Origin of the sequence: Thermus sp. NEB1569 (assembly GCF_022385295.1) — a bacterium.
GTDB lineage: Bacteria > Deinococcota > Deinococci > Deinococcales > Thermaceae > Thermus > Thermus scotoductus.
Map to the genome: position 1 here is coordinate 165598 of NZ_CP092445.1, position 54148 is coordinate 219745.

The 54148-nt window shown below is 65.1% G+C and carries 58 protein-coding genes (2 of these 58 running past the window's edge); 22 read left to right on the plus strand and 36 right to left on the minus strand.

The annotated features are described in order from the left end of the window. The 10 genes from MI302_RS01370 to murI form a co-directional block, all read right to left on the minus strand. Positions 1 to 389, minus strand: the start of a protein-coding gene (locus MI302_RS01370; RefSeq protein WP_239725999.1) for an endonuclease MutS2. The gene continues 1852 nt to the left of window position 1, outside the view; the window shows 389 of its 2241 coding nt (coding positions 1-389); its start codon is at positions 387 to 389; its stop codon lies off the left edge, out of view. A 24-nt stretch (positions 390 to 413) separates the two neighbouring features. Next, positions 414 to 794 carry a hypothetical protein gene (locus tag MI302_RS01375; protein WP_239726000.1) on the minus strand — a complete coding sequence of 127 codons (381 nt, stop codon included), beginning with the start codon at positions 792 to 794 and terminating at the stop codon, positions 414 to 416. Positions 795 to 803: 9 nt separating this feature from the next. Next, positions 804 to 2513, minus strand: a complete 1710-nt coding sequence (locus MI302_RS01380) for a glycoside hydrolase family 13 protein (RefSeq protein ID WP_239726001.1) — start codon at positions 2511 to 2513, stop codon at positions 804 to 806. Continuing rightward, positions 2510 to 3829 (minus strand): sugar ABC transporter permease, encoded by a 1320-nt coding sequence (locus MI302_RS01385; protein ID WP_239726002.1) that lies wholly within the window; start codon positions 3827 to 3829, stop codon positions 2510 to 2512. The genes MI302_RS01380 and MI302_RS01385 overlap by 4 nt, the downstream gene beginning before the upstream one ends. Then, complete coding sequence (locus MI302_RS01390) at positions 3830 to 5158, minus strand: ABC transporter permease subunit (protein ID WP_239726003.1); 1329 nt, start codon at positions 5156 to 5158, stop codon at positions 3830 to 3832. It lies immediately after the preceding gene. A gap of 131 nt (positions 5159 to 5289) precedes the next feature. Next, positions 5290 to 6486, minus strand: coding sequence for a maltose ABC transporter substrate-binding protein (locus MI302_RS01395; RefSeq protein WP_239726004.1), 1197 nt, complete (start codon positions 6484 to 6486; stop codon positions 5290 to 5292). A 96-nt stretch (positions 6487 to 6582) separates the two neighbouring features. Continuing rightward, on the minus strand, positions 6583 to 7614 hold the full coding sequence (locus tag MI302_RS01400; protein WP_239726005.1) for a hypothetical protein: 1032 nt from the start codon (positions 7612 to 7614) through the stop codon (positions 6583 to 6585). 12 nt (positions 7615 to 7626) lie between these two features. After that, on the minus strand, positions 7627 to 8238 hold the full coding sequence (locus tag MI302_RS01405; RefSeq protein WP_239726006.1) for an XTP/dITP diphosphatase: 612 nt from the start codon (positions 8236 to 8238) through the stop codon (positions 7627 to 7629). A gap of 5 nt (positions 8239 to 8243) precedes the next feature. Then, positions 8244 to 8888: a TIGR00730 family Rossman fold protein gene (locus MI302_RS01410; protein ID WP_126247807.1), complete on the minus strand. Its 645-nt coding sequence runs from the start codon at positions 8886 to 8888 to the stop codon at positions 8244 to 8246. Next, a complete protein-coding gene (gene murI, locus MI302_RS01415) occupies positions 8888 to 9661 on the minus strand; it encodes a glutamate racemase (RefSeq protein ID WP_239726007.1) in 774 nt (257 codons plus the stop codon). Before murI ends, MI302_RS01410 begins: the two co-directional genes overlap by 1 nt. A gap of 59 nt (positions 9662 to 9720) precedes the next feature. Here murI and metK point away from each other — a divergent pair, with 59 nt between their 5' ends. Beyond that, positions 9721 to 10923, plus strand: a complete 1203-nt coding sequence (metK, locus tag MI302_RS01420; protein ID WP_126165318.1) for a methionine adenosyltransferase — start codon at positions 9721 to 9723, stop codon at positions 10921 to 10923. Positions 10924 to 11278: 355 nt separating this feature from the next. Here the strand turns inward: metK and MI302_RS01425 are convergent, their stop codons facing one another. From MI302_RS01425 to MI302_RS01450, 6 genes are all read right to left on the minus strand, one after another. Further along, on the minus strand, positions 11279 to 11707 hold the full coding sequence (locus MI302_RS01425; RefSeq protein ID WP_370687353.1) for a GGDEF domain-containing protein: 429 nt from the start codon (positions 11705 to 11707) through the stop codon (positions 11279 to 11281). 175 nt (positions 11708 to 11882) lie between these two features. Continuing rightward, positions 11883 to 13775: a biosynthetic arginine decarboxylase gene (speA, locus tag MI302_RS01430; RefSeq protein WP_239726008.1), complete on the minus strand. Its 1893-nt coding sequence runs from the start codon at positions 13773 to 13775 to the stop codon at positions 11883 to 11885. Beyond that, a complete protein-coding gene (locus tag MI302_RS01435; RefSeq protein ID WP_126178303.1) occupies positions 13772 to 14341 on the minus strand; it encodes a DUF72 domain-containing protein in 570 nt (189 codons plus the stop codon). Before MI302_RS01435 ends, speA begins: the two co-directional genes overlap by 4 nt. Next, complete coding sequence (locus MI302_RS01440; protein WP_239726009.1) at positions 14322 to 15038, minus strand: alpha/beta hydrolase; 717 nt, start codon at positions 15036 to 15038, stop codon at positions 14322 to 14324. Before MI302_RS01440 ends, MI302_RS01435 begins: the two co-directional genes overlap by 20 nt. Before the next feature lie 10 nt (positions 15039 to 15048). Beyond that, the gene (locus MI302_RS01445) at positions 15049 to 15981 is read right to left on the minus strand and encodes a ribose-phosphate pyrophosphokinase (RefSeq protein ID WP_239726010.1); all 933 of its coding nucleotides are present in this window, start codon (positions 15979 to 15981) and stop codon (positions 15049 to 15051) included. A 47-nt stretch (positions 15982 to 16028) separates the two neighbouring features. After that, positions 16029 to 17159 carry a Xaa-Pro peptidase family protein gene (locus MI302_RS01450; protein ID WP_239726011.1) on the minus strand — a complete coding sequence of 377 codons (1131 nt, stop codon included), beginning with the start codon at positions 17157 to 17159 and terminating at the stop codon, positions 16029 to 16031. Between the two features lie 81 nt (positions 17160 to 17240). Between MI302_RS01450 and erpA the strand changes: the two genes are divergently transcribed. The 4 genes from erpA (at position 17241) to MI302_RS01470 (ending at position 21956) form a co-directional block, all read left to right on the plus strand. Continuing rightward, positions 17241 to 17621 carry an iron-sulfur cluster insertion protein ErpA gene (erpA, locus tag MI302_RS01455; RefSeq protein WP_015718186.1) on the plus strand — a complete coding sequence of 127 codons (381 nt, stop codon included), beginning with the start codon at positions 17241 to 17243 and terminating at the stop codon, positions 17619 to 17621. 148 nt (positions 17622 to 17769) lie between these two features. Continuing rightward, positions 17770 to 19650, plus strand: coding sequence for a peptide ABC transporter substrate-binding protein (locus MI302_RS01460; RefSeq protein ID WP_239726012.1), 1881 nt, complete (start codon positions 17770 to 17772; stop codon positions 19648 to 19650). A gap of 98 nt (positions 19651 to 19748) precedes the next feature. Beyond that, the gene (locus MI302_RS01465) at positions 19749 to 20759 is read left to right on the plus strand and encodes an ABC transporter permease (protein ID WP_038031601.1); all 1011 of its coding nucleotides are present in this window, start codon (positions 19749 to 19751) and stop codon (positions 20757 to 20759) included. Positions 20760 to 20768: 9 nt separating this feature from the next. Further along, a complete protein-coding gene (locus MI302_RS01470) occupies positions 20769 to 21956 on the plus strand; it encodes an ABC transporter permease (protein ID WP_126200215.1) in 1188 nt (395 codons plus the stop codon). A 40-nt stretch (positions 21957 to 21996) separates the two neighbouring features. Here the strand turns inward: MI302_RS01470 and truA are convergent, their stop codons facing one another. From truA to MI302_RS01495, 5 genes are all read right to left on the minus strand, one after another. Beyond that, complete coding sequence (gene truA, locus MI302_RS01475; protein WP_239726013.1) at positions 21997 to 22761, minus strand: tRNA pseudouridine(38-40) synthase TruA; 765 nt, start codon at positions 22759 to 22761, stop codon at positions 21997 to 21999. Between the two features lie 9 nt (positions 22762 to 22770). Continuing rightward, on the minus strand, positions 22771 to 23823 hold the full coding sequence (locus MI302_RS01480) for an ABC transporter ATP-binding protein (protein ID WP_239726014.1): 1053 nt from the start codon (positions 23821 to 23823) through the stop codon (positions 22771 to 22773). Continuing rightward, the gene (locus MI302_RS01485; RefSeq protein WP_239726015.1) at positions 23802 to 25355 is read right to left on the minus strand and encodes an iron ABC transporter permease; all 1554 of its coding nucleotides are present in this window, start codon (positions 25353 to 25355) and stop codon (positions 23802 to 23804) included. The genes MI302_RS01480 and MI302_RS01485 overlap by 22 nt, the downstream gene beginning before the upstream one ends. Positions 25356 to 25401: 46 nt before the next feature. Further along, positions 25402 to 26397 carry an iron ABC transporter substrate-binding protein gene (locus MI302_RS01490; protein WP_239726016.1) on the minus strand — a complete coding sequence of 332 codons (996 nt, stop codon included), beginning with the start codon at positions 26395 to 26397 and terminating at the stop codon, positions 25402 to 25404. 86 nt (positions 26398 to 26483) lie between these two features. Continuing rightward, positions 26484 to 27260, minus strand: coding sequence for a metalloenzyme (locus MI302_RS01495; RefSeq protein WP_239726017.1), 777 nt, complete (start codon positions 27258 to 27260; stop codon positions 26484 to 26486). Between the two features lie 70 nt (positions 27261 to 27330). On the opposite strand from MI302_RS01495, the gene MI302_RS01500 reads away from it, so the two are divergent. Both MI302_RS01500 and MI302_RS01505 read left to right on the plus strand, forming a co-directional pair. Beyond that, complete coding sequence (locus MI302_RS01500) at positions 27331 to 27921, plus strand: DUF981 domain-containing protein (protein ID WP_126164415.1); 591 nt, start codon at positions 27331 to 27333, stop codon at positions 27919 to 27921. A gap of 75 nt (positions 27922 to 27996) precedes the next feature. Beyond that, entirely contained in the window at positions 27997 to 28425 is a 429-nt protein-coding gene (locus MI302_RS01505; protein WP_239726018.1) for an OsmC family protein, read from the plus strand. Here MI302_RS01505 and MI302_RS01510 read toward each other — a convergent pair. Genes MI302_RS01510 through MI302_RS01520 form a run of 3 tightly spaced genes read right to left on the minus strand, consistent with a single transcriptional unit; the run spans position 28422 to position 30489 of the window. Beyond that, the gene (locus MI302_RS01510; RefSeq protein WP_239726019.1) at positions 28422 to 29177 is read right to left on the minus strand and encodes a zinc ribbon domain-containing protein; all 756 of its coding nucleotides are present in this window, start codon (positions 29175 to 29177) and stop codon (positions 28422 to 28424) included. The genes MI302_RS01505 and MI302_RS01510 overlap by 4 nt on opposite strands. Then, positions 29165 to 29800: an MBL fold metallo-hydrolase gene (locus MI302_RS01515; protein ID WP_239726020.1), complete on the minus strand. Its 636-nt coding sequence runs from the start codon at positions 29798 to 29800 to the stop codon at positions 29165 to 29167. Before MI302_RS01515 ends, MI302_RS01510 begins: the two co-directional genes overlap by 13 nt. Further along, positions 29797 to 30489, minus strand: a complete 693-nt coding sequence (locus tag MI302_RS01520; protein ID WP_038070498.1) for a sulfurtransferase — start codon at positions 30487 to 30489, stop codon at positions 29797 to 29799. The genes MI302_RS01515 and MI302_RS01520 overlap by 4 nt, the downstream gene beginning before the upstream one ends. A 98-nt stretch (positions 30490 to 30587) precedes the next feature. On the opposite strand from MI302_RS01520, the gene MI302_RS01525 reads away from it, so the two are divergent. Next, on the plus strand, positions 30588 to 31052 hold the full coding sequence (locus MI302_RS01525) for an Hsp20/alpha crystallin family protein (protein ID WP_038071898.1): 465 nt from the start codon (positions 30588 to 30590) through the stop codon (positions 31050 to 31052). A gap of 41 nt (positions 31053 to 31093) precedes the next feature. On the opposite strand, the gene MI302_RS01530 is transcribed toward MI302_RS01525, so the two are convergent. The 4 genes from MI302_RS01530 to MI302_RS01545 all read right to left on the minus strand — a co-directional run bounded on the left by MI302_RS01530 (position 31094) and on the right by MI302_RS01545 (position 33812). Beyond that, on the minus strand, positions 31094 to 32164 hold the full coding sequence (locus MI302_RS01530; protein ID WP_239726021.1) for a MalY/PatB family protein: 1071 nt from the start codon (positions 32162 to 32164) through the stop codon (positions 31094 to 31096). Positions 32165 to 32173: 9 nt separating this feature from the next. Beyond that, a complete protein-coding gene (gene lgt, locus MI302_RS01535; RefSeq protein ID WP_239726483.1) occupies positions 32174 to 33004 on the minus strand; it encodes a prolipoprotein diacylglyceryl transferase in 831 nt (276 codons plus the stop codon). 8 nt (positions 33005 to 33012) lie between these two features. Continuing rightward, complete coding sequence (locus MI302_RS01540; protein ID WP_126169685.1) at positions 33013 to 33273, minus strand: glutaredoxin family protein; 261 nt, start codon at positions 33271 to 33273, stop codon at positions 33013 to 33015. 62 nt (positions 33274 to 33335) lie between these two features. Beyond that, entirely contained in the window at positions 33336 to 33812 is a 477-nt protein-coding gene (locus MI302_RS01545) for a DUF456 domain-containing protein (RefSeq protein WP_239726022.1), read from the minus strand. A gap of 86 nt (positions 33813 to 33898) precedes the next feature. Here MI302_RS01545 and MI302_RS01550 point away from each other — a divergent pair, with 86 nt between their 5' ends. The 4 genes from MI302_RS01550 (at position 33899) to MI302_RS01565 (ending at position 39323) form a co-directional block, all read left to right on the plus strand. Then, a complete protein-coding gene (locus tag MI302_RS01550) occupies positions 33899 to 34957 on the plus strand; it encodes an alanine dehydrogenase (RefSeq protein ID WP_015718167.1) in 1059 nt (352 codons plus the stop codon). After that, complete coding sequence (locus MI302_RS01555; protein ID WP_239726023.1) at positions 34954 to 36276, plus strand: acetyl-CoA hydrolase/transferase family protein; 1323 nt, start codon at positions 34954 to 34956, stop codon at positions 36274 to 36276. The genes MI302_RS01550 and MI302_RS01555 overlap by 4 nt, the downstream gene beginning before the upstream one ends. Positions 36277 to 36555: 279 nt before the next feature. After that, positions 36556 to 39063, plus strand: a complete 2508-nt coding sequence (gene topA, locus MI302_RS01560) for a type I DNA topoisomerase (protein ID WP_239726484.1) — start codon at positions 36556 to 36558, stop codon at positions 39061 to 39063. Further along, a complete protein-coding gene (locus MI302_RS01565; protein WP_019550693.1) occupies positions 39063 to 39323 on the plus strand; it encodes a hypothetical protein in 261 nt (86 codons plus the stop codon). The genes topA and MI302_RS01565 overlap by 1 nt, the downstream gene beginning before the upstream one ends. On the opposite strand, the gene MI302_RS01570 is transcribed toward MI302_RS01565, so the two are convergent. Further along, entirely contained in the window at positions 39265 to 40404 is a 1140-nt protein-coding gene (locus MI302_RS01570; protein WP_054392396.1) for a VanW family protein, read from the minus strand. The two genes, MI302_RS01565 and MI302_RS01570, sit on opposite strands and share 59 nt — an antisense overlap. A gap of 144 nt (positions 40405 to 40548) precedes the next feature. On the opposite strand from MI302_RS01570, the gene MI302_RS01575 reads away from it, so the two are divergent. The 3 genes from MI302_RS01575 to MI302_RS01585 are packed head-to-tail and all read left to right on the plus strand — an operon-like array spanning position 40549 to position 42960. Further along, entirely contained in the window at positions 40549 to 41199 is a 651-nt protein-coding gene (locus MI302_RS01575) for a hypothetical protein (RefSeq protein WP_239726024.1), read from the plus strand. After that, positions 41166 to 42257 (plus strand): IS4 family transposase, encoded by a 1092-nt coding sequence (locus MI302_RS01580; RefSeq protein WP_014514485.1) that lies wholly within the window; start codon positions 41166 to 41168, stop codon positions 42255 to 42257. The genes MI302_RS01575 and MI302_RS01580 overlap by 34 nt, the downstream gene beginning before the upstream one ends. Before the next feature lie 28 nt (positions 42258 to 42285). Beyond that, entirely contained in the window at positions 42286 to 42960 is a 675-nt protein-coding gene (locus tag MI302_RS01585; protein ID WP_239726485.1) for a transposase, read from the plus strand. Positions 42961 to 43002: 42 nt separating this feature from the next. Here MI302_RS01585 and MI302_RS01590 read toward each other — a convergent pair whose 3' ends face one another. The 3 genes from MI302_RS01590 to MI302_RS01600 are packed head-to-tail and all read right to left on the minus strand — an operon-like array spanning position 43003 to position 44445. Then, a complete protein-coding gene (locus MI302_RS01590) occupies positions 43003 to 43719 on the minus strand; it encodes a pseudouridine synthase (protein ID WP_239726025.1) in 717 nt (238 codons plus the stop codon). Next, complete coding sequence (locus tag MI302_RS01595; protein WP_239726026.1) at positions 43716 to 44045, minus strand: nucleotidyltransferase domain-containing protein; 330 nt, start codon at positions 44043 to 44045, stop codon at positions 43716 to 43718. The genes MI302_RS01590 and MI302_RS01595 overlap by 4 nt, the downstream gene beginning before the upstream one ends. Further along, positions 44026 to 44445, minus strand: coding sequence for a HEPN domain-containing protein (locus MI302_RS01600; protein ID WP_019550697.1), 420 nt, complete (start codon positions 44443 to 44445; stop codon positions 44026 to 44028). Before MI302_RS01600 ends, MI302_RS01595 begins: the two co-directional genes overlap by 20 nt. 19 nt (positions 44446 to 44464) lie before the next feature. Here MI302_RS01600 and MI302_RS01605 point away from each other — a divergent pair, with 19 nt between their 5' ends. Further along, a complete protein-coding gene (locus tag MI302_RS01605) occupies positions 44465 to 45592 on the plus strand; it encodes an alanyl-tRNA editing protein (protein ID WP_239726027.1) in 1128 nt (375 codons plus the stop codon). Between the two features lie 4 nt (positions 45593 to 45596). Then, positions 45597 to 46355 carry an SDR family NAD(P)-dependent oxidoreductase gene (locus tag MI302_RS01610; RefSeq protein WP_239726028.1) on the plus strand — a complete coding sequence of 253 codons (759 nt, stop codon included), beginning with the start codon at positions 45597 to 45599 and terminating at the stop codon, positions 46353 to 46355. Between the two features lie 97 nt (positions 46356 to 46452). Here the strand turns inward: MI302_RS01610 and MI302_RS01615 are convergent, their stop codons facing one another. Continuing rightward, the gene (locus MI302_RS01615) at positions 46453 to 46995 is read right to left on the minus strand and encodes an NAD(P)/FAD-dependent oxidoreductase (protein WP_015718158.1); all 543 of its coding nucleotides are present in this window, start codon (positions 46993 to 46995) and stop codon (positions 46453 to 46455) included. Between the two features lie 79 nt (positions 46996 to 47074). Between MI302_RS01615 and MI302_RS01620 the strand changes: the two genes are divergently transcribed. From MI302_RS01620 to MI302_RS01635, 4 genes are all read left to right on the plus strand, one after another. Continuing rightward, the gene (locus MI302_RS01620; RefSeq protein ID WP_239725638.1) at positions 47075 to 48010 is read left to right on the plus strand and encodes a transposase; all 936 of its coding nucleotides are present in this window, start codon (positions 47075 to 47077) and stop codon (positions 48008 to 48010) included. A gap of 91 nt (positions 48011 to 48101) precedes the next feature. Next, the gene (locus MI302_RS01625) at positions 48102 to 49454 is read left to right on the plus strand and encodes a PASTA domain-containing protein (protein ID WP_038031573.1); all 1353 of its coding nucleotides are present in this window, start codon (positions 48102 to 48104) and stop codon (positions 49452 to 49454) included. Positions 49455 to 49480: 26 nt separating this feature from the next. After that, the gene (locus tag MI302_RS01630) at positions 49481 to 49810 is read left to right on the plus strand and encodes a YraN family protein (protein ID WP_026328985.1); all 330 of its coding nucleotides are present in this window, start codon (positions 49481 to 49483) and stop codon (positions 49808 to 49810) included. A 42-nt stretch (positions 49811 to 49852) separates the two neighbouring features. Next, positions 49853 to 51640: a menaquinone biosynthesis decarboxylase gene (locus MI302_RS01635; RefSeq protein WP_239726486.1), complete on the plus strand. Its 1788-nt coding sequence runs from the start codon at positions 49853 to 49855 to the stop codon at positions 51638 to 51640. Here MI302_RS01635 and MI302_RS01640 read toward each other — a convergent pair. The 3 genes from MI302_RS01640 to MI302_RS01645 are packed head-to-tail and all read right to left on the minus strand — an operon-like array spanning position 51637 to position 53222. Continuing rightward, a complete protein-coding gene (locus MI302_RS01640; RefSeq protein ID WP_239726029.1) occupies positions 51637 to 52611 on the minus strand; it encodes an HD-GYP domain-containing protein in 975 nt (324 codons plus the stop codon). The genes MI302_RS01635 and MI302_RS01640 overlap by 4 nt on opposite strands. Further along, the gene (locus MI302_RS12230; protein WP_370687354.1) at positions 52608 to 52811 is read right to left on the minus strand and encodes a hypothetical protein; all 204 of its coding nucleotides are present in this window, start codon (positions 52809 to 52811) and stop codon (positions 52608 to 52610) included. The genes MI302_RS01640 and MI302_RS12230 overlap by 4 nt, the downstream gene beginning before the upstream one ends. 9 nt (positions 52812 to 52820) lie before the next feature. Continuing rightward, entirely contained in the window at positions 52821 to 53222 is a 402-nt protein-coding gene (locus MI302_RS01645; protein ID WP_370687355.1) for a DUF4388 domain-containing protein, read from the minus strand. Positions 53223 to 53294: 72 nt separating this feature from the next. On the opposite strand from MI302_RS01645, the gene trmB reads away from it, so the two are divergent. Further along, positions 53295 to 54148, plus strand: partial view of a tRNA (guanosine(46)-N7)-methyltransferase TrmB gene (gene trmB / locus MI302_RS01650; protein ID WP_239726030.1) — the 5' portion only. 82 nt of this gene lie beyond the right edge of the window; only the first 854 of its 936 coding nucleotides appear in the window; it begins with the start codon at positions 53295 to 53297; its stop codon lies off the right edge, out of view.

The window sequence follows — 54148 nt, forward strand, 5'->3', positions numbered from 1 at the left end:
TCCTCGTCCAGGGCTTTCCTGATCTTGGCGAGGAAGGCCCCGTGGTCCCCGATGCCCGCCGCCACCTGGCTCAGGAGGTTTTGTAGGGGAAGAAGCTCCTCCTTGAGGGCTATGGCCTCCTCCAGGGCCTGGGCTCCTTTAAGGAGCTCGAGGCCCGAAAGCCTGGCCCCGCCTTGGGCTTTTTGGTAGGCTTCCTCGAGGGCCCCCGCCTCGGGAAGGGTGTAGGGATAGGCTAAGGCCTCCTGGGTTAGCTGGTGGCGCCTTTCCGCCTCCTCCTGGGAGAGGGGGGCAAGGGCCAAGGCCAGCCTTCGCCCCAAGGGGGTCTTGGCCCTTTCCGCCAGGAGGGCGCGGACCTTGGGGAACTCCAGGACCTCGAGGACATCCCGCACAAAGGTCCAGTATACCGGGAAACCCTAGCGTCTCAACAGGCGCAGAAGAAGGGAGAAGGCAACCTGGCCACCTGGGCCCAGGGCCTTTTCCAGAAGTAAGCCTACCCGGCCCAGCCGTCCAAGGGGTAGGAGGGAAAGAAGCCCAGCGAGGAGGGAGAGGAGCCGCCTGCGCTCCTCTGGGGTAAGGTTTCCCCAGCGGGCCTTGACCTCCTGGAGCAAGGCGGCAAGCCGCCTGCGGAAGCCAGGAGTCATGGGGTCTTCCCCACCCTGGCGCAAGCCAGGGTGGGGTGGTATTAGGGTTTCCATCCGCACCAAGAGGCCTCCTTCAGTTGGGGAAGCCTCTTTGGGTTGGATCCGGGGCTTGCCCACCCGGCGCGCCTTTGGGCCAAACCGCTTAAGCCGCATGGGTTTCCATTATAAGGGCTGGAAGAGGAGGTAAGTGGCCTCCACTTCCCCTTCCACCTCTCTTTCCGTCAGCAGGTCCAGCCCCCGGGGGAGGGTGAGCCTGGTCCCCTTTGGGGCGAAAAAAGCCCAGACCTCCTGGCCTTGGTAGCGCCTTCTGAAGGCCAACACTCCTTTGCCAGCCTCTAAGGGAAGAAGCCCTCCCAGGCGCAGGGCAGGGTGGGTGCGCTTAAGCTTTACCAGCCTGCGGATCAGGGTCAAGACCTCGAGGTTCCATGCGCTTTCGTTCCAGGGGAAGGGAGCCCGGCAGTAGGGATCCCCTTGCCACTTTGCGTAGGGGTTGGGTTGGGAAAGGCCCACCTCGTCCCCGTAGTAGATGGCGGGGCTTCCCGGGAAGGCGAAGAGGAGGGCATAGGCCAGCTTGAAGCGCTCCTTGTCCCCCCTTAGTCGCCAAAGGGCCCGGGGGATGTCGTGGGAGGAGACGAAGGTGTACATGGCGTGGCGTACCTGGAGGGGTAGGGCCTGGTAATGGTCCCAAAGCGCCGCCCAGGCTGCCTGGGCCTCCACGGACACCGCTTTCCCATGCACGTCCCGCCCGGAGAGCCACTCCATCACCGGGTGGGCGAAGCCCGCGTAGTGCATGGCCCCGTCCAGGGTGTGGGCCCGCAGGGTGGGGATGGTGTCGTAGGAAAGCTCCCCGAAGACCAGGGCATCCTCCCGCTCCTCCTTGGCGGCCCGGGCGAGGGCCCTAAGCCAGCGGGCGTTTTTCCGGTTCGTGCCCCCTTCCCCGATGGAGTGGGCCACGTCCAGCCGCCAGCCGTGGGCAAGGCGCATCCAGTAGCGGACGGGGGCCTTGGAGCTATGGACGAAGCGCTCCTGGGTAAGGGAGGAGGCGTAGTCCAGCTTAGGCATGTGCTTCACGCCCCAGAAGCTGGCGTAGCTCCCGTCCGGATAAAAGGTAAACATCCCTCGTTCGGGGGCGGTGGGGTCTTCCAGGGCCTTCTGGAACCAGGGGTGGGTCGCCCCCACGTGGTTGAAAACCCCGTCCAGGATGAGCCGCATCCCCCGGGCCTCGAGGGCCTCGTAGAGCGCCCTAAGCGCCTCCTCCCCCCCCAGGTGGGGGTCCACCCTTAGGTAGTCCTCGGTGTCGTAGCGGTGGCTACTGGGGCTTTGGAAGATGGGGGTGAGGTAGAGAACCTCCACCCCCAGGCCCTCCAAGTAGGGGAGGGCCTCCAGAACCCCCCACAAATCCCCCCCGTAGAACTCCCGGGCCCCGTCCTCCCCCGGGGGCTCGTCCCAGGCCTTGCGCCGGATGGGCTTCCCCCCGTAAAGCCAGGCCCCCTCCTTTGGGGCAAGCTCGGGGCGCCCCTGGCGGAAGCGGTCGGGGAAAATCTGGTAGTAAACCGCTCCCAAGGCCCACTCCGGGGGGTGCGGCCCCGCCAGGAGGTGGAAGAAGCGGTCGTAGCGGGGGAGGGTTTTCTCCAGGCCGTGGCTTCCCAAAAAGCCTTGGGGCAAGCGGAAGCAGTAGCGGAAGGGGCTTGCGTGCACCGCCACCCGGGCCCTAAGCCCCCCAGGAGCCGGCCGCAGCGGCTTCTGGTGGAGCTCGCCGTCCTTCTCGTAAAGGAGGAACCCCTCCTTGGCGGGGGTTTCTAGGAAAAGCTCCACCTCATCCCCCAGGCTGGGGAAGGGTGGATGGACGTGCTCCAGGTCGTGGTAGGTCATTCTTTCACCGCCCCAGCGGTGTACCCGGAAACAAAGTACTGCTGGAAGCCGTAGAAGAGGAAGAGGATGGGCAAGGAGCCCAAGACGCTGGCCGCAGCGAAGATGCCCCACTTGGTCTGGAACTGCCCGGTGGTGAAGCTTCTTAGGCCCACCCCCACGTTCCAGCTCTCCACCCCGGTGAGCACCAGGTTGGCCAGGACGAACTCCGAGTAGGTGCCCACGAACTGCAGGAGGAAGATGAAGACGAACATGGGGGCGGAGAGGGGAAGGAGGATCCTGGTGAAGACCTGCCACCTCGTGGCCCCGTCCACCATGGCCGCCTCCTCGAGGCTCGGGCTGATGCTCTCCAGATAGCCCTTGTAGACCCAGGTGCCGAAGCTGATGATCCCCCCGGAGTAGGCCAGGACCAACCCCGTGAAGGTGTTCAGGAGGTCCAGCCGGGAAAGCAGGTAGTAGATGGCCACCAGGGCCAAGAAGCCCGGGAACATCTGCACGAAGATGAAGAAGAGGAGCATGGGGTAGCGCCCCGGCAGGTGGCGGAAGCGGGCGAAGGCGTAGCCCGCCGTGGCGGTGAGGAGGACGGCGAGGAGGCCCGTGAGCCCCGAGATCAAGAAGGTGTTCCGCACCCAAAGGAGGAACTTGGTCTCGGTTCCCTGCCCGGTGAACTGCCTGGGGGAGAGGAGGAGGGCTAGGGCGAAGACTAAAAGGGCCATGAGGAGAAGGAGCCTTCCCTGCCAGAGGTTCATCCAGTCCTCCTCGGGCAGGAGGCGGCGCAGGAGGCCGATCAGGGCCACCCCCACAAGGGCCAGCCCCGCCAGGAGGAGGAGACCCACCTGGTAGGGGTAGAGGATCACTCCTTCCATCAGCTTGGCGTAGTTTTCCAGGGAGGGGTTGGGCAGGTAGGGGATCACCTTGGCGTCCAGCAGGAGGAACCCCGTTTCGGGGCGGCGGAAGCTGAAGAGGTTGTTGGTGGGGTCAAAGCTGGCGGCCACCACCTGGACCACGGGGTAGTAGACCAAGAGGATCAGCACCCAGAGGAAGAGGTGGGTGATCCCCTGGAGGAAAAGGGGCCAGGGGCTCCGCCTCCGCCCCTGCAGGCGGTTGGCCACCGCAGTGTGCAGGAGGCTGTAGAGCAGCAGGAGGAGCACAAGCCCCAAGAGGAAGCCCAGGGCATAGGCCCAGCCGTAGGGGACGAAAATGCTTCCGAAGGCCACCTGCTTGCGGTAGGACCCTTCGTCAAAGAGGCGGTTTGCGGCGAACCAGTAAACCCCGTAAAGGACAAGGCCCATAAAGAGGAAGCCCAAGGCCTTTCGCATCTACCGCACCTCCCTTAAAACCCCCGTAACGCGGAAGTTCACCAGGCTAATGAGCACGGTGATGGCGAAGATGATGAGGCTAATCGCCGCCCCCAGGCCGTAGGCCGACTGCCCCTCGGCGCTGAAGGCCGTCTTGTAGGCCCAGGAGATGAGGATGTCCGTAGCCTGGGCCGTGGCCAGACGGCCCTCCTGGGCCGGGCCACCCCCGGTGAGGAGGTAGATGAGGTAGAAGTTGTTGAAGTTGAAGGCGAAGGAGGAGAGGAGGATGGGCAGCATGGGCTTCTCCAGAAGGGGGAGGGTGATGTGGCGAAGGGCCTGCCAGGGGGTGGCCCCGTCCACCTTGGCCGCCTCGTAGAGCTCGTCGGGGATGGTGGAAAGGGCCCCCAGGGTGGCCGTCATCATGTAGGGGAAGCCGAGCCAGAGGTTCACGAGGAGGACGGCCACCTTGGCCCAGTCGGGGTCGTTGAGCCAGGGGATGGGGTAGATGCCTAAGACTCCCAGGAGCCGGTTGATGGCCCCGAAGTTGTAGTTGAGGAGGGCCACCCAGACCTGGACGGTGATGACCCCGGGCAGGGCCCAGGAGATGATGAGGGCCGTGCGGTAGAAGTTCCTGAGCTTCATGGCCTTGTTGTTGAGCACGAGGCCCAGCACCAGGCCGAGGAGGGCGTTCAGAAGCACGGTGCTGGCGGCGAAGACCACGTTCCAGGCGAAGACGGGCAGGAGGGCCTGGTTCGCCTGGGAGAGGATGAAGGCGAAGTTCTTCAGGCCCACGAAGCGGAAGGCGTTCACCTTGGCCACGAACTCCGCTGGGAAGGGAGGGGTTCGGTCCAGGAGGAGGGTTTTTCCCTCCACCTCCAGGATGCGGGCCCGCAGGCGGTGCCCCTCGGCGTAGACCTCCACCGGTTCCCCCTGGCAGGGGTCGCACCGCAGGGCCTCCTTGGCGTCGGTCTCGAGGACGAGCCGCGCCCCTTCCTGCCCCACCACCCGGGTTTCTGTGGAGCGGTCGGGGAAGCCATTGCGGGCCCCAGAGTAGTCGGTGAAGGCCAGGTAGACCGTGAGACCTATAGGGTAGAGGGTGAACACCAGGAGGAAGGCCAGGGCGGGGAGGAAGTAGTACCAGTCCGTAAGCCAAGGGAAAAGCCGCCCCAAGGCCACCGCCCCCGGTACCAGGACCAAAAGGGCCAAGACCAGGATGGTCCAACCCGGAGGGGCCAGGTAGGCCTCGAGGGCCAGATATCCCAGGATGCCCACCCCTGTGGACAGGATCAGGAGGCCCAAAAGCAAGGACAGGGCCAGGAGAAAACCCTTAAGGCCAGGAGGGTGTTTCATGGCTTAAAGATACGCCCCCCACGGGGGAAGGAGGTCCCATGGGGGGCCGACATGCCATTGAGTCCTATCAACGGAGACTTGGGGAGGTTTGCCGGGGTCCCTGCCCTGGCGGCAGCCAGGGTGGGGCGGTATTACCTCCCGATGCCCTTCTTGATCTCGGCCACCATGTCCTCCACGATCTTCCTCACGTTGGAGTCAGGCCGCTGGATGGCCAGGTTGATGGCGTTGGCCCACGGACCCCATACCTTGCCCATCTCAGGGATGTTGGGCATGGGGGTACCCAGGGCGAAGACCTTGGAGAAGCCCGCCACCACGGGGTCTTTTTCCAGGGCCTTCACGGCGCTCTTGGACACGGGGATGCGGCCGCCTGCCTGGTTGAAGGAAACCAGGTTCTTGCCGGTGACCAGGGTCTTGGCGAAGTTGACTGCGGCGGTCTTGTTCTTGGAGTAGGCGTTCACCGCCACCCCCTGCACTCCCAGGAAAGGCCCCCAGGGGTTCTTGGCCCCGGGCGGGGTGGGGAAAGGGGCGATGCCGAAGTCGATCTTGGCCTTCTTGTAGTCCCCAAGCGCCCAGGGGCCGTTGATGATCATGGCCAGGGCCCCGTCCTTGAAGGCCCCGTCCGCCACCCCGTAGTCCACGCCCTCGGGCACCAGGTTGTACTTGAAGCGGAGGTCCTTGATGAACTGGAGGGCCTTCTCCCCCACCTCGCCCCCGATGAGGAGCTTGGAGGGGTCAAGGTTGCCCTTTTGGTCCTTGCCGAAGACGTTCTCCGCCCCATAGGCCTTGAAGAAGCCAAAGTTGAAGTAGGGCTCCCCGATGTTGTAGAGGAAGCCGAAGGTGGAGCCGGTGGTGTGCTGGCGGGCCAGGGCCAGGAACTCCTCCCAGGTCTTGGGGGCTTCCTTCACGTACTTTTTGTTGTAGATGAGGGCCACGCTTTCCGCGAAGGCGGGCAGGCCGAAGAGCCTACCCCCGAAGGTGAAGGCCTCCACCGCCACCTCCTGGAGGTCGGCGAGGTAGCTTTGCGTCACGTACTTGCCCATGGGCTCCAGCACCCCGGCCCGGGCCATCTCCCCCAGCCAGTCGTGGGGCACGGTGACCAAGAGGTCCGCCGCCTGCCCCTGGGGGGCGCCCAGGATAAACTTCTGCTTGATGTCCCCGAAGGGGACCTCCACCACCTCCACCTTGGTGCCGGAGGTCTTCTCGTAGGCCCGGGCCTGGGCCTTCAGCCACTCCAGCTCGGGGCCGCCGAAGTGGGTCCAGACGGTGATCTTCCCCTGGGCAAGGGCCAAGGAAAGGCCTAGGGCCAATAGCGCGACGAGCTTCCTCATACTCCACCTCCAGGCGCGTGGTAACGCTTCCTCCAAGGGTTTTTCCCGCGCCCTTCGGGTAAAGGATACCATCTCCAGACTGGGACACAAGTCCCCCTAGTGGAGGGCCCGCACCACCTCAAAGGCGATGAGGGCCAGGATGCCCACCTCCACCGCCTGGGTTCTCAGGTGCACCACCTCCTCGGTGACCATCTCGTAGGTGGCCTCGAGGACCCTAAGCTTCTCCTCCAGGCTCCGTTCCAGCTCGTGGGCCCCGTAAAGCTCCAAGGCGGCCCGGTAGATCTTGGCGTAGAAGAGGTCCTCGGTGATGCGCAAGGCCCCCTCCAGGCGGGCCCGCACATCGGCGATCTCCGCATGGCGGGCCATAAGGCGCCGCCGAAGGCGCTGGAGCTTACCATAGCCCCAAAGCCCCCGGTGCCTCAGCACCTGGGGAACGGCTTCCAACTCCTGGGTGAGGACCCCATCGTAATAGGAAAGCTCCAGAAGCTGGGCGTGCACGAACTCCACCAGGTCGGCCACGTCCCAGATGCCCTCCGAGTCCAGGATGAAGACCCGGTCAAAGCCCAAAAGGGCCAGGTCCTCGGTGGAGTAGCTGTAGCGGTAGCGCTCCATCTCCCGCCGGACCTCGGGGGCGAACTCCTCCCTGGCCCCCATCCAAAGGGGGGTGAGGTCCACAGGGGGGGCGTGGGCTTTTTCCCCTTCTATCCCCAGGGCGTGGTAGACGGTGAACTCCTCGCTCAGGCGCTTTTTCTCGGGGTGAAGGAGGGCGCCTTGCAGGTAGGGCTCGAGGGCCAAAAGCTCCGCCAGAAAAAACCCTTCCCAGAAGGGAAGCTCGGGCAAGGCCAGGGCCTTTTCCAAAAAGGCTTCCCAGGGCACCTTCTCCCCCAGGTGCACCCGGAAGGAAAGGGAGGCCACCCCAAACTCGTAGAGCCGGGCGGTGAGGAGGCCGGAGATTCCCTCCACGCTCCTCACCCCAAGCTCCAGCTGCGCCGGGGGGTTTTCGAAGCGCACCGCCCCCAGCCGGGGCCGGGAAAGACGGAGGCGAGGGGTAGACAGGCGGGAGAGGTCTATCTCATCCGCCAGGTCGTAGAGGCGATAGAGGGCGATGTGGGGTGAAAGGAGGTTCATGGAGAAAGAGCCTCATTCCAGCTTGGAGATCTCCCGGGGTGGGGGCCCGTGTTCATAGGCTTTCAGGAGGGCCCTTATAGCCTGGCCCCGGTGGGAGTATTGGGCCTTCTCCTCCAGGGTCATCTCCGCGAAGGTCTTACCCGCCTCGGGCACGTAGAAGAGGGGGTCGTACCCAAAGCCCCCTTCCCCCCGGGGAGCCTCGAGGATGTACCCCTCCACCTGTCCCTCGTAGGTTTCCACATGCCCGTCGGGGTAGGCCAGGACCAGGACCGCCACGAAGCGGGCCTTCCGCTCCTCCCCCTTGAGGGGGCGCATCCTCTCCAGGAGGTAGACGTTCCGCTCCTTATCGGTTTCCCTCCCCCCATAGCGGGCGGAGTAGACCCCCGGCTCCCCCCCCAGGGCGGGCACCACCAGGCCCGAGTCGTCAGCAAGGGCGGGCAGGCCCGTGGCCTTGGCCACGTAGGCGGCCTTGAGGAGGGCGTTTTCCAGGAAGGTGGCGCCCTCCTCCTTGGGCATGCGCAGGGGAAAGTCGGCCAGGGAAAGAAGGGTCCAGCCCAGAGGAGCCAGGCCCTTCTTAAGCTCCCGCACCTTCCCGGGGTTGCTGGTGGCCAAGACCAGGCGCATCCCTTCTAGGATACTCCCTTAAGGGCCTGGACCACTTCCTCCGGGGAATCCAGTGGGGTAAGGAGGGCAAGGTCTTTGGGATCGATGGCCCCTTGTTCTTTCAGGAACTCCATCCAGCTCAGAAGCCCTTGCCAGTACCCCCGGTCCAAGGCGAAGACGGGGAAGGGGTGGACCTTCTCCGTCTGGATGAGGACCAGGACCTCGGAGAGCTCGTCCAGGGTGCCGAACCCCCCGGGTAGGAAGACGAAGCCCACGGCGTAGCGCACGAAGAGTACCTTGCGCACGAAGAAGTAGCGCAAGGTCAGGGCGTGGGTCTGGTAGGGGTTGGGCTTCTGTTCGTGGGGAAGCTCGATGTTCAGGCCCACGCTGACCCCGCCCGCCTCGAAGGCCCCCCGGTTCACCGCCTCCATCACCCCGGGGCCGCCTCCCGTCACCACGCCGAAGCCTGCTTCCGCTAATGCCCTTCCCAGGCGGTAGCCCAGGGCGTAGGCGGGGTGGCCCTCCCCAAAGCGGGCGGAGCCGAAGACGGAAACCAAGGGCACCTCTATCTCCGAAAGGGTTTCAAACCCCTCCACGAACTCCGCCAGGATGCGGAAAAGCCGCCAGGCGTCCTCGTGGTGAAGCTGGTCTATCAGGGGCTTTTTGGGCATCACAGCTCCTCCAGACTCACCTGCTTTAGCTCCTCCACCCTTACCCCCAGGCGCTCCGCCAGGTTCCGGTAACTCTCCGGGTCCCCGGTGACCAAGTGTACCACCCGGCCTTGGCCTTCCGGGTTCAAAAGGCCCTCCCTCCTTAGGGTCCTAGCCACCTCCTCCGCCGTGGCCTCTGCGGAGTCAAGTAGCCGCACCCCCGGGAGGACCCTGGCCAGGGTACCCTTAAGGAAGGGATAGTGGGTGCAGCCCAGGATCAGGGCCTCGAGGTCCTGGGGGGCGTCCTCGAGGTAGTGCCGGGCCACCAAGAGGGCCACGGGGTCATCCCAAAGCCCTTCCTCCACCAAGGGCACGAAGAGGGGACAGGCCTTAGCCCAGGACACCTCCACATAGCGTTCGTAGGCCCGGCTTTCCACCGTGGCCTGGGTGCCGATGAGGCCCACCTTGCCGTACCCTCGTGCGGCCTTGGCCACGGGTTCCAGCACCCCGAAGACGGGCACTGAAAGATCCTCAGCCAGATCGGGAAGGGCCGCGGAGCTTGCGGTGTTGCAGGCGACCACGATGGCCTTGACCCCTTGCCGGAGCAAAAACCCCGCGATCTCCCAGGCAAAGCGCCGCACCATGGAAAGGGGTTTACTGCCGTAGGGTACCCGGGCGGTGTCGCCGAAATAGAGGAAATCCTCCTGGGGCAGGGCCCGGCGCAAGGCGGAGAGCACCGTAAGCCCGCCCACCCCCGAGTCAAAGACGCCGATGGGTCGCCTAGGGTCCTTCACGAGGTGCCATCATACCCTGGACGGAAAAAGGGGGGTGCTATACTATCAGGGTTGCCCCGATGGGGGGCGAAGGAGGTACGGAGTTGCGGCTGGTCACGTCCGAGTCGGTCACGGAAGGGCACCCGGATAAGCTGGCGGACCGGATCTCCGACGCCATCCTGGATGCTCTTATCGCCCAGGATAAGAAATCCCGGGTGGCGGCGGAAACCCTGGTTACCACGGGGCTGGTGTTTGTGGCGGGAGAGATCACCACCGAGGGGTACGTGGACATCCCCGGTCTGGTGCGCAAGACGGTGAGGGAGGTGGGCTACACCCGGGCCAAGTACGGCTTTGACGCCGACACCTGTGCGGTTCTCACCGCCATCGACGAGCAGTCCCCGGACATCGCGGGCGGGGTCAACCTCTCCTACGAGTGGCGGGTCCTCAAGTCCACGGATCCTCTGGACCGCACGGGCGCGGGGGATCAGGGCCTCATGTTCGGCTACGCCACCGACGAAACCCCGGAGCTCATGCCGCTTCCCATCACTTTGGCCCACCGCCTCACCATGCGCCTGGCGGAGGTGCGGAAGACGGGGCTTCTTCCCTACCTTCGCCCCGACGGCAAGGCCCAGGTGACCGTGGTCTACGAGGGGGACAGGCCCCTTTACGTGAAGACGGTGGTGGTTTCCGCCCAGCACTCACCCGAGGTGGAGCAGGACCAGCTTCGGGAGGACCTGATCCGCGAGGTAGTGCGCCAGGCTATCCCTTCTGAGTACCTGAAGGAAGGGGAGACGGAGTACCTCATCAACCCCTCGGGCCGCTTTATCCTGGGCGGGCCCCATGCGGACACCGGGCTTACCGGGCGCAAGATCATCGTGGACACCTACGGGGGGGCGGTGCCCCATGGAGGCGGGGCCTTCAGCGGCAAGGATCCCACCAAGGTGGACCGTTCCGCCAGCTACTACGCCCGCTATATGGCCAAGAACCTGGTGGCGGCAGGCCTGGCCCGGCGGGCCCTGGTGGAGCTGGCCTACGCCATTGGCAAGGCCAGGCCCGTTTCCTTGCGGGTGGAAACCTTCGGCACCGGGGCCTTGCCCGATGAAAAGCTCACGGAAATCGTGAAGCGGGTCTTTGACCCCAGGCCCTTGGCCATCATCGAGGAGCTGGACCTCCTGAGGCCCATCTACACCCCCACCAGCGCCTACGGGCATTTTGGCCGCGCGGGTTTTCCCTGGGAGGAAACCGACCGGGTGGAGGCCCTGAGGCGGGAAGCAGGTCTGTGACGACTCCCCGGACTAAAGTCCGGGGCTTCTCGGGGTTTCCCCCGAAGGTCCCGTCCGGGCCCAGAAAGACCTTGACTCCGTATCGGCAGGCGAGCGCAATGCTTCTGGCTCTGCCACGGGTGTTCGTTTGGAGTTTTACCCATCGGACTACCCGATGGAACCCCCTACTCCAAGTTTCAAGGTCCACGGGGAACTTTGCCCCCAAGAACATTGTACCAAATCCGTGTCCACCTGTGGTGGACGTGGGGGAGTCCATGTATCCCCGGTTTAAAAACCGGGGGATTATAGCTCCCCCACACCCCCTCTTTTCTCTAAGGCCACCCCACCCTGGGGGCCCCGGTGGGGAGGGGTGGGTTTAACCCACCTCCACCCGGTTTTTGCCCCGGCGCTTGGCCTGGTAAAGGGCGTCGTCGGCCCGCTTGAGGAGGGAAAGGGGGGAGTCTTCGGGGCGGGCCTCGGCCACGCCGATGCTGACGGAAATCCCCTCCGCCGGGAAAACCCTCAAGGCGGCCACCGCTTGCCGGAGCCGGCTTGCCATCCGCACCGCCTGGGCCAAGGGGGTTTCCGCAAGGAGGACGGCGAACTCCTCCCCCCCGAGGCGCACCGCCCGGTCGCTTTGCCGGATGTGCTCCTCCAGGCCGTGGGCCAGGGGAAGAACCCAGGAGCTGGTGCGGGGAAGGCTCCATAGGGCCAAGGCCAGTAGGGAAAAGCCCAGGGCCAGGAGGGGAAGGAAGAAGCGGTCCACTGGGTCCAGGCCCACGGCCCTCGAGGCGGCAAAGGCCACCAGGGCCAGAAGGGCCCCGAGGGGCAGGAGCTATAAGGCCATCCTGCGCCTTAAGGGATGCAAGGGATCCAGGAGCTCGAGGGTAGGGTACAAGTTAGCTCCAGTCTAGGGGTTTCCTGCCTGGGCCATGCCCCCAGGATGACCCTACCCCCCTTAACGGATCCTTAACGGACCTTCAGTCCTCCAGGTAGGTGTAGCCCTCGAGCTCCCGCATGTATCGCTCCAGGAAGGCTCCCTTTTCCACGGGGGAGAGGCGGCTTTGCCGCACCAAGCGCTCCACCCCCTGGAAAAGCTCCCGGGCGGTGAAGCCCATTTTCTCGATGACGTCTTCCGCGGTTTCCCCGGGGACGAAGCGTTCTATGGCGAAGCCCTCTTCGTCCACCACCACGTGGGCTTCCCCCACCTGGCCGAAGAGGTTGTGGTTGCTTCCCAGCACGTCCTGATAAGCCCCCACCAGGAAGACGCCCAGGTAATACGCCTCCCCAGGACGGATGGGATGGACGGGAAGGCTGTGGCGCACGTCGTGCAGGTCGATGAAGCGGTCTATCTTGCCATCGGAATCGCAGGAGATATCCACCAGGGTAGCCTGGCGGGTGGGGGGCTCGTTAAGGCGGCTTAGGGGGACGATGGGGAAGAGCTGGTGGATGGCCCAGGCGTCGGGAAGGCTTTGGAAAATGGAAAAGTTGCAGACCAGCTTGTCGGCCAAGAGCTTCTCCAGATCCTCAAACTCATCGGGAGCGTAGGGAAGGTCCTGGGCGATGGCGTAGACCCGCCGGGCGATGTGGTAGAAGATCTCCTCCGCCAGGGCGCGGTCCCGCAGGGACACGAGCCCCAGGTCGTAAAGGGTCTGGAGGGTTTCCTTGTCGGCGAAGGCATCGTGGTAGACCTCGCGGAAGTTCTTGGGGGAGAGGGTTTCCAGGCTCTCCCAAAGCTCCTTGACCAGAGGGTGGGCCTCCGCGGGCGGGGGAGCAGGCCGGGTCTCCCCCGGGGGGGTGATCACGTCGATGACCTCGAGGACCAGGACCTCATGATACGCGGTCACCGCCCGGCCCGACTCCGTGACCAGGATGGGGTGGGGCTCCCCTTGGGCCTCCACCACCTCCTTGGTCACGTAGACCAGGTCCTCGGCGTACTCGGGGAGGGTGTAGTTGGCGGAGGCATAGAAGTTGGTTTTGGAGCCGTCGTAGTCCACGGCCAGGCCCCCGCCCAGGTTCAGGTACTGGAGGGGAGCCCCCAGCTTCCGGAGCTGCACATAGGTCTGGGCTGCCTCCCGCACCGCCGCCTTGATCTTGCGGATGTCCGTCACCTGGCTGCCGATGTGGGCGTGGACCATCGCCAGGGTGTCCAGGAGGTCTTCTTCCTTCAGGATCTCCACCGCCCGGATGATCTCCGGGGTGGTGAGGCCGAACTTGGCGTTTTCCCCGCCGCTGGCTTCCCACTGCCCGGCCCCTTTGGCCTTCAGCTTGTAGCGGATGCCCAGCTTGGGCCGCACGCCCAGCTCCTTGGAGATGCGGATCACCCGGGGGAGCTCGGCGAACTTCTCCAGGGTGATGACCACGTTCCGGGAAAGCTTCCTTCCCATTAGGGCCAGGCGGATGAAGTCATCGTCCTTGAAGCCGTTGGTGGTGATGAGGGATTCCGGGGAAAGGTCCTGGGCCAGGATTAGGGCCAGCTCGGCCTTGCTTCCCGCCTCGAGGCCATAGTGGTAGGGCCTCCCCGCCTTGGCCACGGTTTCCAGCACCAGCCGGCGCTGGTTCACCTTCACGGGGTAGACCCCGCGGTAGCCCCCGTGGTAGCCGTACTTCTCCATGGCCCTGCGAAAGGCCTCGTTCAGCTCCCGCACCCGGGCCTCGAGGATCTGGGGGAAGCGGAGCACCAGGGGCAGGGGCCGCCCCTCGTCCCTGAGGGCTTCCACGATCTCCAAAAGGGAAGCGGAAGGGCCTTCCGGGCCCAGGGGGGTTACCTCCAGCTCCCCGTCCCGCCCTACCCGGAAGAACCCCGCCCCCCAGTAGGGCACCAGGTAGATCTCCTCAGCTTCCTTGGGGGAAAAGCGCCTGGCGGTTTTCAATCCCGTTCAACCTCCGCCCTTGAGTGTAGGGCGGAAGGGGCGGCTTGGGAAGAGATGGGGCTCCGGTAAAGGTACCCCTCGCCTTCCCTAGGGATTTCCCCCGGGTCCACTAAGTAGAGGAAAGGGCCTCCCGTTTGGTTTACCAGGGCATAGCCCCGTTCTTTGAGAAGGGGATGCAAGGCTTCCTCGGCTTGAAAGGCAAGGGGTACCGGGCCCACTTCTTTCAAGACTTCCTCCAAAAGGTCCAGCCAGCGGACCAGTTGGGTGGGGTCTACATCCTGGGGGACTGCAATCCGCACTGCCCCCCTTTTCTCGCCGAATAGCCCAAACCGCCTTAAGAAACGCCTTAAGGTACGCCTCTCCTCCCCTGAGGGTTGGAAGGAAAAGTGCTTGTGGCCAAAGACGCTGAAGCGGAATCCCGCCGGGGCCAGGGTCCTCAAGCGGCTTATGGTCCTCCTGTCCCCCACCCGGTGCCACCAGGAAAGCTCCACCGTGGGGAAGGCTTTAGCGTAGGCCTTGAAGCCCCCAGGGTAGCCCCTATATCCCTTAAGGCCTTCCAGGATCAAGCCAGGCCTCCAAAAAGGCCAGCCCCATCCGGGCCATCAAGGGGGTGATGGTGTGCCCGGCTCCTTCCTCCACAAACCAGGCTAAGCGGCCTTCGGGGTAGTGGGGCCTCAAGGCCTCCACGGTTTTCTCCATGCGGGAAAGGGGCACGATCAGGTCCTTGGTGCCGTGGAGGTGGAGCAGGGGCACACCTCCATAGGCTTCCCCCTTGAGGGCGGGTGGGGTCTGGTAAAGGGCCAGAACCCTTTCGTCCCGTATTTCCTGCCCTTGGGGGAGCTTCATGGGAAAGCCGCTGCCGATGAAGGCCAAGGCCCCTTGGGCCTTGAAGCCTTGGGAAAGGAGCAGGTGGACCACAAAGGCCCCCATGCTTCCCCCCGCCAGGAAAAGGGGGAGGGAGAAGCGTCTTTGCGCTTCCTGGGCCACCCCCTTGGCCTCTTCGGCAAAGGCCAGGGCTATTTGGTAAACCTCCTCCACATAGCTCGGGCTTTTGGAGGAAGGGGGTGGGCCCTCCCGTTTCCCGTGCCGGGGGGCGTCAAAGGCCAGGAGGAGGAAGCCCCTTTCTACATACCCCGGGAGGAGGGAAAGGATGTGCTCCCTCGAGCCCTGAAGCCCGTGGAGGGCCAGGAGGAGGGCCCTCGGGCGCTCGGGGATGTGGGCCAGCACGCTTTGCCCTGCCAGGGTGAAGACCTCTTTCCGCATGCCGCTACCCTCAGGTGAAGAGGCTGGACACCGACTCTCCCCGGTGGATGCGCCAGATGGCCTCGGCGAAGATGGGGGCCACGGGGAGGGTCTTGAGCTTGGGCCCCTCCTTGGGAGGGCAGGTGTCGGTGGCGGCCACCTCCTTCACCGGGCTTTGGGCGATGCGCTCCAGGGCCGGGCCCACATAGACCCCGTGGGTGGCGGCGGCGTAGACTTCCCTGGCCCCAGCTTGCAGGAGGGCTTCTACTGCCTCCACCAGGCTTCCGGCGGTGGAGATCTCGTCGTCCACGATCAAGGCGGTTTTCCCCCTCACCTCCCCCACCAGCATCCGCACCCGCACCTCGGTGTCGGATACCCGCTCCTTGTCGATGAAGGCCAGGGGAAGGCGGAGGCGCCGGGCCAGGGAGCTGGCCCTCTTAAGGTTGCCGGCATCCGGAGCCACCACCACGGCATTTTCCAGGTCCACCCGGGTGGCGAAGTGGTTGGCGATGACGGGCTCGGCGGAAAGGTGGTCCACGGGCACCTTGAAGAAGCCGTGGACCTGCGGGGAGTGCAGGGTCATGGTGAGGACCCGGTCGGCCCCGGCGGTCTGGAGGAGGTCGGCGATGAGCCGGGCGGCGATGGAGATGCGGGGGGCGTCCTTCTTGTCGCTACGGGCGTAGGAGAAGTAGGGGATGACCGCCGTGACCCGGGCGGCGCTGGCTCCTTTGGCGGCGTCCACCATCATGAGGAGTTCCATGAGGTGGTCCTGCACCGGAGGGGTCAGGGACTGGACGATGAAGACATCCCCTTCCCTCAGGCTTTCCTCGAAGCGCACGAAGAGGTTGTCGTTGGCGAAGCGCTGGGTGGCGCTTTTGCCCAAGGGAAGCCCCAGGGCATCGGCGATGGCCTGGGCTAAGGGCTTGTTGGACTGGCCGGAGAAGATCAGGAGGGGGCGGTCCATGCCGTTCCCCAAGATACCATGCGAGGGGGCTAGCTCCTAGGGGCTGGCTAGAGGAGGGTAAGGGCTTCCTGCAAGGGAGTGGTGACCTCCGGACCTGTGGGGTGCAGGTAGACGTTCACCTCGGTGCGCACCCCGAAGCCAGGCAGGTAAAGCCCGGGCTCCACGGTGAAGGCGAGGCCCGGCACCAAGGGGCGGAAGTCGTGGGTTTCCAGGTCATCCAGGTGGGGACCTGAGCCGTGGACCTCCTCCCCCAGGTTGTGCCCTGTGCGGTGGCGGAGGTAGGCGCCGTAGCCCTCCCCTTCCAAAAGGCCCCGGGCCACCCGGTCCACCTGGTAACCCTTGGGGTAGCGCCCTTTTTGGTAGGCCTCGGCCACGAAGCGGATGGCCTCATCCCGGGCCCTTACCACCGCCTGGAAGGCTTGGTGGGCAGCCTCGGGAGGCCTTAGGCCGGCCATCCAGGTGATGTCGGCGTAGACCCCTCCTTTTTCCTTAGCCCAAAGGTCCAAGAGCACCACTTCTCCCTCCTCGAGGGCCTTTTCCGTGGGCGCATGGTGGGGGTTGGCGGCGTTTTGGCCGAAGGCCACCATGGGGGGGTGGTCAAAGACCAGGCCCCGTTCCTCCAGGGCCTGGATCAATATGGCCTGTACCGCCTGTTCCGTGGACCCAGGGTTTTGGCGCAGGAAGGCTAAGGCCCGGTCCTTGGCGGCCACCAGGCCCTCGGCTGCCCGGCGGTGGCTCTTTAGCTTCTCCTTCTCCCAGGTCTGGAAGAGGAGAAGCAAGGGCCAGGAGGAGGTGAGCTCGAGGCCCATTCCCCTGAGAAGGTCCAAACTGCCCCCGTCCACCCGGGACAGGTAGGGGATAAGCCCCCCCGGCACGTACTCCAGGGCGATGCGCCGCTGTCCTTCCAAAAGCTCCGAAAGGGCTTCCAGGTACCCTCGCCAGGTGTGGTAGGTGCGCCTCTTCCCGGGAAGGAGGGGAAAGAGACTTTCCTCTATGGCGTGGCAGAGGAGCAGGGGTTCCCCTTCCTGGGGAATGAGGTAGGCAAAACGGCGGGTTAGGTGAAGGTGGGTGAGGGCAAGCACCTCGAGGGCCACGGGATTGCTCCGGCCAAAGGAGAGGAGGAGCCAAGCATCCAGCCTCTCTTCCCTGAGGATTTCCTGCACGCGGGTGAGCTCCACGTTCCCATGCTACCCCTTGGAACCCACCTCACCTTTTCGTACCCCTGACGTGCTACGTTAGGGGGTAGGGAGGTTTGGAAGATGGTCGAGACGCAGGAGGCGGTCATCCGCATTACCCCCTTGGCGGCGGAGAAGGCTAAGGAGATCCTGGCCCGTTATGGCAAGGAGCATGCGGCCATCCGGGTCTACATCAAGTCCGGCGGGTGCTCGGGCTTCCAGTACGGCATGGCCGTGGACGAGAGGGAGCTCGAGGGGGATACCCTCGTGGAGATGCACGGGGTGCGCTTGGTGGTGGACCCCATGTCCCTGCCCTACCTGGTGGGCTCGGAGATCGACTGGGTGGAAAGCCTCATGGGCGGGGGCTTCACCGTGCACAACCCCAACGCCGCCAGCACCTGCGGTTGCGGCCACTCCTTCCGCACCAAGGACCAGGAGGGGGAGGCCCGCACCTGCGGCCACTGAAGATTTTTTGGGTGCCTGGGGGGCCTGGGTCAAGGCCCCCTTAACCTTCTTCCCATCCCCCTTAGCGTTTTCCCATTGACCTATCGGGAAGGGGCCTTATAATACCCTTGGCCACTAAGATAGTGCCGCAACCACGAAAGGAGGCCATATGAGAAAAGTAGGCAAGCTGGCTGTACTCGGTTTAACCGCCCTGGGCCTGGCCCTGGCGGGGCCTCAGGACAATAGCCTGGTGATCGGGGCTTCCCAGGAGCCCAGGGTGCTGGCGGGGGACTTCCTCAACATCATCTCCAACCAGGCCATCAAGAGCGAGATTGAAGGCTATCTCTTTGCGCCCTTCATTGGCTTCAACGCCGAGAGCCAGAACTTCCCTGTGCTGGCCACCGAGGTGCCCACCCAGCAGAACGGGCGTTTGCGGGTCCGGGACATCGGCGGCGGCAAGAAGCGGCTGGAGATGGACCTCACCATCCGCTCCGATGCTCGCTGGTCCGACGGCAAGCCCATCACCACCGAGGACGTGGCCTTCTACTACGAGGTGGGCAAGGCCAAGGGGATGCCCGTCCTGAACCCCGACTACTGGGAGCGGGTGAACCTCCGGGTCAGGGACGCCCGCAACTTCACCGTGATCTTTGAGCCCGCCTACTACTACGACACCTACGGCGGCACCTACGGCTCCCCCATCGGCTACGCTCCCAAGCACATCATGGGGCCCGAGTGGGAGAAGGTGAAGGCGGCGGCCCGGAACCTGGATCCCGATAAGGATGCGGAGAGGCTCAACGAGCTCTACCGCAACTTCTTCCTCAAGTTCTCCACTCCCCAGGCCTTGAACCGCGGGGCCATGGTCTACTCGGGGGCCTTTAAGCTCAGGCGCTGGGTGCCGGGGAACTCCATTGAGATGGAGCGGAACCCCAACTTCCCCATCAAGCCCGAGGGTGGGGAGAGCCGGTACGTGCAGAGGGTGGTCTACCGCTTCATCCAGAACACCAACTCCCTCCTGGTGGCGGTGATCGGTGGCTCCATTGACGCCACCTCCAGCGTCTCCCTCACCTTTGACCAAGGCCGTAGCCGCCAGCTCACCTCCCGCGCCCCTGGCCGCTTTGACATCTGGTTCGTGCCCGGGGCCATCTGGGAGCACATTGACGTCAACAAGTTTGAGAACTGCCAGGCGGTCCGCGACCTGGGCCTGAACGACGTCCGCACCCGTCGGGCCCTCCTCCACGCTCTGAACCGCGAAGGGTTGGTCAAAGCCTTCTTTGACGGCCTCCAGCCCGTGGCCCACACCTGGATCGCCCCCGTCAACCCCCTCTTCAACCCCAATGTGCGGAAGTACGAGTTTGACCTGAAGAAGGCGGAGGCGCTCTTGGCGGAGATGGGCTGGAGGAAGGGGCCGGACGGCATCCTTCAGCGCACCGTGGGCGGGCGCACCGTGCGCTTTGAGATTGAGTTCGTCACCACCGCGGGCAACGCCATCCGCGAGCGCACCCAGCAGTTCTTCGCCGAGGACCTGAAGAAGATCGGCATCGCCGTCAAGATCAATAACGCCCCCAGCGCCGTGGTCTTCGCCGACGAGTACATCCAGCGGGCCAGCGAGTGCAAGTGGACCGGGCTGTTTGAGTTCGCTTGGGTTTCCAACCTGGCCGAGGATGGCTCCCTCTTCCAGTACAAGAACCTGAACACCGGGGCCATCATGGTGCCCACCAAGGAGAACAACTACCAGGGGCAGAACATCGGCGGCTGGCGCAACGACGAGTTTGACCGTCTGACGAGCCAGGGTGTCCTGGAGTTTGACGAGGCCAAGCGGAAGCAGCTCTTCTGGAGGGCCCAGGAGATCTGGGCCGAGGAGCTGCCTGCCTTGCCCCTCTACTTCCGCGCTAACCCCTACGTGGTGCGGAAGGGCCTGGTCAACTACGTGGCCAGCGCTTACGCGGGCGGCTACGGTTACCCCGGCTGGAACGCTTGGGAGATCGGCTGGGAAAGCCGTGGCGCCGTGAAGAAGTGGGACCAGGCGAAGTACGCTCTTTCCGTCAAGTAACCTGAGGTGGTATAGTAGGGCCCGCTGGGCTTTCTGCCCAGCGGGCTTTTTGGTCGGCCGATAGGCTATTTGGAGGCTAAAAAACAGGAGGTACAAAGGTGTTTGCCTACACGGTGCGCAGGCTTTTACAGATGATCCCCTTGCTCCTTGCCGCCAGCGTGGTGATCTACGCCCTGCTGGCCCTGCAGCCGGGGGATCCCTTGGAGGAGCTCAAGCGGCAGAACCCCCGCATGACCGCCGAGCAGTTTGAGGCCTTGAAGCGGGCCTACGGCCTGGACCAGCCCCTCCATATCCGTTACTTCAAGTGGCTTTCCCGGGCGGTGCGGGGGGACCTCGGTTATAGCCGTACCTACGGCATCCCTGCGGCGGAGTACATCTTCGTCCAGCGCTTGCCCAAGACCCTCCTCCTCTCGGGCTTGGCCCTGACCCTGGCCCTCCTGGTGGCCATCCCCGTGGGCATCTTCTCCGCCGTGCGCCAGTACTCCCTGGCGGATTACGTCATCACCTTTTTCTCCTTCGTGGGGTTTTCCATGCCTGTCTTCTTCCTGGGCATCCTGCTCCTTTACCTCTTCGCCATCTGGTTACCCGACCACATCCCGGGCTTCCCCCGTTTCCCCACCGGGGGGGTGCCCGGGGTGCTCTGGGAGGATGTGCGCTCGGGGGCGATAAGCTTTTGGTACTTCCTGGGGCAATGGGCCTGGCACCTCATCCTGCCGGTCATCGCCCTTTCCTCCTTGCAGATGGCGGAGTGGACCCGGTTCATGCGGGCTTCCTTGCTGGAGGTGCTTTCCCAGGACTACATCCGCACCGCCCGGGCCAAGGGCTTGGCCGAGCGGGTGGTGCTCTACAAGCACGCCCTCAGGAACGCCCTTATCCCCATCGTGACCCTGGTGGGTCTGGCCATTCCCGGGGTTTTGGGCGGGGCCACCATCACCGAGACCATTTTCAGCTACCCCGGGATGGGGCGGGCCATTTTTGACGCCCTGGTGGAGAAGGATTACAACGTGGCCATGGCGGCTTTGGCCTTCCTGGCCTTGATGACCGCGCTTTTTAACCTGTTGGCGGACCTGGCCTATGCGGTGGTGGACCCCCGCATCCGCTACAGCTAGAGGTGCATCATGGCAACGCAAGCTTTGAAAGCCAAGCCCCGGACCTTCTTCGGCCTCTTCTGGCGCCGCTTACGGCGGCACAAGATGGCCATGGCTGGGTTGGTGGTTATCATTTTCCTGATTCTGATGGCCATTTTTGCCCCTTGGATTGCCCCTTACGATCCCACGGCCCAGCCTACGGGGGAGGACGTAGGCCAGTACTATTTCAACCCTCCTTCCCGGGAGCACCTTCTGGGCACCGATGACCTGGGGCGCGATGTGCTTTCCCGCATCATCTATGGTTCCCGCATCTCCCTCTTGGTGGGCTTTGCCGTGGCCTTTTCCAGCGTGATCCTGGGTACCATTATGGGTACCCTGGCGGGGTACTTCTCGGGCCGGCCCTTGCGATTCTACCTGGGGCCTTTAAGGCGGGAGCGGGAAGGGTTTTATCCCTGGAGCTTTGCCCTGTGGCGGGTGTTCTCCTGGTTCCTCTACTACGGGGTCTTGTACCTGGCCCTTTCCATCGCCTGGGCCTTGGCTGAGGATGGAATCCAGACGGGAAGCGTGGGGAGTTACCTGGGCTTTGGCCTGGTCTTGGCCCTGGTGCTCTGGGCGGCATGGTATGGGCTTAAGGGGGAGATCCGCCTGGATTTGGACGTGGCCATAAGCCGCCTCATTGACTTCATGCTCACCATTCCCACCCTGCCCCTTCTTCTGGTGCTTTCCGCCCTGTTGCGCGACCCCGGGGTGAAGGTGGGCCAGTGGGCCCAGGGGGTTTTTGGCGATGCGGCCAGCGTCTTCATCATCATCACCATCCTGGTGCTCTTCGGCTGGTTGGGCACGGCCCGGCTGGTGCGGGGGAACATCCTTTCCCTAAGGGAGCAGGACTACGCCACCGCCGCCCAGGCCTTGGGGGCAAGCGACGCCCGCATCATGTTCCGGCACCTGGTGCCAAACACTTTGGCGCCCCTCATCGTGCAGGCCACCCTGCAGATCGGCGGGGCCATCCTCACCGAGGCGGCGCTTTCCTTTCTGGGCTTCGGCATCCAGCCCCCCGTGGCCACCTGGGGCAACATGCTGACGAACGCCCAGGAGTACATCTTCACCGCGCCCTGGCTGGCCCTGCCCCCGGGGTTCATGATCTTCATCACCGTCTTGGCCTTTAACTACCTGGGGGATGGGCTTCGGGATGCTTTGGACCCAAGGAGCCGTCTCTGATGCCACCCCACCCTGGCAAAGCCAGGGTGGGCCCCCCGGTCTACCGAGGGGATAGCTTTTCCGGGGGATAGGCGGCCTCGAGGAAATATAACCCCTGGGGTGGTGCCGAGGGGCCCGCTTGGCCCCGGTCCTGGGTTTGCAGGATGAGCCGGATGCTCTCCGGGGAGCGCTTGCCCAGGCCCACCTCGAGGAGGGTTCCCACCATCCCCCGCACCTGGCCCCTCAGAAAGCTCTGGCCCCGGAAGTAGAAGCGAAGCTCCCTACCTGCTTCCCCTTCCACCTCCTCCATGCGGGCTTCGTAAAGCTCCCTTTCCCCTGCCCGCACCTCCTCCTTGGCGAAGCCCAGGAAGTTGTGCCGGCCCGGTAGGAAGGAGAGGGCCTCCCGGATGGCGGCGAGGTCCAGGGGATGGCGTAGCCAAAGGGCCCGGTGGCGGAGGAGGGGGGAGGGGTGGGGCCTTAGGAGGATGCGGTAAAGGTAAGCCCGCCAAAGGGCATCCTTGCGGGCGTGGAAGTCCGGGGCCACCTCCTTGGCGGCGATCACCTTCAGGTCCTCGGGGAGGAGGCGGTTCAGGGCCTCGGGGATCCTTTCCGTGGGAATCCTGCTTAGGAGGTCAAAGTGGAAGGGCATGGCCAGGGCATGCACCCCGGCGTCCGTGCGGCCTGCGGCCACCGCCTTGGGCAGGGCCCCGATTCCCGGCAAGACCCTTTCCAGCTCCCCTTGCACGGTGCGAAGGCCTGTTCGCTGGCGCTGAAGCCCGGCAAAGTGAGTACCGTCGTACTCGGTAAGGATGAGGATGCGGCGCACAAGCCCAGCTTAGTCCGCGCCTACGGGGGTCTTGGAGGGATGCCCCTCGAGGGCCACCCCTTTCCCCACCACCTTTAGCCGCACCCGGTCCCCCACGCGGAAGGGGCTTTCCGGTCCCTCCTGCACCAGAATCTCCTTCTCCGGGGAGAGGAGGCGCACCCGGTAGGTGAGGTCGTGCCCCTTGAACTCCCGGGCCACCACCTGGCCCAAGGTGCCCTCCTGGGCCTCTTGGGGAAGAAGCTTGAGGGCCTCCGGGCGCAGGGAAAGGAGGAGGGGGCCATGGGCGGGCTCGGCCAGGGGCACGGGGCCCAGGCAGGTTTGCGCATGCCGGCCGAACCCCTCCCCGGAAAGGAGGTTGGTCCGGCCAAGGAACTGGGCCACGAAGGGGGTCTTGGGCCTTAGGTAGACCTCCTCGGGGGTGCCCACCTGCTCTAGCCTTCCTCCCCGCATCACCCCCAGGCGGTCGGCGAAGGAGAGGGCCTCCTCCTGGTCGTGGGTGACCAGGAGGGCGGTGGTGCCTGTTTCCTTGAGGATTTTCCGCACCTCCTCCCGGGTGCTGGCCTTGAGGCTGGCGTCCAGGCTGGAAAAGGGCTCGTCCAGGAGGACCAGCTTCGGCCCCGGGGCCAGGGCCCGGGCCAGGGCGATGCGCTGCTGCTGCCCCCCGGAAAGCTCCCCGGGCTTGCGGTCCTGGAAAAGGGTCATGCCCACCCGCTCCAGGGCCTTCCTGGCTTTCTCGTGGCGGTCTTTCCCCTTAAGGCCGAAGGCCACGTTGCCCAAGGCGGTGAGGTGGGGGAAGAGGGCGTAGTCCTGGAAGACGAAGCCGATGCCCCGCCTCTCCGGGGGCAGGAGGGTGATCTCCCTGCCCTCCAGGAAGATCCGCCCCCTATCCGGGCTCTCCAACCCGGCCACCACCCTTAAGAGGGTGGTCTTGCCGCAGCCCGAGGGCCCCAAAAGGGCCAGGATCTCTCCGGGGTAGACCTCGAGGTCGATTCCCTTAAGCACCTCGTGCTCCCCGAAGTGCTTGGCGATGCCCACAAGTGTCAGAAGCGGCGCTCGCTCCAAAGCAACACCCCCACGAAGGCCGCCGAGAGCAGGACGATGAGAAGGGCAAAGGGAGCGGCCTCGGCGAACATGGCTTCCTGAGTGTAGCCGAAAACCCGGGTGGAGAGGGTGCTATAGCCCATGGGGGCCAGGAGCAGGGTGAGGGGAAGCTCCTTCACCGCCCCGATGAAGGCCAAGGCCCCTCCCGCCACCGCTCCCCGCCAGAGGAGGGGAAAGGTGACGCGGAAGAAGGCCCGCGCCGGGGTGTCCCCCAGGGTCTTGGCTGCCTCCTCGAGGCGCCTTGGCACCTGGTAAAGGGCTCCCCGCACCGGTCCCAGGCCCTCGGCCAGGAAGTGGAAGGCCAAAACCAGGATGAGAAGGGGTAGGGTCCCGTAAAGGAAGGGAAGGCTCTTCAGGCTGAAGAAGATCCAGGCCAGGGCGAAGGCCAAGGGGGGAATGGTGTAGCCCAGATAGCCCAGCCTTTCCAGGAAGCGGGAGGCCGGCGAGGGGTAGCGCACCGCCAGGTAGGCGATGGGCAGGGCCATGCCCACCGCCAGAAAGGAGGCGGGGATGGCGGCCATGGCGGAGTGGGAGAGGGCTTCCCAAAGCCCGGTGAGGTGTTCCCGGGGAAAGCGGCTTGCCAGGTGGAAAAGGGCATAGAGGGGGAGGACCAGGGCCAGGAGGACGGGGAGGAGGAGTAGGAGGTAAGCCCAGGGGGTGAACCTGCCCAGGCGCACGGACCTGGCCTTTTTCCCGCTACCCTTTCCCGTGCGGGCCAGGCTAAGGCGGCGGAGGAAGGCGCCTTCCAAAAGGAGAAGCCCTCCGGTAAAGAGGAGGAGGAAAAGGGCCAGCCAGGCGGCGTACACCCGGTCAAAGGCGGCGCTGTACTGAAGGTAAATGGCGTAGGAGAAGGTTTCGTAGCGAAGGAGGCTCACGGTGCCGAAATCCCCCAGGACGTGGAGGCCCACCACCAGGTAACCCGAAAGGAGGGCGGGGAGGAGTTGCGGAAAGACCACTTGGAAAAAGGTCCTTAAGGGTCCCACCCCAAGGGTTCGGGCAGCTTCCTCCAAGCTGGGGTCCAGCCCCAAAAAAGCAGCCCGCAAACCCAGAAAGAGGTAGGGGTAGGTGATGAGGGAGAGGACCAAAAGCGCTCCCCAGTACCCCTCGAGGCGCGGCAGGGGGAGGACCCCCCCGGGCCCCGTGGCCGAAAGGATCACGTAGGCTCCCACGTAGCCGGGGATGGCCAGGGGCAGGGTGAGGAGGATGGAGAAGAGGCGCTTCCCCTTGAGGTCGGTGCGAGTGGTGAGGAAGGCCAGGGGCAGGGCGATGAGGGTGGTGAAAAGGAGGACCCCGAGGAGGAGGGAAAGGGTGTTCTTCACCAGCTCCAGGTTCTTGGGGCGAAGGAGGATATCCCGAAGGGTTTCGGGATCGGCCTCGAGGGCCCTTAAGGCTAGGTAGAGGAGGGGAAGGGCCACCCCGCCCCCCGTGAGGAGGGCGGGCACCAGGAAGGGCAGGAGCCCGGGAAGTTGGTGGAGCCTTCTTGCGCTGGTCATCTTCGGCTTCGGCGCTCGCCCCCGGATCCGGGGGGAGGGGGTGGTCCTAGAGAATCCCCAGTTCCCTTAGGAGCCTTAGGGCCTGGTCCAGGGGGAGCTTCTCAAAGTCCAGCTTGGGGCTTTTCGCCAGGGCCTCCTCGAGGGGCAGGAGGTGGGCATCGGCCACCACTCCCTTGACCAAGGGGTATTCCCCCACGGTGCCCGCGAAGTACTGCTGCCCCTTGGGGGAGAGCAGGTAGGTGAGGAAGCGGTTTGCGGCCACCAGGTTCTTGGAGCTCTTGAGGATGCCCGCTCCCGTGACCAAGGCCAGGTTGCCGACGTCCCCATCCTTAAAGTAGTGGAGCCCCAGGTTGTACCCGGCCCGGCGGAAGCGCACCACGTAGTAATGGTTGGTGGAGCCGAGGTCTATCTCCCCGGCGCGGATGGCGTCCAGCATGGCGGGGTTGGAGGCGTAGCTCTTGGGGTTTAGGGCCTTCATGGCGGAAAGCCATTCCCGGGTCCTGCCTTCCCCGTAGAGGGCGATCATCCCCGCCACCATGTCCTGGAAGCTGGAGTAGGTGGGGGTCCAGCCCACCCTGCCCACCAGGCCCTTTTCCTGGGCGAAGCGGGGGAGGTCCAGGATGCTTGCGGGAAGCTCTTCCGGCTTAAACTTCTGGGGGTTATAGGCCAGCACCCTCAGGCGCAGGGTCACCGGCACCCAGGCCTTGGAGGCGGGCACGAAGGCTACGGGTTGCCTAAGGAGGGTGTCCCCCAGAGGCCTTAAGAGGCCTTTGCTGGCCGCCTGGCCCAGGGCGCCCGCGGTGTTGGCCCAGAAGACATCCGCCGGGGAACGGCTTCCTTCCTCCTGCAGGGCCGCCAGGATCTGGGCATCCGTGCCGTAGCGCACCTGGACCCGGATGCCGGTCTCCGCCTGGAACTGCTTCACCAAGGGCTCCACCAGGCTCTGCCCCCGCCCGGAGTAGAGGGTTAGGGTTTGAGCCTGAGCGAAGCCCAGTCCTAAAGCCATGATGCCCATCAGGGTAACAAGCTTTCTACGCTGCATCTCGCCTCCTTCCTGCTTCCCCAGGGGGTTCCCCGGGGCTGAGGGCGCCCTCTGCCTGGGGACTTTACCCCAAGGGGGGATTAAAGTCAAGTATTCCGGTCGGATTTTGTAAGTTTAGAAGTGATAATCACTTGCAGCCAGGAAAACACCCCCACGAGGTCCTGCGGCCAGAAGGGGGTTTTCCCGGTATACACCAGGGGTACGGGGTTTCGGGTGTGCTTGGAGTGCCAGGGCTCCTCGGCATTCCCGTGGTCGGAGGTGAGGAGGAGGGTGCCCCCTTCCTCCAGGAAGCCCTTCAGGAACAGGGAGAGCTCGTGGAAGCGCTCGGGAAGGGTATCCGGATGGCGGTGGGCAGCCAGGTCCAGGGCCCAGTACTCCAGGACCACCAGGTCGAAACTTCGGGTCAAGGCCGCCATTCTGGCCCCCACCCCGTGGGGATCCTCCCAGAAGGCGGGAGGGAGTGCCAGGGAATGGCCCAAGGGCAGAAGGGGGAGGCCTGCCAGGAGGGCCGCCTGGGCGAAGGCGGAAAGAAGAAGCCTTCTTCCCTCCGTAGCCCGCTTCAGGTATTCCGGGCGGTAGGCGTTGGCGTGGAGGACCCTGAGGCCGGCTTCCTTAGCCCAGGCGTAAAGGCTTTGCCGGAGAAGGGGCCTGAGCCTGGGGCTCGGGAAAGGCCCCTGGTGGTGGCCTAGGAGCCTGGCGGCGTTGACTCCGGTGAGGAGCGTGGTCTGGCCCGTGCCCGACTGGGGCAGGCCCTCCACCCCCAAGGTGGCGTCCAGGGCCCTGGGGGAAAGCTCCAAAAGAAGGGGGAAAAGGTCCTCCAAGGCCTCCCCCAGGCCCAGGCCGTCCACGAAGAGGAAGAGCACCTTTCCATCCTAAGGGGGGGCATTTGTCCTGGAGGGTGAGGGCTATCCTGAGCTTGGGAGGTGAAGGGATATGGGAAGCTACAACCCGCTGGTCTTCGTTTTAGGCCTGGTCACGGCGGCCGGGGTCTCGGGGGTGGCCTACTTGCTCGCCGTGGCCCGGGGTGGGGACGAGAAGGCCCTGGGCCGGCTTTACGGTCCCCTCTTCTTCACCCTTGGGGTCTTTGCCCTTGGGGCGGTGGCCCAGCTCTACTGGACCGACTGGGCGGGCCGTCCGGTGCCCCAGTACACGGAGCTTTTCGGGGTGGCCACGGGGCTTTTCGCCTTCATGATGGTCCTCGCCGGCTTTTACCTCTACCAGGGCCTGGAGCTTAAAGCCCTGGCCTGGCCTTCGTTTTTCCTCGGGCTTTACCTCCTCCAGGGAGCGCGGGCGGTGTTGGACTTCGGCCTCACCCGGAACCCGCCCCTCACCGCCCTCATGTGGGGGGCGGCGGGCCTCGCCAGCCTCGGGATCCTCTTCTACGCCTATAGCCGCCCCGAGGCCCGGCGCACCTGGGCCTACCTCGGGGCTTTGGTCCTGGCCCTGATGGCCCTGGGGGCCTTCCTTACCGGCTTTATGGCCTACTACGGCCACATCGCCAGCGCCGTGGGGGGCGGGGGCTAAGGCGCCTTGGAGTTTGTGTCCCCATGCCCAAAGGGCCTTTGGGCATGGGGTAAGCTTTGGGGGAAGGAGGGTATTATGTCAGTTCGTAAGGCGAAGGCGGTATGGGAAGGCGGGCTTAGGCAGGGAAAGGGGGTTATGGAGCTAGAAAGCCAGGCCTTCCAGGGGGCCTACTCCTATCCCTCCCGCTTTGAGGAGGGGGAGGGGACGAACCCCGAGGAGCTCATCGCCGCCGCCCATGCGGGGTGCTTCTCCATGGCCCTGGCGGCCTCGCTGGAACGGGAGGGATTTCCCCCCAAGCGGGTTTCCACCGAGGCCCGGGTGCACTTGGAGATGGTGGAGGGGAAGCCCACCATCACCCGGATTGAGCTCATCACCGAGGCGGAGGTGCCGGGGATAACCCCAGAGAAGTTCCAGGAGATCGCCCAGGCGGCCAAGGAAGGGTGCCCGGTCTCCCGGGCCCTGGGGGGGGTGAAGGAAATCACCCTCGAGGCTCGCCTGGCCTAACCCTCCCCCTTCCAGAGAAGCCGGCCGCAGGAGGGGCAGCGCACCAGCTGCCCCTGGACCACCTTTTGCGCCACGTGGGTGGGCAGGACCACGTTGCACCCCTCGCAACGGAAGACCTGGCCCTGGCGGTGCATGCGGGCGATGCCGGTGCCCTTCCGGGCCCGGCGGATGGCCTCGTACTCCTTCAGGACAGGGGCAGGGATGGCCTGGGCCATCAGGGAGCGTTCCTCCAGCCTGACGGCAATCTCGGCCTTTAGGGCCTCCACCCGCACCCGGTTGGCCTCCAAGAGTTCTTCCAGGTGGGGCCTTAAGGCCGCCAGCTGGGCTTCCACCTCCTGGATCTCGTTTTCCAGGCTCTCCATGGCCTCCATGATGGGGGTGGAGAGCTCCAGAAGCTCTTTGATGCGGTCCTTGATCTGCTGGATGCGGTTTTCGTATTGGGTTTGCTCGCGGGCGCTTTGGGCCTGGCGCTGCTCGGCCTCCGCCTGCTTTTCCTTGGCGGTGAGGTCCTCGATGTCCAGGCTGTGGCGGTTGTACTCCTTGCGGAGCTCTGCCTGGCGCTCCAGGAGCTCGGCAAGCCGGTCTTCCAGGGCCTCCACCTGGGCCTTCACGGAAACCAGGTCCTCGGGAAGGGTTTCCGCCTCCTTCTGCAATCGGTCTATCTCCAGGTCCTTTTCCTGCAGGTCATAAAGAGCCTTGAGCGCCTCAAGCTGTCCCCTGTGGGGAGCATCCGCCCCGTTCACGTTTCCCATTCTAACCCGAGGAGGAAGGGGTTGGTCTTGGCCTCGAGGGCCAGGGTGGTGGGGGGTCCGTGCCCCGGGTAGACCTCCGTTTCCGGGGGCAGGGTGAGGAGGCGCTTTAAGGAGCGGAAAAGGTCCTCCCGGCTTGCCCATGGCAGGTCGTAGCGGCCGATGCTCCCTTGGAAGAGGAGATCCCCGGAAAGAACCCGGGGGGGTTCCCCGGCCTCGCCGGGATGGATGAAGGCCACATGGCCGGGACTATGGCCGGGAAGGTGCCAGACGGTGAAGCCGTAAAGGACCTGCCCCTCTTCCAGAGGCTCTACCGGGAGGGGAGGGTCGGGGATGGCGAGGCCCCACATGCGGGCCACTTCCGCCGCATGCCGGTAAAGGGGAAGGTCCAGGGGGTGGAGGAAGACCGGCAGGGAGAGGGCCTCCACCAAGGGGGCCACCGCTCCCACGTGGTCAAAGTGGGCGTGGGTGAGGAGGATGGCCTTGGGGGTTAATCCCGTGGACTCCAAAAGGGCCAGGATCCTTTCCGCCTCGTCCCCGGGGTCAATGAGCACCGCTCCTTCCTTCCCCTCCACCAGGTAGGTGTTTTCCTGGAGGGGGCCCACGCTCAGGCCGTACACCTTCATGGCTCGGTGGGAAGCCCTTCCTGCAGCCACTCGTGCATGGAGCCCAGGTAGTTCCTGGCCCGCACCCCGAGGCTTCTCAGCACGAAGAAGGCCACGGCGCTCCGGGCCCCGGAGTGGCAGTAGACCCCCACCTCCTGTCCCGGCTCCAGGCCGAGTTGCTTTAGCACCTTGTCCGGCTCCAGGAAAAGCTCCAGGGGGGCATTCCGGCTCCCCGGGATCCGTCCCCCCTTGGGGCAGCAGGGGGGGTGGACCTTGCCCTGGTATTCCTCGGGGCTTCGCACATCCAAAAGAAGAGGGTGCCTGGCCGCCTCGTCCGCGGTGAGGAGCCAGTCCCGCCGGAGGCGGGCTAGGGTATCCGAGCGCTCGGGCTTGGGCTCTTCCCGTTCGGTGGCGTAGGGTTCCCAGCCCTCCGTCCAAAGTTCCACCTCTAGCCCCCCAAGGCCCAGGAAGAAGGCCGTGCGGCAAAGGCGGCTGGTGAGCCCCTCGTCGTAGAGGACCACCGGGCTTCGTAAGCCAAGTTCCTGGAAGAGGTCGGTGAGGCCGGCCTCGAGGGCCTTAAGCTCCGCCTCTTCCCGCAGGCGGAGCCTGGGGACGGAAAGATCCAGGTGGCGGGCGCCTGGCAGGTGGCCTGCCTCGTAGGCGGCCCTGGGCCGGGTGTCCACCAAGACAGCCTCAGGAGGGATCTCCATACCCTTAATTATAGGGGGCGCAAGGGTAGGTGCATAAGCCTAAAGGTACTTGACAAGAAGGCGCGCAGGTGATATAAGTGAAAAGGGAGGTGATAGGTATGGCCCTGGTTCGTAGGGATGTGCGTCCTGCGGAGATCACTCCCTTCCGTACCTGGGGTCCTTTCTCCCTCCTGGAGGAGGCCAACCGGCTCTTTGAGGAGGTCCTGGGCGACTTTGCCCGGCCCGTGGCCACCTACGTGGCTCCGGCCGACCTCTACGAGACCGACGAGGCCTTGGTCCTGGAGATGGCGGTGCCGGGCCTGGCTCCCGAGGACCTGGAGGTGAGCCTCGAGGGGAGCAAGCTCACCGTACGGGGCCAGGTGAAGCCCGCCGAGGAGGTTAAGGTGCGCCGCTACTACCTGCAGGAGATCCCTCACGGCTCCTTCGTGCGCACCTTCACCCTCCCCGTGGAGGTGGATGCCTCCCAGGCCAAGGCGGAGTTCCGCCACGGGATCCTGCGCCTCACCCTGCCCAAGGTGGCCGAGGCTCGGGCCAAGCGGATCCCCATCGAGGTGGTCCAGTAAGCCCGGAAGCTCCTTCCCCCCGGGGAACGTCCCCGGGGGGTTTACACTTTCTTTAGAGCCTCGGCAAGGCGCTTCAGGGCTTCCTCCAGCACCTCGGGGTAGGTGGCGAAGTTGAGGCGCACGTAGCGGTCGTATCCTTCCCCGAAGTTTTCCCCGGGGTTCAGGGCCACCCGGGCCTCCTTGAGGAAGAAGGAGGCCGCCTGGGGAATGGGGGTTTTGAACCAGGCCAGGTAGGTGCCCTCCGGGGGGAAGTGCCCGAGGCCCACCTCCTTGGCCCAGGCCGCCACCCGGTCGCGGTTGGCCCTAAGCCGGGCTAGGGTTTCCCGAAGCCAGGGCCCAGCCTCCAGCAGGGCGGCCTTCCAGGCGGCCATGGCCAACACGTTGGGAAAGGTGTGGGGCAGGTGGCGCTTGAAGGCCTCCACCAGGGGCCTAGGCCCCACCACCGCCCCTATGGGCAGCCCAGCCAGGTTGTAGGCTTTTCCCGGACCCAGCAGGGTGAGGGTGCGCTCGGGGAGGAAGCGGGCCAGGGGCACGTGGGGCTTCTCGTAGGTCAAAGGGGCGTGGAGCTCATCGGAAACCACGATGAGGTCGTGCTTGCGGGCGATGGTGGCCAGGGCGGAAAGCTCCTCCTCGCTGTAGACCCTTCCCGTGGGGTTTTGCGGGTGGCAGAAGAGGAGGAGCCTGCTGGCGTAGGCCAGGCGCTCCAGGCCCTCGAGGTCCAGCCGGTACCCTTCCTCCGTTTCCCGCAAGGGATTCGCCAAGATGGTGCGCTTCTGTTCCCGGATGGCGGCGAGGAAGGGCGGGTAGATGGGCACCTGGGTCAAGACTCCCTGCCCGGGTGCGGTGAAGGCGGCCACCGCCCCGTAGAGCCCCACCACCACCCCGGGCATGAAGGCCAGTTCGCCTTCCAAGCCCGTTTGTTCCAGGATGAGGGCCTTGAGCTCCAGGTCCCCTTCCCGGGGCGGGTAGCCCAAGAACCCCTTGGCCCTTTCCTCTATGGCCCGGCGGATGGGTTCGGCCACGGGGAAGTCCATGTCCGCCACCCACAGGGGCAGGACATCTTCCGGATAGGTGCTCCACTTGAGGGAGTCCTTGCGGGGCGGAAGCTCCATGGGGTTATCTTAACCGGGGCCCTTCCCCAGCCGGCGGAGCATGTACCAGGAAAGGAGGATGAGGGGCAGGCTCACCACCTGGGTGGCGGTGAAGAGGCCGATGCCCAGCTCGTCATTGCGGTACACGGGAAGCCACAGGGGATTCAGCCGGAAGGGCTCCTCGAGGACCGAGCGGAGCACGCTGTACCAGAGGATGAAGTTCCAGAAGGCATACCCGTAAAAAGGCTTTTTGCGAAGCCAGTAGTAGGAGAGGGGCAGAAGGATGAGGCCCACCAGGGCCCCATAGATCTGGGTGAGGTGCACGGGGCCCCGGAGGAGCTCCGCGCACCGGTACACCTGGGAGATGTCCTCTATGCCAGGGCAGATTCCCGGGAAGCCCTTGGCCCACTCCGGCCAGGTGAAGCCGATGGGCAAGGAGGTGAGGCGCCCCACGGTATCCGAGCCATTCATCAGGTTCCCGATCCTGCCGGCGATGATGCCCAAGGCCACCCCCGGGGTGGCGGCGTCCAGGTAGGGCCAGAGGGGGTAGCCCTTTCGCTTATGGAAGTAGAAGAAGACCAAAGCCCCGCCCAGAATGGCCCCGTGGAAGGAGAGGCCCCCCTGCCAGATGTACAGGACCTCCACGGGGTTTTGCAGGAAGTAGCTGGGGGAGGTGAGCACGTAGCCCAGCCTGGCCCCCACCACTCCCCACACCACCGCCCAAAGGGCCACGGTTTCAAACTTGTCGGCATCCAGCCCCCAGGCCCTAAGCCGGCGCTTGGCCAGCTCAAAGCCGATGAAGATGGCCAGGGTCAGGAGGAAGCCGTACCACTGGATGCGCAAGGGGCCGATCTGGATCATGGTGGGGTTCATGCCTCACCTCCCTTGGACTCCTGCCAGCGCTCCACCAGGGCCAGCAGGTCTTTCTCGCCAAAGGCTCCTTCCAAAAGCACCTCTTCCCCCAGGAGGAGCACGGGTACCCGGAAGGTGTAGAGGCGGAAAAGCCCGGGGTCTTGGTCCACATCCCGGCGCACATAGGGTATTCCCAGGGTCCAGAGGGCCCTTTCCGCCTTTTCGCAAAGGCCGCACCCCTCGCGGGTGACGAAGACCAGGTCCATGGGGAAAAGCATACCTTGCACTGGGGTAGTACCGCCGGGGGCCCCTAACCTGGTTTGGCCAGGTTGGGGTGCCATCAGAAGATGGCCCGGATCACCAGGATCCCCATGGCCACGTGGACGATCGCCTTGGCCACCACGCCCCCCATGAGGCCCACCAGGGTGCCCCAGGCGGCCTTAAGGGCTTCCTCCGGCCTTCTTCCCGAAAGGTACTCAAAGAGCCAGGCCAGGAGGAAGGGAAGAATCAGCACCCCCAGGACACCCAGAAAAAGGCCTAGGATTCCCCCCAGAAAGGCCCCCCAAAGCCCTGCCCGCCCGGCCCCGTACCTTCTGGCTCCCACGAGGGTGGCGAGGTTGTCCAGGCTCATGGCCAGAAGGGCCAGGACGCCCAGGGCCAGCCACAGGCCCAGGGAAAGCTCCCGGAAGCCCACCAGGGCCTCGTGGAGGAGGGCGGCCGCCAGGATCAGGAGGGTGGCGGGGACGAAGGGCACCAGGGTGAGGAGCACCCCCGCCCCCCAGAGGACCACGAAGAGCCAGTCGGCGAAGGTATCCACGAAAAAAGCCTAGGGTGGGATTTCATGAGAAGGAAAAGGACATCCGCCCTGAGGCAGGACCTTAAGCTAGAGGCGAGGAGGCGGGTATGGAGTTTGGCCTACCCAAGGAGCAAGCCGTGGTCAAGACCCAACCCCCCTTCGGGGAGGTGCGGGAGGGGCGGGTGGCCCTTACCCCCCAAGGGGTGCGGGAGCTGGTGGAGAGGGGCCACCGGGTCTATGTGGAGCGGGGGGCGGGGGAGCGGGCGGGCTTCCCCGATGGGGCCTACGAGGAGGCCGGGGCCCGGCTGGTGAGCCGGGAGGAAGCCTTTGGCCGTGGGGAGGTGGTCTTGAAGGTGGGAAGGCCCACCCTCGAGGAGATCGCCTTGCTCCGGCCCGGAGCCACCATCATGGCCTTCATGCACCTGGCGGTGGCGGAATCCTCCCTGGTGGAGGCCATGGCGGAAAAGGGTTTGACCGCCATCGGCTACGAACTCATTGGAGCCGGGGGGAGGCGCCCCGTGCTCAAGGCCATGAGCGAGATCGCAGGCCGCCTGGCCCCCCAGATCGCCGGGAGGCTTCTGGAGGCTCCCTTTGGTCCCGGGGTGCTTCTTTCCGGGCTGCCGGGGATTCCCCCTGCGGATGTGGTCATCCTGGGGGCGGGGGTTTTGGGAAGGGCGGCGGCCCGCTCCTTTTTGGGAATGGGGGCCTCGGTCTATCTCCTGGACAAGGAGCTTTCCGCCCTGGAGGAAGCCTCCAAGGAGGCCAAGGGGGCGGTTGCCGCCCTCATCACTCAAAGCCGGCTGGAGCGGTACGCCGCCTTTGCCGACGTCCTGGTGGGGGCGGTGGCGGTGCCTGGGGAGAGGGCCCCCTTCCTCCTAAGCCGGGCCCTGCTCTCTCGCATGCGCCCGGGGGCTGTGCTCCTGGATTTCGCCATCGACCAGGGGGGGATTGCGGAAACCAGCCGGGTGGGGGTGTACCAGGAGATGGGCATTACCCATTTCTGCCTCCCCAACGTTCCCGCCCTGGTGCCCCGTACCAGCAGCCACGCCCTCACCGCCACCCTTTTGCCCTTTCTCCTGGAGGTGGAGGAGGATCCCTTGGGGGTTCCCGAGCTCCGGCAAGGGGCTTACCTCCTCCTGGGCCAGAAAGGAGGCCACCTGGAATGAGCTACCGCAAGAAGCTGACTTCCCCCGAGGATGCCGTCACCCTCATCCGATCCGGGATGCGGGTCTTCGTTTCCGGAAACGCCGCCACCCCTACCCCCATCCTGAAGGCCCTGGCTGATCGCAAGGACGAGCTTGTGAACGTGGAGCTCGTGCACCTCCTCCAGTTGGGGGAGGATCCCTTTGCCTCCCCGGAGATGGAGGGCCACTTCCGGCGCCGCTCCCTCTTCGTGGGGCCCGCCGACCGGGAGGCGGTGAACCAGGGCCGGGCCGACTACGTGCCCATCATGCTCCACCAGGTGCCGTGGCTTTTCAAAAGGAGCATCCTTCCCCTGGATGCCGCCATCGTCCAGGTTTCCCCACCCGACGAGCACGGCTTCTGCTCCCTGGGGGTGGAGGTGATCGCCACCAAGGCGGCCCTCGAGGCGGCCCCCATTGTGATCGCCATGGTGAACCCCAGGATGCCGAGAACCCTGGGGGATACCTTCGTCCACGTCTCCCGCTTCACGGCCATCGTGGAGCTGGACTGGCCCCTGCCCGAGCTGAAGCGGGAGGGCTTTGGCGAGGTGGAGCGGAGGATCGGGGAGCATGTGGCGAGCCTCATTGAGGATGGGGCCACCTTGCAGATGGGCATCGGGGCCATTCCCGATGCCGTGCTGGCCAGCCTGGAAGGGAGGCGGGACCTAGGGGTCCACACGGAGATGATCTCCGACGGGGTTCTGGAGGCCTTTGAAAAGGGCCTTATCACCGGGGCCCGCAAGACCCTCCACCCTGGCAAGGTGATCGGCACCTTTGTCCTGGGCTCGGAACGGCTCTACCGCTTCGTCCACGACAACCCCCTCTTTGAACTCCACCCCGCGGACTACGTGAACGATCCCTTCGTGGTGGCCCAGAACCGCAAGATGGTGGCCATCAACTCCGCCATCGAGGTGGACCTCACCGGCCAGGTGGTGGCGGACTCCATCGGCACCCGCATCTACTCGGGCTTCGGCGGCCAGCTGGACTTCATCCGCGGGGCAGCCCGGAGCGAGGGGGGCAAGCCCATCATCGCCCTGCCCTCCACCGCCAAGGGGCAAAGCCGCATTGTTCCCTACTTGAAGCCGGGGGCCGGGGTGGTCACCACCCGGGCCGATGTGCACTACGTGGTCACCGAGTGGGGCATCGCCGAACTCTTCGGCCGCTCCCTAAGGGAGAGGGCCCTGGCCCTTATTGAGGTGGCCCACCCCGACTTCCGGGAGGAGCTTTTGAAAGCGGCGTGGGAGAGGAGGCTTCTGCCCAGGGCTTATCCGGGCATCGACTTGGGGCCTAAGGGTTCTGGCTAGGAAGGCGTTGCCCGAGGTTTTCCTGGTTGTTTGGGGCCTAGCGGCCTTGACAAGTGGGGGGATGAGGCTCCTAAATAGGGGGCGATGCCGAGCAAGAGCCGGCCCGAGGGGGCGCGAAAGGCGACCAAAGGACGAGAGAAAGGCTTGAAAGATACCCAGCGCGCGAGCCCTGCGTCGTCGGCCAGCCTGGATGCCGACCGGGCCGGGACTCCCCGGGAGGGAGGGATTTCCACCCTGGTGGTGGTGGAATCCCCCGCCAAGGCCAGGAGCATTCAAAAGATGCTGGGGCCCGGCTATGAGGTGCGGGCGAGTTTGGGGCACGTGGCCGACCTGCCGGAACGAGAGCTCGGGGTGGATGTGGGGCGGGACTTCGCCCCCACTTACGAGGTGAAAAAGGACAAGAAGCCCGTGGTGGAGGCGCTAAGGCGGGCGGCTAAGGGAAAGCGCCTTCTCATCGCCACCGACCCCGACCGGGAAGGGGAGGCCATCGGCTGGCATGTGGCGAGGCTTCTGGGCCGCGATCCCAAGGAGCCTCTAAGGGTGGAGTTCCACGAGATCACCCCCAGGGTGGTGCGGCAGGCGGTGCAAAACCCGAGGCCCATAGACCAGAACCTGGTGGACGCCCAGCAGGCCCGGAGGGTCCTGGATCGTCTGGTGGGCTATAACCTCTCTCCTCTTCTTTCCCTGGAGTTCCGCAAGCGGGCCCTCTCCGCGGGAAGGGTCCAGAGCGTGGCCCTGCGGCTTTTAGTGGAGCGGGAGGAGGAGATCGAGGCCTTCCGCCCGGAGGAGTACTGGACCCTGGAGGGGGTTTTCGCCCTGGGCCAGGACCGAACCCTTCCCGCAAGCCTCTATGAGGTGGAGGGCAAGCGGCTATGGGCCGGCCAGGGGGAGAAGGAGGGGAAGCTCCACCTGGCGAACGAAGCCCAGGCCAAGGCCTTGACCGAGGAGGTCAAGGGGCGGTCCTACCGCGTGGTCCAGGTGGAAACCAGGGAGCGCCGCAAATCCCCCCCGCCTCCTTTCACCACCTCCACCCTGCAGCAGGCGGCCAGCAGCCGCCTGGGCTACACCGCAAGCCGCACCATGCGCATCGCCCAGCGCCTCTACGAGGGCGTGGACCTTCCCGAGGGGACGGTGGGCCTCATCACCTACATGCGCACCGACTCGGTGCGGGTTTCCCCGGAGGCCTTGCAAGCGGCCCGGGAGGTCATTCAAAGGATCTTTGGCCTCGAGTACCTGCCGGAAGGCCCCAGGGTTTACCGGAACCGCAAGGAGGGGGTGCAGGACGCCCACGAGGCCATCCGCCCCACCGACGTGCGGCGCACTCCCGATAGCGTGAGGAAGTACCTTTCCGACGAGGAGTATCGCCTTTACGACCTCATTTGGCGGCGCTTTGTCGCCAGCCAGATGCGGGATGCCCTCTACGACCAGACGGTGGTGCTTCTCAAAGATGAGGGGGAGAAGCCCCGTTTCACCTTCCGCGCCTCGGGCTCGGTGCTTAAGTTTGAGGGGTACCTGAAGGCCTGGGGGCGGGGGGATGAAGGGGGGGTGGCGCAGGCGGTAAATGAGGGCCAAGAGGTGGAGGCGGAACCCCCCTTGCCCCTGGTGGCGGAGGGCACAGGGGCAGAGCTTTTGGAGGTCAAGGCCCAGCAGCACTTTACCGAGCCCCCGCCCCGGTACACGGACGCCACCCTGGTGAAGACCATGGAGGAGCTTGGCATCGGGCGTCCCTCCACCTATGCCCCCACCCTGGAAACCCTGGAAAAGCGGGGGTACATGGTGCGCAAGGGGCGCACCCTGCTGCCCACTCCCCTGGGCCGCCAGGTGACCCACTACCTCAAGGAGCGCTTCCCTCAGGTGGTGGCCTACGAGTTCACCGCCCGCATGGAGGACCGCCTGGACCAGGTGGAGGAGGGGAAAGCCCCCTGGCCCAAGGTGGTTTGGGAGTTCTACGAGCCCTTTCTGGGGGAGCTTTCCCAGGTGCCCAAGAAGACCTGTCCCCGGTGCGGGAGGCCTTTGGAGCTAAAGGTAAGCCGGTTCGGCCAGTTTCTGGGGTGCACGGGCTACCCGGAGTGCACCTACACCGAGCCTTTGGAGAGGAAAAAGGAGGCCGAGCCCATCGGGGAGGCTTGCCCCAAGTGCGGAAGACCCCTGGTGCGCAAGGAGGGCCGGTATGGCAGCTTCATCGCCTGCTCCGGCTACCCCGAGTGCGATTACACCCGGGACGATGGCGAGCCCACGGGGCATACTTGCCCCAAGTGCGGAAGCCAGGTCCTCGAGAAGCGAAGCCGCCGCGGTAAGCCCTACTACAAGTGCGAGAACAACGCCTGCGATTTCCTTTCCTTCTATCCCCTTCTGGACCAGACCTGCCCCTCCTGCGGCTGGCCCTTGGTGAAGAAGGGGGAAGGAGCCTGCATGAACCCTGCCTGCCCGGTTCACGACCCCAAGCTGGTTCCTCCCCCCAAAGCTTCCAGCCGGGCTGCCTCCTCGTCAGGGGAGTTGGCTTCCAGGGGCAGGAGGTCCTCCCGCCGCAAGGCCGCTAGGGCAGGAGAAAGCCGCACTGGGGCGAAGGCCAAGGCGAAGGTTCAGGAACCTTCCCCACCCAAACCCCCCAAGGACTGGGAGGAGCTGAAACCCTTCCTTGGGGAACTCACCCCGGAAGAGCGCCAGGCGGCGGAGGCCTTGGCCCTTGGGGAAGTCCTTTCCCCGGAAGCGGCCAAGCTGGCCCAGCGGGCCATCTTCAAGCTACGCATGAAGAAGGGCCGCGCCAGGAAGGAGGCGGTTACCTGATGGAAAGCTTCAAGCTCCACCTCCTGCGCCTGGCCCGGGAGGGGAAGGTGGAGGTGCCCGGCGTGCCGGTGCGGGGTTATACCCTGGTGGGGGAAGAAGAACGCCAGGATATGGCCTTTTACCTGGTTCTGGAAGGGGAGTTGGTCATTGACCTGCCCCAAGGCCAGTATCTGCACCTCAAAAGGGGGGAGGCCGCCCGGGTTACGGAGCCCCACCGCCTTGTGCCGGTGGAGCGGGTGGTGCTTCTGGAGGTGGGGTAGGCCCTACCAGGTACACGGCACCCCAGGGCCTGTACACGCTCACCACTTTGTTCTCCAGCACCCGGCCGTCCCGGTAGCGCACGGTGCGCCTCACCTCTACCCTGGCCCCCTCGGCGGCGAAGTCCACCTGTTTGCGCACGCCAGGGGGTAAGGAGGGGGCCGGGATCTCCCGGGGGGGTAAGGGAGGCTTCCTATCGGAGATGAAGGGGCCTTCCCAGCGCACTTCCCGGTCCTTGGTGCCGAAGAGGTGAAAGCGGAGCCGGGTGCCCACCACGGAGCGCTGCACCAGGATGTGCCCCGGGGTGTCGTTCACCACCTTGAGGTCCTTGTAGGGTTGGATCACCGCGGCGTCCAGGCCCGTGGGTTTGTAGTAGGCCACCTGGTAACTGTGGGCGTGGCGCTCCTTTATGGGTAGCCCGGCCAGGAAAAACGCCCGGAACAAGGTGGTGGAAACCTGGCAGACCCCGCCCCCCACCCCCTGCTCCGTGCGGTCCCCTACGATGACGAAGGCTTCCTTGTATCCTTCTTCCTCGGTGATGGGCCCCAGGGCTTGATTGAAGGAGAAGGTGCCCGGGGGGATTAAGAGGCCGTCCAGCTTGCTGGAGGCAAGGAGCAGGTTGTGGGCACGCTCCCGGCTGGAACCCCGGAAGTCCGTTTCCCCGGTGGCCAGGTGCTCCCGGATTCCCAGGGCGTAGAGGTCCTTGAGGCTTGGGGTGGGCGGGAGGTAGCGCACGGGCAGGCGGAAGCTTTTGCGCCCGTTGGCCAGAGCCTCGCGATAGGCGGCCAAAACCTCGGCCTCGTCAAAGGCGAGCCCCTTTTTCTCCACCCCCCGCCAGCGCCCATCCTGCAGGATGAAGCGGGGCCTTTTGGGTTCACGGGCCAGCTTTTTGATGAGGACTCTCAGCTCCTTCTCCGTGGCCACAGGATAGGGTTGGCTACCTACATAGCTGAGAATCTGACCATCTTCAATGACGTCCTCTTCCAGGACCAGGATGGCGGTGATAGGGGAGGAATCAGGGGTGGTGCTACCCTGGGCCAGGGCAAGGCCCAGGGCCAGCGTCCAGGCGAATCGCCGAAGCATGGGGGCAATCTATCACAAAACTCCTTTCGTGGATGCTCCGCATTTCAATGCGGAGCTGCTTTTGCCGAAGGCAAAACAAGTCTTGAGGAAACGAAAGCCGCCCGCAGGGCGGTACTTCCGCATGGCTCTTGGCATACTGATTCCATGCCCAGGGCAGAAGCCGTGGTGCTCAAGCTGCGCTTCCCCAGTAAGGCCAAGCGGGAATGGCTCGACCGGACCGCAGGGCTCTTCCATCAGGGGGTGCAGCTGGCACTGGACTACGCTCTGAGCGCCAAGACTTCCAACAGGGGGAAGATCCATGCCGCCACCTACAGCTCCATCCGAGCCTTGGGCCTGCCTTCCGAATACTGCCGGATGGCGGTGAACGAGGCCGTACAGGTTGCCAGAAGCCACTTCGGGCTGCGCAAGAAAAAGAGGCGGGCCGGGAAACCCAGGGTACACACCCAGCGCATCGGCCTGGGGGTTAGCGCCTACAAGGTGGTAGGCACGGCCCTGCGGGTTTCCACGGAAAAGAAGGGTGAGTTCCTGTGGTTTCCCTTGAGCGTCCCCGCCCGCTTCCGGGACAAGCTCCAGTACGTTAAGGGGGACGCCCGGCTCTTTAGACGGGGCGACGAGTGGTTCGTGATGCTGCCCCTGAGCGTGCCCCACACCCCTACCGTCCGTGACGGGGACGGCTCAGTACACGTCAAAACGTGGGACCACCCCTTTAGGATGGACCTGCGCCCACGTGGATGGGCAGGTACCCATAGGAGGTGGTCCCCATGGAACAGCTTACCCCACTCATCAACGCCTTGAAGCGATACTGGAAGGCCGACCTCAGGCGCCTCACCTTCCTGGCCGCCCTGGTGATGGCTCTGGTCACCGCCCGCACCACAAGCGGCCCCAGACTCGCTCTTTCCCTCGGCTCCATAGCCAGCCCTGACCCCCGCTCCGCCTACCGAAGGTTCCAGCGGTTCTTGGCCTGGCCGGGGCTGGACGGGGAGGGCTATGCCCGCTTCATCTTCGCCCTCCTCCGACCCCAAGGGCTCCTCCTGGTCATGGACCGGACCGAGTGGGAGCTGGGGAAGAGCAAGGTCAACCTCCTGATGCTGGCCTTCCTGTACCAAGGCCTGGCCGTCCCCCTGTTCTGGAGCTTCCTTCCCCACGACGGCAACTCCTCCACCCCCGAACGCATCGCCCTGATGGAGAGGGCCTTGGCTTTCCTGAGGGCCCACTTCCCCCACCTCCGGGTGGAGGGGTTCCTGGCGGATCGGGAGTTCATAGGGGAGGCGTGGTTCCGGTACCTGGAGGAGAAGGGCATCCCCCGGTGCATCCGAATCAAGGCCAACACCCGGATGTGGCGGTTGGGCTCGGGCCCTCGGGCCTGGGAGCTCTTTGCCTCCCTGAAGGTGGGAGAGAGCCGGGTGCCCAGGCGGCGGTACTGGGTCTACGGGCGGCGCATGTGGGTGGTGGGGTTGCGCCTTGGGGTCCGGGAGTGGCTGATTGTGGCTACGGACCTGGACCCTCACCGGGTGCTGGAGGTGTACGGGCTCAGGTGGGGGATAGAGCGGCTCTTTGGGGCCCTGAAGGGGCGGGGATTTGACCTGGAGGCCACGCACGTGACGCGGGGGGAGAGGCTTTCGCGGCTTTTGGTCCCCTTGAGCCTGGCCTTCGTGTGGGCGTTTCGGACGGGGCTTGTGCTGCACCGGGTGCGTCCGGTGAGGCCCAAGAAGCACGGGAGGCTGGGACAGAGCCTCTTCCGGGCGGGGCTGGACCTGCTCACCCTTTGGGCGCTTGCCCTCTGGGGTGCAGGGGGAGGAAGGCGCGGAAGTCCCTTGGGGTTATGCCCTATGGAGGTTTTGACGTGTACATAGCGGGGACGGTCAAGTGACCGTCATCGGGGTGGACCTCGGGATCGCACGCCTCTTGACCGCAAAACATCCCCAAGGCTGCCTGGTTGTGAACGGAAAGCCCATCCGCCACCGCCGGGAGCGGTTTGCTTCCCTCCGCCAGCGTCTCCAGCGCCACCGCCGCACCGACCGGGTGAGGGCTATAGGGAGCAAGGAGCGGCGTTGGATGACCCACATCAACCACAAGGTCAGCAAGCAGCTGGTGGACCTGGCGGCCCGGTACCCGAACCCCGTCCTGGCCCTTGAGCGGCTGGACGGGATACGGGACAGGGTGAGGGGGAGCAAAAAGTTCAACCGCACGCTGAACAGTTGGGCCTTCCGCCAACTGGTGGACTTCGTGCAGTACAAGGCCGCCAGGAAGGGGGTGCAGGTGGTCTTTGTGGACCCAAGAGGGACCAGCCGCACCTGCCCCCGCTGCGGACACGCTGACCGTTCCAACCGGACCACGCAGGCCATCTTCCGATGTGTGGCCTGCGGCTACCAGGGCAACGCCGATGTGGTAGCCAGCCTCAACATCGCTGCCGCCGCGCTTGATGTGCTGCGGCATGGGCCGCCTGACACGGCCCGGCCCCATAGGGGCCAGGCTCCTTCCGTTGGGAGGGGGCTGGGTGGAGTAAAGGTATGGGTTTCGGCTCATACAGACTCCAACCTCCAAGGTTCCATGTAGGAACCCCCGTTCTTCAGAACGGGGAGGATGTCAGGTGTTCTGTTAAAGGTCTGCGAAAAGCCCCACCACCCGGTACAGGACTTCCTCCTCCTCTTGGGAGAGGTAGCGGGCCTGTCCTACGGGGAGGTCCCCTAGGGTGAGGGGGCCCAGGGAGAGCCGCTTCAGGTAGAGGACACGGTTCCCTCGAGCCTGGAACATGCGCTTTACCTGGTGAAAGCGCCCTTCCCTCAGGACCAGCTCCACCCGGGTGGGGTCTTGGTCCCAGGAGAGCTCCGCGGGAAGAAGCCGCGTGCCCTCTAGAACCAGGCCCTCTCTAAAGGCCTCCTGGTCCTCCCTTGTGGCGGGGCGTTCCAGATGGACCAGGTAGCGCTTTTCCACCTTGTGCCGGGGATGGGTGAGGCGGTGGAGAAGCTCGCCGTCGGTGGTGAAGAGGAGAAGCCCTTCCGTGTCCTTGTCCAGGCGGCCCACCGGGGAGAGGTCCCGGGTGGGAAAGCCTTCCAGGAGAGCGTAGACCGAAGGGCCTTCCCTCCGGCTGGTCACGTACCCCGCCGGCTTGTGCAGGAGGATGTGGTGGTGGCACCGCAAGACAAGGGGTTCACCGTCCACCTCGAGGCGGGCACCTGGGGGCACGTGAAAGGCTGGGTCCCTGACCACCTGGCCTTCCACCTGTACCTGGCCGCTTCGCACCAGGCGGGCCACCTCCTTACGGCTTCCCAGGCCCAGGCGGGCCAGGAGCTTGTCGAGCCTTTCCCCCCTCATAGCTCCAAGGCTCCTTCCAGCCACCACAGGGCCCCCTTGGCCATGGCCTGGGCGAACTCCTCCGGGGTTAGGCCCTTGGCCTCCACCCGCCCGGGGTTGAGGCCTTGGAGGAAGAGGAAGCGCTCTAAGGGGTCTTTCGGCAGATGGGGGGAGACCACCAGGAGGTCTATGTCGCTTTCCAGGTTGAAGCTACCCCGGGCTACCGAGCCATAAAGGTAAACCCGGGCCTCTCCCAGGGTTTCCCGCACCTTTGTGGCGTAGGCTTGGGCCTCTTCCAGGAGGGCCTCCCAGGCGGCCATTCGCAGCCTAAGGGCTTCCGAGGCCACGCCAAACCTCCTCTGCCCATTTCAGAACGCCCTCGGCTGCCCTTAGGGCCTCCTCAGCCCGGGCCCGCGTGTAGTACTCGTAGGGGCTTCCTTCGGGGTAGGCATCGGGATAGCGGGCGGGAATGTAATGGGCGTCTAAGGTGCGCGCCTTTTCTTCCAAGGCTTCGGGGACCTCATGGCCCGCTTCCTTCAGCGCCTGGAGCAGGCGGATCAGGGCGTGACCAAAGGCGGGCTGTCCTAGTCCCCGTAGCAGGCCCTTAAGGGCGTATTCCCCTGCCTGGTGGGCCTTAAAGCTGGCCCAGTCGTAGTCCCCTTCCTCCAGGTCCCGCTTCCCAGAGGCCAGGGTATGCTGGGCTTGCGCGTACCATCTTGCCCATTCCTCCCAGTCCAGGGGTGCCATCCTCTTTATTCTAAAGGGCATGAGGCTTTACCAGGAGGACAGCTACGCCACCCGCTTCCAGGCCCGGGTGGTGCGGGCTTGGAGCGATGAGCAGGGCCACCATGTCGTGCTTTCTCAAACCCTCTTTTACCCGGAGTCCGGGGGGCAACCTGCGGACACGGGCGTGCTGAAAAGGGAGTTTGGCCAGGTGCGGGTGCTTTACGTCTTTGAGGAAGCCAAGGCCTTCGGGGATGTGGTGCACCGTGTGGACGGCCCTATCCCCGAGGGAGCGGAGGTGGAGGGAGAGATTGACTGGAACCGGCGGTTTCGCCACATGCAGCGCCACACCGCCCAGCACATTCTTTCCCAGGCCCTCCTCAGGGCCGGGGGGTACCACACCATTGCCGTGAGCCTGGATAGCCCGGTTTCCACCGTGGACCTCGAGGAGGAAGTGGAGGAGGCCAAGCTCCAGGAGGCGGAGGCCCTGGCCAACTTCGCCGTGTACGCGGACTACCCCATAGAGGCCTTTTGGGTTTCTGAGGAGGAGCTTGCCCGTTACCCTTTAAGGCGGCCTCCCAAGGTTCAGGGCCAGGTGCGCCTGGTGCGGATCGGGGACTTTGACCTGGCGGCCTGCGGGGGCACCCACCTGAGGACCAGTGCCCAGGCGGGCCCCATCAAGGTCCTGAAGTGGGAGCGGTACAAGGGGGGAAGCCGGGTGTACTTCATGGCGGGGTGGGAGGCTTTGGAGGACTACCATGCCAAGCACGCCCTGCTTTCCCGCCTGGCCCTTTCCTTCTCCACCAGCCCCCTGGAGCTGGAAAAACCGGTGCGTCGGCTTCAGGAAGAGGTGTACGCCCTAAAGGGCGAGAACCTGGAGCTTAAGGAGGCTTTGGTGGAGGCCCTCCTGCCCCGGGCCCTCGAGGAGCGGGTGCTCCTGGTGCCGGCTCCCGTCCTGGGGGACCTGGCCAAGAGGCTTCTTTCCTGGAGCGAGAAGACCTTTTTGCTCCTTTCCCCCGAGGGTCGCTTCGCCGCCCTGGGCCCCGGCCGGCAGGAGGTTTTGGAAAGGCTTAAGGCCCTTGGGGCCAAGGGCGGGGGAAAGGAGGTGGTCCAGGGAAGCCTGCCCAAGGAAAAGGTGGCCGCGGCCTTGGATCCAAGCCTCGTAAGGTGAGGCCATGGGGCTTTTTGAGGGAAAGGGAATCCTGGTGACGGGAGCGGCCCGGGGTATCGGCCGGGCCATCGCCCGGGAAGGGGCCCTGGTGGCCCTTTGCAATCTGCATCCCGTGGGGCGGGGGGTGGCGGAGGAGATCGGAGGCTTCTTCGTGCAGGCGGACCTGGCCGAGGAAAGGGACCGGGTGCGCTTCGTGGAGGAGGCAGCCCATGCCCTGGGGCGGGTGGACGTACTGGTCAATAACGCAGCCATCAGCGCCCCAGGGTCGGCCCTGACCGTGAAGCTCCCCGAGTGGCGAAGGGTCTTGGAGGTGAACCTCACGGCCCCCATGCACCTCTCCGCCCTGGCGGCCAGGGAGATGGCCAAGGTGGGAGGTGGGGCCATCGTGAACGTGGCCAGGGTCCAGGCGCTTTTCGCCGAGCAGGAAAACGCCGCTTACAACGCCTCCAAGGGAGGGCTGGTCAACCTCACCCGTTCCCTGGCCCTGGACCTGGCTCCCTTGGGCATCCGGGTGAACGCCGTGGCCCCGGGGGCCATTACCACGGAGGCGGTACTGGAGGCCATCGCTCTTTCCGAGGACCCGGAGAGGACCCGCCGGGACTGGGAGGACCTTCACGCCCTGAGGAGGCTGGGCCAGCCTGAGGAAGTGGCGGAGGCAGTGCTTTTCCTGGCCTCGGAGAAGGCCAGCTTCATCACCGGGGCCATTCTGGTGGTGGACGGAGGGATGACGGCCAGCTTCATGATGGCGGGTAGGCCAGTGTAGCGCCGCCCCACCCTGGTTTTGCCAGGGTGGGGGGCGGGGCCCGGCCAATCCCTGGCCCGTGCTATTTAGACTTTTACCGATATGGCGAAAAAGGGCATCACGTGGCGTGGTCCTTGTAGGGCTCTCCCCGCAGGTCGGAGATCAAGTGGATGGCCACGTAGGCTCCGTCCCCTGCGCTCACGATGGCGTGTCCCGGCACCTTGCCCCGGGCCACCCCAGCGGCGTAGACCCTGGGATAGCTGGTACGGCCAGCCTCGTCGGTTTCTATGTGGACTCCCTTGCGGGTAAGGCCCAGGAGGGAGGGCAGGGTGGGGTCTTTGTGGGTGCAAAGGAGAAGCCTTTCCGCTTCCACCACGCCCTCCTCGGTTTCCACTTCAAAGACCCCTCCCAGGTCCCGCACTCCCTTGACCACGCCCCTTTGGATCTCTGCCCCGTAGCGGCGGGCGTGCTCTTTTAGCCTCTCTAGAAGCTCCTTGCCCGAGGGTTCGTCCAGCAGGCCAGGGTAGTTGGGGACCCGGCTTACCTGGGCGATCTTGGAATGGCCCCCGTCCAGCACCAGGACCTTAAGCCCGGCCCGGGCCAAGAAAAGGGCTGCGGAAAGACCCGAGGGGCCGCCGCCTACCACGAGAACGTCCCACATACTTTTTAGAGCCCCCCTTTCGGATATTCAATGCATACCCCCTTGACAAGCCAAAGGAAAAGGGGGCGCTTGGTGAGCTGTGGAAGAACACCAGACGCCCCCTTCCATCCTACCCCTGCCCCTGGAGGAACTGGTCCCCCTGCTCCAGGCATGGCTCCAAGCCCGCTTGCCAGAAGGGGAGAGAAAACCCGGCAGGCCCAGGACCTTCTCCGACCTCAGCCTCTTTCTCTTCCACCTGGTCCGCGCCCTCCTGGGCTTCTCCAGCGAACGCATGCGCCGGGAACTGGCCCGCAACCCTAGGCTCCGCAAGCGCCTCGGTCTAGAGCGCGTTCCCTCCTCTGCCACCCTCAGCGAGCGGAGCCGGAAGCTACCCTGGCCCCTCCTGCGGGGAGGGAAGCGGGTGGGCCGGGGGAGGCGGGTGCTGGCCATGGACGCCACCCTTCTCCCCGCCCAGAGGTCGGATGGGGAGGCGGCTTGGGGCGTGGGCTCGGATGGGGGCTGGGTTTATGGGTACAAGCTCCACCTCCTCGTGGACCTGGACACGGGGGAGGTGCTGGCCCTACGGGTGACCCCGGCCTCATGGCACGACTCCCCGGTGGGGCGGGGGATGCTCTGGGGGGTGGAGAGGTTTCCTGGGGAGAAGCCCCCCGTGGTGGTGGCGGACGCGGCCTACGAGGGGGAAGCCAACTTTCGGTTGGCGAGGAGGCGAGGGATGCTTCTGGTGACGGGGCATAACCGGAGACGGGGAAGGCCAAAGGGGAGGGGGCGGCTTTTGAACCTGCGGCGGCGGGGGAGAGGTGCGTACCGGAGGCTTTTGGGGCGGCGGTGGGAGCTGGAGACGGTTTTTGGTCTGCTGAAGGGGCCGATGGGGCTGGTGGGGGCGGTGGGGAGGGTACGGGGGCTGAAGGCGGTGGCCCTGCAAGTGGAAGCTTGGGTGATGGCCTGGAGCGTGGTGGCCCAGCTTCTTGGGCAGGCGGGTCTGCCCATCACCCGGGTGTTGCGGGTGGTGGCGTGAGGTGAGTACGCAGGTGAATATCCGAAAAGGGGGTTTTTAGAGTATATGGGTCGGGAACGGAGGAGAGAAGGCAAGGTATAATCGGCGGCGCATGATCTTGGACGACCGCTACCCGGTGCTGGAGACCCTCGAGGAGAAGGAGGGGATCACCCTTTATCGGGTGGAGGGCGGGGTGGTTTTCTTTTTCCAGGTGCGCACCCCCGAGGACAAGGAGCGCTTTTACCGGTACCGGGCGGCCATCAAACGCCTAGAGGAGCTCGGGCTTGTGGAGGCGGCGGTTTCCGCCAAGCCCGGGCGCTACTACGCCTTTTTTCCCGAACGTCCCCTGGCCCGTAAGGCTCCGCCCCGGGCTGCCCTCGAGGCCCTGGCTCCCTTGGGTTTTGGCCCGGAGCATCTGGCCATGGCCGAGGAAGGGGTGGCCTATCTTTCCCCCTGGCCCCTGGGGTCTAGCCGGCGGGCCTTGGCCCGGGGTCCTTCCCGCCTCCAGCCGGGCTTCCTTCTAGGGGTAGCCCCGGGCCTTCTCCTCTTCCTCCTGGGGCTATGGCTTTTTTCCCAAGGGGTTTACCGCTACTTCAACCCTCCGGAGTACGCTGTGCCGAACCTGGTGGGCAAAACCGCCCGGGAGGCCTTTCTCCTTTTGAAGGATATGGGGCTCAGGCTGGAGGTGGTGGAGGGAAACGACCCGGCCAAGCCCAAGGAGGTGGTGCTGGCCCAGGAGCCTCCACCGGGAACCCGCCTTAGGGCGGGGCGCACCGTGCGCCTCACCCTTAACCAGGCCCGGCTGAACCCTCTGCCCGAGCTCAAGGGACTTCGCCAGGAGGAGGCGGAAGCCCGGCTCTCCGAGCTGGGCTACCGCCTGGCCGGGGTGGCCCAGGTGGAAAGCCCCGAGCCCCTGGGCACGGTCCTGGCCAGCGACCCACCTCCTGGCACCCCCCTGCCTCCTGGGGCCCCGGTGCGGCTTCTGGTTTCCCGGGGTGCTTCCCTGGGTCCCACGGTGCCCCTTCCCCAGCTCACGGGTTTAAGCCAGAAGGAGGCGCTTTTCCTCCTGAACGCCATGGGCCTGCAGGTCCAGGTGGAGGAGGTGCCCTCTGGGGCTCCGCCCGGCACGGTGCTGGCCCAGGAGCCCGCCCCCGGCACCCCCATGCCGCCAGGAAGCGGGGTGCGCCTGAGGGTGGCGGCGAGGGGAGAGGTGCGGGTGGGGGCTTTGAGCCCTCTGCCTGCCCCTAAGCCCGAGGCCCGTACCGTGACCCTGGCCCTGAACCTGCCCCCGGAGGTGGAAGGACGCCAGGTGCGCCTGGTGCTGGTGGACGACCGGGGGGAGCACCTGGTTTACGAGGGGGAAGGCCGTGAGGGCCTGAGGGTTTCGGGTACCTACGAAGCGGTGGGGGAGGCCCACTTCCGCCTTTACCTGGACGGGGAGCTCTTCCAGGAGTGGGCCCCCTGAGGTTTCCCTGGATTGGGGAGGAAGGCGTGAAAGGAGGCTGGGCCGAGGACCTGGCGCTCGCCTACCTTCTTGAGCGGGGCTACCGGCTTCTTGGCCGCAACCGCCGCACCCCCTTTGGGGAGGTGGACCTGTTTCTGGAACAGGACGGGATTTACGTGCTGGTGGAGGTCAAGCAAAGGAGCTCAGGGGCGTTTGGAAGTCCTTTGGAGGCCATTACCCCTAGGAAAGTGGAGCGCCTGCTGAAAAGCGCCCGCTATCTCCTGGGTCGGGACGATCTCCCGGTGAGGCTCGAGGCCATCCTGGTCCACGGGACCCCGAGGGCCCACCGGATAGAGCACCTGGTGTTGGAAGTGTAGGCGGCAATCCTCACGGCTTTCCCCTTTTGGGTAAGCTTGGGGGTGTTTAGGAACCTCGAGGCCTACCTCCAAGCCTTGGAGAGGCGGGGGGAGCTCAAGCGGATCAGGGTACCCGTTTCCAGCGAGTTGGAGATCACGGAGATCGCCGACCGCATGGTGAAGACGGGGGGTCCTGCGCTCCTCTTTGAAACGGTGGCGGGGAAGGATTTCCCTGTGGCCATCGGCCTTTTCGGCACCCGGGAGCGCACCGCCTTCGCCCTGGGGGTTCGGGACCTGGACGAGCTTTCTGAGAAGGTGGCCCGCTTGCTGGAGTTGAAGCCGGGAAGGGGGGGGATCTCCGCCCTCATGGGCCTTCTTCCCAAGCTTCCCCTTCTTAGAGGGTTCTTCCCCAGGTGGGTGGGGAGGGCCCCGGTGCAGGAGGTGATCCTGAAGGGAGAGGCAGTGGACCTCTTCCGCCTTCCCATCCTGAAGTGCTGGCCCTTGGACGGAGGGCCCTTCCTCACCCTGCCCCTGGTGATCACCAAGGATCCGGAGACCGGGGAGCTCAACGTGGGCATGTACCGCATGCAGGTTCTGGACAAAAGGAGCACGGCCATGCACTGGCAGCTCCACAAGGTGGGCCGCCAGCACCTGGAAAAGGCCAGGAAGCTGGGGAAAAAGCTGGAGGTGGCCGTGGCCCTGGGGGGGGATCCCATCCTCACCTACGCCGCCACCGCCCCTTTGCCCCCTCTTCCCGGGGTAAGCGAGTTCCACCTGGCGGGATTCCTGCGGGGTGCACCCCTGGAGCTCACCCGGGGTGTCACCGTGGACCTTCCTGTCCCCGCCGAGGCGGAGTTCGTGCTGGAGGGCTACATTGACCCGGAAGAGCCCCTGGTGGAGGAGGGTCCCTTTGGGGACCACACGGGCTTCTACACCCCCGTGGATCTCTATCCCCGCTTCCACGTGACCGCCATTACCCACCGGAAAAGGGCCATCTACCCCGCCACCATCGTGGGGGTACCTCCCATGGAGGACGCCTACCTTATCGAGGCTTCCGAGCGCCTTTTCCTGCCGCCTTTGCGCCTCATCCTTCCCGAGGTGGTGGACTACCACATGCCCCCGGAAGGGGTGGCCCACAACTGGGTGAACGTGGCCTTGCGCAAGGCCTATCCGGGCCAGGCCTACAAGGTGGCCTACGGGATGCTGGGGCTTGGGCAGATGATGTTCGCCAAGGTGATCGTGGCCGTGGATGGGGATGTTCCGGTGAGGCCGGGGTTTCAAACCCTTTTGGAAGCCCTCAAGCATGCCCTGCCCGGGCGGGATACCCTCCTCCTTCGGGGGCCTATGGATGTGCTGGACCATAGCTCAAGGAGCTTCGCCTTCGGTGGGAAGCTTCTTGTAGATGGTACCCGTAAGCTTCCCGAGGAGGGGGGGGAGGTACCCTTCATCCCCAGGGTTCATGCCGAGCTTCCCCAGGACCCGGAGGCCCAGGCCCAAAGGCAGTGGCCGGGCATCTGGGGGGTTACTTTGGGCAAGGAGAGGCCAGGCCAGGCCCTGGCCCTGGCGGAAAGGCTCCTCAAGACCCCGCAAAGCGCTGGCATACGCTTGATGCTCCTGGCAGACCACGACATCCTCCTTACCCCCGAGGAGCTTCTTTGGGCTGTGCTTAACAACATAGATCCGGAGCGGGATGCCCGGGTGATGGAGGGAGTGGAGGGCCCCGTCTTGGTGCTGGACGGCACCCGCAAGCTGCCCCAGGAGGGCTTTGCCCGCACCTGGCCCGAGCGCATCCTTATGGATGCCCGGATCAAAGCCCTGGTGGACTCCCGCTGGGAGGAGTACGGCTTTTAGGCGGTTCGCAGGGCCCGGTTGCGAAGGAGGGCGCTTTTAAACGCCCGGACCACCTCCCGCTCCAGGCGTCCTTGGCGGACCTCGTTTTCCAGGGCCTGCAAGGCTTCCTCGGGCCGAGCTACCTTGCGGTAGGTGCGCACGCTGGTCAAGGCATCGTAGATGTCGGCGGCGGTCACCGCCTGCACCAAGAGGGGTATCTGGGTAAGGCCGTCGGGGTAGCCGGAGCCATCCAGCTTCTCGTGGTGCCAGCGCACGTAGGGTTTTAAGCGGGTGTAGGCCCTTAGGGGCCGGATGATCTCGTCTCCCTTCACCGGGTGCTCCCGGATAAGGCGCCACTCGTGCTCCGTGAGGGCGTAGTCTCCCCGCAAGATGTGGTCGGGGATGCCGATCTTGCCCACGTCATGAAGAAGCGCTCCCATGCGGAGGTCCTCGAGCTCCTCGGGCTTCGCCCCAAGCTCCTCCGCGGTCCAAAGGGCGTACTGGGCCACCCTTTCCCCGTGGCCTGCGGTGTAGGCGTCCTTGGCCTCCACCGCCCGCACCAGGGCGAGAAGGGCCCTTTCCAGGTCCTCCAGCTTCTCTTGCAGTTTCCGGCGCTCCAGATGGCCCTTGACCCGAAGCCTGAGCTCCGCCAAATCCACGGGGCGGTTTAGAAAGTCGTCGGCCCCGGCCTCAATACCCTTAAGGCGCACCTCCCGGTCCCCATCGGCGGTAAGGAGGATGACGGGGAGCAAGGGGTCTATAGCCTTAATCCTCTGGGTGAGCTCGAGGCCATCCATTACAGGCATGTGGAGGTCGGTGAGGATTACGTGGGGATGGTTGTCTTTGATGAGGTCTAAGGCCTCTCGGCCATTGCGGGCTTCCTGGACCTCTACCCCTAGGGGCTCGAGGGCCCGCATGAGGAGGAGGCGCTGGATGGGTTCGTCGTCCACCAACAGAACCCGCCTTGGGGGGCGTGTCGCGGCGCGCTTCATAGCCCCATCCCCTTAAGAAACTTAAGAAACAGCCCTAAGAGGCCTGGCCGAACCCCTTCTATCTTGCCCGTGCGCTCTACCAAGCCCTTTCGTTCCAGGCGAAAGAGGTAAAAACGCACCAGGTCCAGGGGCATTTTCAGGGCTTTGGCCAAGGTTTCCGCAGAGACCCCTTTTTGCAGATAGGGCAGAGCCTTCCTCAAAAAGCTTTCTTAGGGAAGGCTCTTCTTCGCCATAGGGGTGACCTTGAAGACCGCCCGGGGGTCGGGGAGAAGGGGCCGGTAGCGCTCTAACTCGTCCTGGAGGGCGATGGTGCTCAGTAGCACTTTTTCCAGGGACCAGTTCAAGCGGTATTTGTGTTTGGGCTTTGCCCCGGGGAAGAACTCAAAGCTTCCTTGCCGGGTCTGGATCAAGGTTTGCAAGAGAGCCTTGGCCGCCAAAGGCTCCAGGGGCTTGCCGTTTTGGTCTATGGAGCGGATGAACCCGGGTTTGAGGTAAATGACGGTGGAGGGAATATCCTTTAGGTTCCAGATCTCCAGGGCCCCTTCCTTCTGGGCAAGGAGCTGGAGGAGCTCCTCTAGGGGTAAGGAATCTAAGCTTCCAAATAGGGCCATAACCCAACCTCCTGCTTTTACCCTAGAGGGACCCTGTGAAAAGGCTTTGAAAAAACCGTATAATCCCCCCTCGTGCTGGTGCGGCCTGCCCTACTCCCCGTTTGGCCCCCTCGGGTAGCGGATCTGTTTGGTCGGGAAGGGCCTTTGCTCCTCGAGGTGGGCTTTGGCGACGGGCGCTTCACCGCGGAGCTTGCCAAGGCCCATCCGGAATGGCTCATCCTGGGGGCTGAGGTCTCGGCGGCCAGCGTCCTGAGGGCCTATAGGCGCCTGAAGCGCGAGGGCATAGGAAACGTGCGCCTTTACCACGGGCAAGGCCCCTTCGCCCTGAGGAACCTGGTGCCGCCGGGAAGCTTAAGGCGGGTCATCGTCAACTTCCCCGATCCCTGGCCCAAGAAGCGGCACCAGCGGAAGCGGCTTTTGCAGGAGGGATTTTTCCGCAGGCTTTCCACTAGGCTCATGGGGGGCGGGGACCTCCTCCTCACCACCGACCACGAGGAGTACTTCCGCTTCGCCCTGGAGGAGGCGAAACGGAGCGGGCTTTACCGGGTGGAAGTTAAGGAGCCCCCGGAGGCCCACCTGCGCACCAAGTATGCCCTCAAGTGGAAGGAGGCGGGCCGGACCTTCTTCCATGCGGTGTTCACCAAGGTGGCCGAGGATCCCACGCCTTGGCCGCCCATAAGGAGGTACGAGGTGGCCCATGCGCTGTTAAGGGGGGAACTGCCCAAGGAGCTTACCCTTGCCAAGGCTCCCGTGGCCATCCCCGGGGGGGTGGCGGTCTTTCTGGAGGTGGCCCGGGGGGAGGAAGGGTTTTACGTGCTCACCCACGTGGAGGAAGAAGACCTCACCCAGGATTTGCTTCTGGAGGTGAGGAGGAGTGCCCACGGACTCTACGCAGGGGTTAGCCGCTTCGGTAGCCCCCTCATCAC

Excerpts from the sequence above, each read along its gene's own strand:
- MI302_RS01375 (WP_239726000.1), bottom strand. The coding sequence starts at position 794 with ATGCGGCTTAAGCGGTTTGGCCCAAAGGCGCGCCGGGTGGGCAAGCCC.
- MI302_RS01380 (WP_239726001.1), bottom strand. The coding sequence starts at position 2,513 with ATGACCTACCACGACCTGGAGCACGTCCATCCACCCTTCCCCAGCCTG.
- MI302_RS01385 (WP_239726002.1), bottom strand. The coding sequence starts at position 3,829 with ATGCGAAAGGCCTTGGGCTTCCTCTTTATGGGCCTTGTCCTTTACGGG.
- MI302_RS01390 (WP_239726003.1), bottom strand. The coding sequence starts at position 5,158 with ATGAAACACCCTCCTGGCCTTAAGGGTTTTCTCCTGGCCCTGTCCTTG.
- MI302_RS01395 (WP_239726004.1), bottom strand. The coding sequence starts at position 6,486 with ATGAGGAAGCTCGTCGCGCTATTGGCCCTAGGCCTTTCCTTGGCCCTT.
- MI302_RS01400 (WP_239726005.1), bottom strand. The coding sequence starts at position 7,614 with ATGAACCTCCTTTCACCCCACATCGCCCTCTATCGCCTCTACGACCTG.
- MI302_RS01405 (WP_239726006.1), bottom strand. The coding sequence starts at position 8,238 with ATGCGCCTGGTCTTGGCCACCAGCAACCCCGGGAAGGTGCGGGAGCTT.
- MI302_RS01410 (WP_126247807.1), bottom strand. The coding sequence starts at position 8,888 with ATGCCCAAAAAGCCCCTGATAGACCAGCTTCACCACGAGGACGCCTGG.
- metK (WP_126165318.1), top strand. The coding sequence starts at position 9,721 with ATGGGGGGCGAAGGAGGTACGGAGTTGCGGCTGGTCACGTCCGAGTCG.
- MI302_RS01440 (WP_239726009.1), bottom strand. The coding sequence starts at position 15,038 with ATGCGGAAAGAGGTCTTCACCCTGGCAGGGCAAAGCGTGCTGGCCCAC.
- MI302_RS01445 (WP_239726010.1), bottom strand. The coding sequence starts at position 15,981 with ATGGACCGCCCCCTCCTGATCTTCTCCGGCCAGTCCAACAAGCCCTTA.
- erpA (WP_015718186.1), top strand. The coding sequence starts at position 17,241 with ATGGTCGAGACGCAGGAGGCGGTCATCCGCATTACCCCCTTGGCGGCG.
- MI302_RS01460 (WP_239726012.1), top strand. The coding sequence starts at position 17,770 with ATGAGAAAAGTAGGCAAGCTGGCTGTACTCGGTTTAACCGCCCTGGGC.
- MI302_RS01470 (WP_126200215.1), top strand. The coding sequence starts at position 20,769 with ATGGCAACGCAAGCTTTGAAAGCCAAGCCCCGGACCTTCTTCGGCCTC.
- MI302_RS01485 (WP_239726015.1), bottom strand. The coding sequence starts at position 25,355 with ATGACCAGCGCAAGAAGGCTCCACCAACTTCCCGGGCTCCTGCCCTTC.
- MI302_RS01490 (WP_239726016.1), bottom strand. The coding sequence starts at position 26,397 with ATGCAGCGTAGAAAGCTTGTTACCCTGATGGGCATCATGGCTTTAGGA.
- MI302_RS01500 (WP_126164415.1), top strand. The coding sequence starts at position 27,331 with ATGGGAAGCTACAACCCGCTGGTCTTCGTTTTAGGCCTGGTCACGGCG.
- MI302_RS01505 (WP_239726018.1), top strand. The coding sequence starts at position 27,997 with ATGTCAGTTCGTAAGGCGAAGGCGGTATGGGAAGGCGGGCTTAGGCAG.
- MI302_RS01510 (WP_239726019.1), bottom strand. The coding sequence starts at position 29,177 with ATGGGAAACGTGAACGGGGCGGATGCTCCCCACAGGGGACAGCTTGAG.
- MI302_RS01515 (WP_239726020.1), bottom strand. The coding sequence starts at position 29,800 with ATGAAGGTGTACGGCCTGAGCGTGGGCCCCCTCCAGGAAAACACCTAC.
- MI302_RS01520 (WP_038070498.1), bottom strand. The coding sequence starts at position 30,489 with ATGGAGATCCCTCCTGAGGCTGTCTTGGTGGACACCCGGCCCAGGGCC.
- MI302_RS01525 (WP_038071898.1), top strand. The coding sequence starts at position 30,588 with ATGGCCCTGGTTCGTAGGGATGTGCGTCCTGCGGAGATCACTCCCTTC.
- MI302_RS01530 (WP_239726021.1), bottom strand. The coding sequence starts at position 32,164 with ATGGAGCTTCCGCCCCGCAAGGACTCCCTCAAGTGGAGCACCTATCCG.
- lgt (WP_239726483.1), bottom strand. The coding sequence starts at position 33,004 with ATGATCCAGATCGGCCCCTTGCGCATCCAGTGGTACGGCTTCCTCCTG.
- MI302_RS01540 (WP_126169685.1), bottom strand. The coding sequence starts at position 33,273 with ATGCTTTTCCCCATGGACCTGGTCTTCGTCACCCGCGAGGGGTGCGGC.
- MI302_RS01550 (WP_015718167.1), top strand. The coding sequence starts at position 33,899 with ATGGAGTTTGGCCTACCCAAGGAGCAAGCCGTGGTCAAGACCCAACCC.
- MI302_RS01555 (WP_239726023.1), top strand. The coding sequence starts at position 34,954 with ATGAGCTACCGCAAGAAGCTGACTTCCCCCGAGGATGCCGTCACCCTC.
- topA (WP_239726484.1), top strand. The coding sequence starts at position 36,556 with ATGCTGGGGCCCGGCTATGAGGTGCGGGCGAGTTTGGGGCACGTGGCC.
- MI302_RS01565 (WP_019550693.1), top strand. The coding sequence starts at position 39,063 with ATGGAAAGCTTCAAGCTCCACCTCCTGCGCCTGGCCCGGGAGGGGAAG.
- MI302_RS01570 (WP_054392396.1), bottom strand. The coding sequence starts at position 40,404 with ATGCTTCGGCGATTCGCCTGGACGCTGGCCCTGGGCCTTGCCCTGGCC.
- MI302_RS01575 (WP_239726024.1), top strand. The coding sequence starts at position 40,549 with ATGCCCAGGGCAGAAGCCGTGGTGCTCAAGCTGCGCTTCCCCAGTAAG.
- MI302_RS01580 (WP_014514485.1), top strand. The coding sequence starts at position 41,166 with ATGGAACAGCTTACCCCACTCATCAACGCCTTGAAGCGATACTGGAAG.
- MI302_RS01590 (WP_239726025.1), bottom strand. The coding sequence starts at position 43,719 with ATGAGGGGGGAAAGGCTCGACAAGCTCCTGGCCCGCCTGGGCCTGGGA.
- MI302_RS01600 (WP_019550697.1), bottom strand. The coding sequence starts at position 44,445 with ATGGCACCCCTGGACTGGGAGGAATGGGCAAGATGGTACGCGCAAGCC.
- MI302_RS01605 (WP_239726027.1), top strand. The coding sequence starts at position 44,465 with ATGAGGCTTTACCAGGAGGACAGCTACGCCACCCGCTTCCAGGCCCGG.
- MI302_RS01610 (WP_239726028.1), top strand. The coding sequence starts at position 45,597 with ATGGGGCTTTTTGAGGGAAAGGGAATCCTGGTGACGGGAGCGGCCCGG.
- MI302_RS01615 (WP_015718158.1), bottom strand. The coding sequence starts at position 46,995 with ATGTGGGACGTTCTCGTGGTAGGCGGCGGCCCCTCGGGTCTTTCCGCA.
- MI302_RS01625 (WP_038031573.1), top strand. The coding sequence starts at position 48,102 with ATGATCTTGGACGACCGCTACCCGGTGCTGGAGACCCTCGAGGAGAAG.
- MI302_RS01640 (WP_239726029.1), bottom strand. The coding sequence starts at position 52,611 with ATGAAGCGCGCCGCGACACGCCCCCCAAGGCGGGTTCTGTTGGTGGAC.
- MI302_RS01645 (WP_370687355.1), bottom strand. The coding sequence starts at position 53,222 with ATGGCCCTATTTGGAAGCTTAGATTCCTTACCCCTAGAGGAGCTCCTC.